The organism is Ruegeria sp. SCP10, from assembly GCF_040329495.1.
In the GTDB taxonomy this organism is placed as follows: domain Bacteria; phylum Pseudomonadota; class Alphaproteobacteria; order Rhodobacterales; family Rhodobacteraceae; genus Ruegeria.
In genome coordinates this window covers 1-55359 of the sequence record NZ_JBDZYF010000007.1, presented here as the reverse complement: position 1 = coordinate 55359, position 55359 = coordinate 1, and the positions used below count along the sequence as shown (strand labels likewise).

Annotated in this window: 56 protein-coding genes, 1 tRNA gene and 1 pseudogene; 36 read left to right on the top strand and 22 right to left on the bottom strand. The window is 57.5% G+C overall.

Features of this window, described 5'->3' with window-relative positions:
- Nucleotides 1-93 precede the first annotated feature (93 nt).
- From ABLN87_RS14910 to ABLN87_RS14900, 3 genes are all read left to right on the top strand, one after another.
- The gene (locus ABLN87_RS14910) at nt 94-465 is read left to right on the top strand and encodes a helix-turn-helix domain-containing protein (RefSeq protein ID WP_353011481.1); all 372 of its coding nucleotides are present in this window, start codon (nt 94-96) and stop codon (nt 463-465) included.
- 50 nt (nt 466-515) lie between these two features.
- Complete coding sequence (gene hisN, locus ABLN87_RS14905) at nt 516-1307, top strand: histidinol-phosphatase (RefSeq protein WP_353011479.1); 792 nt, start codon at nt 516-518, stop codon at nt 1305-1307.
- 112 nt (nt 1308-1419) lie between these two features.
- Nucleotides 1420-2757 (top strand): 8-oxoguanine deaminase, encoded by a 1338-nt coding sequence (locus tag ABLN87_RS14900; RefSeq protein ID WP_353011477.1) that lies wholly within the window; start codon nt 1420-1422, stop codon nt 2755-2757.
- 61 nt (nt 2758-2818) lie between these two features.
- Here ABLN87_RS14900 and guaD read toward each other — a convergent pair whose 3' ends face one another.
- Complete coding sequence (gene guaD / locus ABLN87_RS14895) at nt 2819-4108, bottom strand: guanine deaminase (RefSeq protein ID WP_353011476.1); 1290 nt, start codon at nt 4106-4108, stop codon at nt 2819-2821.
- 139 nt (nt 4109-4247) lie between these two features.
- Here guaD and mgtE point away from each other — a divergent pair, with 139 nt between their 5' ends.
- Nucleotides 4248-5642 carry a magnesium transporter gene (gene mgtE, locus ABLN87_RS14890; RefSeq protein ID WP_353011474.1) on the top strand — a complete coding sequence of 465 codons (1395 nt, stop codon included), beginning with the start codon at nt 4248-4250 and terminating at the stop codon, nt 5640-5642.
- Nucleotides 5639-6202: a 5-formyltetrahydrofolate cyclo-ligase gene (locus ABLN87_RS14885; RefSeq protein WP_353011473.1), complete on the top strand. Its 564-nt coding sequence runs from the start codon at nt 5639-5641 to the stop codon at nt 6200-6202. The genes mgtE and ABLN87_RS14885 overlap by 4 nt, the downstream gene beginning before the upstream one ends.
- On the opposite strand, the gene ABLN87_RS14880 is transcribed toward ABLN87_RS14885, so the two are convergent.
- Nucleotides 6199-6426 carry a putative hemolysin gene (locus tag ABLN87_RS14880; protein ID WP_353011472.1) on the bottom strand — a complete coding sequence of 76 codons (228 nt, stop codon included), beginning with the start codon at nt 6424-6426 and terminating at the stop codon, nt 6199-6201. The two genes, ABLN87_RS14885 and ABLN87_RS14880, sit on opposite strands and share 4 nt — an antisense overlap.
- Before the next feature lie 88 nt (nt 6427-6514).
- Between ABLN87_RS14880 and ABLN87_RS14875 the strand changes: the two genes are divergently transcribed.
- From ABLN87_RS14875 to ABLN87_RS14865, 3 genes are all read left to right on the top strand, one after another.
- Nucleotides 6515-7327: a TIGR00282 family metallophosphoesterase gene (locus tag ABLN87_RS14875; RefSeq protein WP_353011470.1), complete on the top strand. Its 813-nt coding sequence runs from the start codon at nt 6515-6517 to the stop codon at nt 7325-7327.
- A 76-nt stretch (nt 7328-7403) separates the two neighbouring features.
- Nucleotides 7404-9182 carry an SLC13 family permease gene (locus tag ABLN87_RS14870; RefSeq protein ID WP_353011469.1) on the top strand — a complete coding sequence of 593 codons (1779 nt, stop codon included), beginning with the start codon at nt 7404-7406 and terminating at the stop codon, nt 9180-9182.
- Nucleotides 9183-9279: 97 nt separating this feature from the next.
- Nucleotides 9280-10014, top strand: a complete 735-nt coding sequence (locus tag ABLN87_RS14865) for a YbaY family lipoprotein (RefSeq protein WP_353011467.1) — start codon at nt 9280-9282, stop codon at nt 10012-10014.
- A gap of 6 nt (nt 10015-10020) precedes the next feature.
- Here ABLN87_RS14865 and ABLN87_RS14860 read toward each other — a convergent pair whose 3' ends face one another.
- The 3 genes from ABLN87_RS14860 to ABLN87_RS14850 form a co-directional block, all read right to left on the bottom strand.
- The gene (locus tag ABLN87_RS14860; protein WP_353011465.1) at nt 10021-11682 is read right to left on the bottom strand and encodes an FAD-binding dehydrogenase; all 1662 of its coding nucleotides are present in this window, start codon (nt 11680-11682) and stop codon (nt 10021-10023) included.
- A gap of 11 nt (nt 11683-11693) precedes the next feature.
- On the bottom strand, nt 11694-12551 hold the full coding sequence (locus ABLN87_RS14855) for a bile acid:sodium symporter family protein (RefSeq protein WP_353011463.1): 858 nt from the start codon (nt 12549-12551) through the stop codon (nt 11694-11696).
- A gap of 73 nt (nt 12552-12624) precedes the next feature.
- Nucleotides 12625-13359 (bottom strand): glutamine amidotransferase, encoded by a 735-nt coding sequence (locus tag ABLN87_RS14850; RefSeq protein WP_353011461.1) that lies wholly within the window; start codon nt 13357-13359, stop codon nt 12625-12627.
- A gap of 97 nt (nt 13360-13456) precedes the next feature.
- Between ABLN87_RS14850 and ABLN87_RS14845 the strand changes: the two genes are divergently transcribed.
- A complete protein-coding gene (locus tag ABLN87_RS14845; protein WP_353011460.1) occupies nt 13457-14083 on the top strand; it encodes an HAD family hydrolase in 627 nt (208 codons plus the stop codon).
- 6 nt (nt 14084-14089) lie between these two features.
- On the opposite strand, the gene ABLN87_RS14840 is transcribed toward ABLN87_RS14845, so the two are convergent.
- Complete coding sequence (locus tag ABLN87_RS14840) at nt 14090-15862, bottom strand: SLC13 family permease (protein ID WP_353011458.1); 1773 nt, start codon at nt 15860-15862, stop codon at nt 14090-14092.
- A gap of 111 nt (nt 15863-15973) precedes the next feature.
- Between ABLN87_RS14840 and ABLN87_RS14835 the strand changes: the two genes are divergently transcribed.
- Together ABLN87_RS14835 and ABLN87_RS14830 are read left to right on the top strand one after the other, a co-directional pair.
- Nucleotides 15974-16714: a YebC/PmpR family DNA-binding transcriptional regulator gene (locus tag ABLN87_RS14835; RefSeq protein ID WP_353011456.1), complete on the top strand. Its 741-nt coding sequence runs from the start codon at nt 15974-15976 to the stop codon at nt 16712-16714.
- Nucleotides 16715-16864: 150 nt separating this feature from the next.
- Nucleotides 16865-18166: an MFS transporter gene (locus ABLN87_RS14830; RefSeq protein ID WP_353011454.1), complete on the top strand. Its 1302-nt coding sequence runs from the start codon at nt 16865-16867 to the stop codon at nt 18164-18166.
- Here the strand turns inward: ABLN87_RS14830 and ABLN87_RS14825 are convergent.
- Together ABLN87_RS14825 and ABLN87_RS14820 are read right to left on the bottom strand one after the other, a co-directional pair.
- Nucleotides 18152-18841 carry a nitroreductase family protein gene (locus ABLN87_RS14825; RefSeq protein WP_353011453.1) on the bottom strand — a complete coding sequence of 230 codons (690 nt, stop codon included), beginning with the start codon at nt 18839-18841 and terminating at the stop codon, nt 18152-18154. The genes ABLN87_RS14830 and ABLN87_RS14825 overlap by 15 nt on opposite strands.
- A gap of 4 nt (nt 18842-18845) precedes the next feature.
- Nucleotides 18846-19763, bottom strand: coding sequence for a LysR family transcriptional regulator ArgP (locus ABLN87_RS14820; RefSeq protein WP_353011451.1), 918 nt, complete (start codon nt 19761-19763; stop codon nt 18846-18848).
- Nucleotides 19764-19849: 86 nt separating this feature from the next.
- Between ABLN87_RS14820 and ABLN87_RS14815 the strand changes: the two genes are divergently transcribed.
- The 4 genes from ABLN87_RS14815 (at nt 19850) to ABLN87_RS14800 (ending at nt 23430) form a co-directional block, all read left to right on the top strand.
- Nucleotides 19850-20449 (top strand): LysE/ArgO family amino acid transporter, encoded by a 600-nt coding sequence (locus ABLN87_RS14815; RefSeq protein ID WP_353011449.1) that lies wholly within the window; start codon nt 19850-19852, stop codon nt 20447-20449.
- Between the two features lie 40 nt (nt 20450-20489).
- Nucleotides 20490-21398, top strand: coding sequence for a DMT family transporter (locus ABLN87_RS14810; protein WP_353011448.1), 909 nt, complete (start codon nt 20490-20492; stop codon nt 21396-21398).
- Nucleotides 21399-21568: 170 nt separating this feature from the next.
- On the top strand, nt 21569-23077 hold the full coding sequence (gene betC, locus ABLN87_RS14805; RefSeq protein ID WP_353011446.1) for a choline-sulfatase: 1509 nt from the start codon (nt 21569-21571) through the stop codon (nt 23075-23077).
- 113 nt (nt 23078-23190) lie between these two features.
- On the top strand, nt 23191-23430 hold the full coding sequence (locus tag ABLN87_RS14800; RefSeq protein WP_170531892.1) for a YdcH family protein: 240 nt from the start codon (nt 23191-23193) through the stop codon (nt 23428-23430).
- A gap of 74 nt (nt 23431-23504) precedes the next feature.
- Here ABLN87_RS14800 and ABLN87_RS14795 read toward each other — a convergent pair whose 3' ends face one another.
- Both ABLN87_RS14795 and ABLN87_RS14790 read right to left on the bottom strand, forming a co-directional pair.
- The gene (locus ABLN87_RS14795) at nt 23505-24905 is read right to left on the bottom strand and encodes a helix-turn-helix domain-containing protein (RefSeq protein WP_353011444.1); all 1401 of its coding nucleotides are present in this window, start codon (nt 24903-24905) and stop codon (nt 23505-23507) included.
- A gap of 65 nt (nt 24906-24970) precedes the next feature.
- Nucleotides 24971-26176: a multidrug effflux MFS transporter gene (locus ABLN87_RS14790; protein WP_353011443.1), complete on the bottom strand. Its 1206-nt coding sequence runs from the start codon at nt 26174-26176 to the stop codon at nt 24971-24973.
- A 182-nt stretch (nt 26177-26358) separates the two neighbouring features.
- Here ABLN87_RS14790 and ABLN87_RS14785 point away from each other — a divergent pair, with 182 nt between their 5' ends.
- From ABLN87_RS14785 to ABLN87_RS14775, 3 genes are all read left to right on the top strand, one after another.
- Entirely contained in the window at nt 26359-27891 is a 1533-nt protein-coding gene (locus ABLN87_RS14785; RefSeq protein ID WP_353011442.1) for an acyl-CoA carboxylase subunit beta, read from the top strand.
- A gap of 111 nt (nt 27892-28002) precedes the next feature.
- Complete coding sequence (locus ABLN87_RS14780) at nt 28003-28488, top strand: DUF6497 family protein (RefSeq protein WP_353011441.1); 486 nt, start codon at nt 28003-28005, stop codon at nt 28486-28488.
- Nucleotides 28489-28624: 136 nt separating this feature from the next.
- Nucleotides 28625-28975, top strand: a complete 351-nt coding sequence (locus ABLN87_RS14775; protein ID WP_353011440.1) for a hypothetical protein — start codon at nt 28625-28627, stop codon at nt 28973-28975.
- Nucleotides 28976-29046: 71 nt separating this feature from the next.
- Here ABLN87_RS14775 and ABLN87_RS14770 read toward each other — a convergent pair whose 3' ends face one another.
- Nucleotides 29047-30204: a DcaP family trimeric outer membrane transporter gene (locus ABLN87_RS14770; RefSeq protein ID WP_353011439.1), complete on the bottom strand. Its 1158-nt coding sequence runs from the start codon at nt 30202-30204 to the stop codon at nt 29047-29049.
- A 650-nt stretch (nt 30205-30854) separates the two neighbouring features.
- On the opposite strand from ABLN87_RS14770, the gene ABLN87_RS14765 reads away from it, so the two are divergent.
- The 3 genes from ABLN87_RS14765 (at nt 30855) to ABLN87_RS14755 (ending at nt 34080) form a co-directional block, all read left to right on the top strand.
- Nucleotides 30855-31058, top strand: a complete 204-nt coding sequence (locus ABLN87_RS14765; protein WP_353011437.1) for a hypothetical protein — start codon at nt 30855-30857, stop codon at nt 31056-31058.
- A gap of 116 nt (nt 31059-31174) precedes the next feature.
- Complete coding sequence (locus ABLN87_RS14760; RefSeq protein WP_353011436.1) at nt 31175-33220, top strand: acetyl/propionyl/methylcrotonyl-CoA carboxylase subunit alpha; 2046 nt, start codon at nt 31175-31177, stop codon at nt 33218-33220.
- Nucleotides 33221-33252: 32 nt separating this feature from the next.
- Nucleotides 33253-34080 carry a hypothetical protein gene (locus tag ABLN87_RS14755; protein ID WP_353011435.1) on the top strand — a complete coding sequence of 276 codons (828 nt, stop codon included), beginning with the start codon at nt 33253-33255 and terminating at the stop codon, nt 34078-34080.
- A 151-nt stretch (nt 34081-34231) separates the two neighbouring features.
- Here ABLN87_RS14755 and ABLN87_RS14750 read toward each other — a convergent pair whose 3' ends face one another.
- Nucleotides 34232-34684: a DUF4174 domain-containing protein gene (locus tag ABLN87_RS14750; protein ID WP_353011433.1), complete on the bottom strand. Its 453-nt coding sequence runs from the start codon at nt 34682-34684 to the stop codon at nt 34232-34234.
- Between the two features lie 168 nt (nt 34685-34852).
- Here ABLN87_RS14750 and scpA point away from each other — a divergent pair, with 168 nt between their 5' ends.
- From scpA to ABLN87_RS14720, 6 genes are all read left to right on the top strand, one after another.
- A complete protein-coding gene (gene scpA / locus ABLN87_RS14745) occupies nt 34853-36979 on the top strand; it encodes a methylmalonyl-CoA mutase (RefSeq protein ID WP_353011432.1) in 2127 nt (708 codons plus the stop codon).
- 147 nt (nt 36980-37126) lie between these two features.
- On the top strand, nt 37127-37729 hold the full coding sequence (locus ABLN87_RS14740) for a VOC family protein (RefSeq protein WP_353011701.1): 603 nt from the start codon (nt 37127-37129) through the stop codon (nt 37727-37729).
- Complete coding sequence (locus tag ABLN87_RS14735) at nt 37726-38214, top strand: GNAT family N-acetyltransferase (protein ID WP_353011430.1); 489 nt, start codon at nt 37726-37728, stop codon at nt 38212-38214. The genes ABLN87_RS14740 and ABLN87_RS14735 overlap by 4 nt, the downstream gene beginning before the upstream one ends.
- Before the next feature lie 45 nt (nt 38215-38259).
- Nucleotides 38260-38940, top strand: a complete 681-nt coding sequence (locus ABLN87_RS14730) for a molecular chaperone DjiA (RefSeq protein ID WP_353011428.1) — start codon at nt 38260-38262, stop codon at nt 38938-38940.
- 4 nt (nt 38941-38944) lie between these two features.
- A complete protein-coding gene (locus tag ABLN87_RS14725) occupies nt 38945-39937 on the top strand; it encodes an endonuclease/exonuclease/phosphatase family protein (RefSeq protein ID WP_353011699.1) in 993 nt (330 codons plus the stop codon).
- A 37-nt stretch (nt 39938-39974) separates the two neighbouring features.
- Nucleotides 39975-40349 (top strand): hypothetical protein, encoded by a 375-nt coding sequence (locus tag ABLN87_RS14720; protein WP_353011426.1) that lies wholly within the window; start codon nt 39975-39977, stop codon nt 40347-40349.
- Between the two features lie 8 nt (nt 40350-40357).
- Here ABLN87_RS14720 and ABLN87_RS14715 read toward each other — a convergent pair whose 3' ends face one another.
- The 4 genes from ABLN87_RS14715 to ABLN87_RS14700 all read right to left on the bottom strand — a co-directional run bounded on the left by ABLN87_RS14715 (nt 40358) and on the right by ABLN87_RS14700 (nt 45177).
- A complete protein-coding gene (locus ABLN87_RS14715; protein WP_353011424.1) occupies nt 40358-41902 on the bottom strand; it encodes a Ppx/GppA family phosphatase in 1545 nt (514 codons plus the stop codon).
- 49 nt (nt 41903-41951) lie between these two features.
- Nucleotides 41952-42641 (bottom strand): HdaA/DnaA family protein, encoded by a 690-nt coding sequence (locus ABLN87_RS14710; RefSeq protein WP_353011422.1) that lies wholly within the window; start codon nt 42639-42641, stop codon nt 41952-41954.
- A complete protein-coding gene (locus tag ABLN87_RS14705; RefSeq protein WP_353011420.1) occupies nt 42642-43718 on the bottom strand; it encodes an AI-2E family transporter in 1077 nt (358 codons plus the stop codon).
- Between the two features lie 94 nt (nt 43719-43812).
- Nucleotides 43813-45177, bottom strand: a complete 1365-nt coding sequence (locus ABLN87_RS14700) for an FAD-dependent oxidoreductase (protein ID WP_353011418.1) — start codon at nt 45175-45177, stop codon at nt 43813-43815.
- A 169-nt stretch (nt 45178-45346) separates the two neighbouring features.
- Here ABLN87_RS14700 and proS point away from each other — a divergent pair, with 169 nt between their 5' ends.
- Nucleotides 45347-46687: a proline--tRNA ligase gene (gene proS, locus ABLN87_RS14695; RefSeq protein ID WP_353011416.1), complete on the top strand. Its 1341-nt coding sequence runs from the start codon at nt 45347-45349 to the stop codon at nt 46685-46687.
- Between the two features lie 39 nt (nt 46688-46726).
- Here the strand turns inward: proS and ABLN87_RS14690 are convergent, their stop codons facing one another.
- On the bottom strand, nt 46727-47083 hold the full coding sequence (locus ABLN87_RS14690; RefSeq protein ID WP_170531935.1) for a hypothetical protein: 357 nt from the start codon (nt 47081-47083) through the stop codon (nt 46727-46729).
- 363 nt (nt 47084-47446) lie between these two features.
- On the opposite strand from ABLN87_RS14690, the gene ABLN87_RS14685 reads away from it, so the two are divergent.
- Together ABLN87_RS14685 and ABLN87_RS14680 are read left to right on the top strand one after the other, a co-directional pair.
- Nucleotides 47447-48742: a lipoprotein-releasing ABC transporter permease subunit gene (locus ABLN87_RS14685; protein WP_353011413.1), complete on the top strand. Its 1296-nt coding sequence runs from the start codon at nt 47447-47449 to the stop codon at nt 48740-48742.
- Nucleotides 48735-49421, top strand: coding sequence for an ABC transporter ATP-binding protein (locus ABLN87_RS14680; RefSeq protein ID WP_353011411.1), 687 nt, complete (start codon nt 48735-48737; stop codon nt 49419-49421). The genes ABLN87_RS14685 and ABLN87_RS14680 overlap by 8 nt, the downstream gene beginning before the upstream one ends.
- Here ABLN87_RS14680 and ABLN87_RS14675 read toward each other — a convergent pair.
- Nucleotides 49405-49842: a DMT family transporter gene (locus ABLN87_RS14675; RefSeq protein ID WP_353011409.1), complete on the bottom strand. Its 438-nt coding sequence runs from the start codon at nt 49840-49842 to the stop codon at nt 49405-49407. The two genes, ABLN87_RS14680 and ABLN87_RS14675, sit on opposite strands and share 17 nt — an antisense overlap.
- Before the next feature lie 92 nt (nt 49843-49934).
- Between ABLN87_RS14675 and ABLN87_RS14670 the strand changes: the two genes are divergently transcribed.
- Nucleotides 49935-50336: a c-type cytochrome gene (locus tag ABLN87_RS14670; protein WP_353011407.1), complete on the top strand. Its 402-nt coding sequence runs from the start codon at nt 49935-49937 to the stop codon at nt 50334-50336.
- A 3-nt stretch (nt 50337-50339) separates the two neighbouring features.
- Here ABLN87_RS14670 and ABLN87_RS14665 read toward each other — a convergent pair whose 3' ends face one another.
- Together ABLN87_RS14665 and ABLN87_RS14660 are read right to left on the bottom strand one after the other, a co-directional pair.
- Nucleotides 50340-51026 (bottom strand): hypothetical protein, encoded by a 687-nt coding sequence (locus tag ABLN87_RS14665; RefSeq protein ID WP_353011405.1) that lies wholly within the window; start codon nt 51024-51026, stop codon nt 50340-50342.
- A gap of 41 nt (nt 51027-51067) precedes the next feature.
- Entirely contained in the window at nt 51068-51730 is a 663-nt protein-coding gene (locus tag ABLN87_RS14660; RefSeq protein ID WP_353011403.1) for a DNA-3-methyladenine glycosylase I, read from the bottom strand.
- A gap of 157 nt (nt 51731-51887) precedes the next feature.
- Here ABLN87_RS14660 and ABLN87_RS14655 point away from each other — a divergent pair, with 157 nt between their 5' ends.
- The 4 genes from ABLN87_RS14655 to ABLN87_RS14640 all read left to right on the top strand — a co-directional run bounded on the left by ABLN87_RS14655 (nt 51888) and on the right by ABLN87_RS14640 (nt 53343).
- Nucleotides 51888-52409: a DUF2478 domain-containing protein gene (locus ABLN87_RS14655; RefSeq protein ID WP_170531949.1), complete on the top strand. Its 522-nt coding sequence runs from the start codon at nt 51888-51890 to the stop codon at nt 52407-52409.
- A gap of 105 nt (nt 52410-52514) precedes the next feature.
- A tRNA-Leu gene (locus ABLN87_RS14650) sits at nt 52515-52600 on the top strand.
- A 98-nt stretch (nt 52601-52698) separates the two neighbouring features.
- Nucleotides 52699-53076 (top strand): rhodanese-like domain-containing protein, encoded by a 378-nt coding sequence (locus ABLN87_RS14645; RefSeq protein ID WP_353011401.1) that lies wholly within the window; start codon nt 52699-52701, stop codon nt 53074-53076.
- A 78-nt stretch (nt 53077-53154) separates the two neighbouring features.
- Nucleotides 53155-53343 (top strand): hypothetical protein, encoded by a 189-nt coding sequence (locus ABLN87_RS14640; protein ID WP_353011399.1) that lies wholly within the window; start codon nt 53155-53157, stop codon nt 53341-53343.
- Here ABLN87_RS14640 and ABLN87_RS14635 read toward each other — a convergent pair whose 3' ends face one another.
- Nucleotides 53344-54144 (bottom strand): alpha/beta fold hydrolase, encoded by an 801-nt coding sequence (locus tag ABLN87_RS14635; RefSeq protein ID WP_353011397.1) that lies wholly within the window; start codon nt 54142-54144, stop codon nt 53344-53346.
- 47 nt (nt 54145-54191) lie between these two features.
- Here ABLN87_RS14635 and ABLN87_RS14630 point away from each other — a divergent pair, with 47 nt between their 5' ends.
- A complete protein-coding gene (locus ABLN87_RS14630) occupies nt 54192-54566 on the top strand; it encodes a hypothetical protein (protein ID WP_353011395.1) in 375 nt (124 codons plus the stop codon).
- A 246-nt stretch (nt 54567-54812) separates the two neighbouring features.
- On the opposite strand, the pseudogene glyA reads toward ABLN87_RS14630, so the two are convergent.
- Nucleotides 54813-55359, bottom strand: a pseudogene (gene glyA / locus ABLN87_RS14625) (serine hydroxymethyltransferase); the annotation flags it as partial.

Genomic DNA, 55359 nt, shown 5'->3' with positions numbered 1-55359 from the left:
TATTAGGGAATGGTTAAATCCCATTCTCTAATGTTGCGATACCGGACGTCGCGCAATCCCGATCAGATGTTTGTGTACTAAAGGAGAATACCAATGACTCATCACGTCGATGTCCATGTGGGCAAGCGCGTTCGGCATCGCCGCTGGCTGATTGGGATGACCCAACAGCAATTGGCGCAGCAGGTTGGTATCAAGTTTCAACAGATTCAAAAATACGAAACCGGTGCCAACCGAATCAGTGCTTCTCGCCTTTGGGACATTGCTGAGGCATTGGAAGTTCCCGTCAGCTTTTTCTTTGAAGGGCTGGAAGAGATTCAGAAAAGCGCGGATGAAAAGAAATCTGTGCCTGCAGACCTGATGGGGGACAAGGAAGCGTTGGATCTGGTGCGCTCTTACTATGCAATCCCGGAAAATCAGCGCCGCCGGCTGTTCGAATTGGCACGGGTTCTGAGTGACGTTGCGTGATCTGATCGCGCCCGCTTGACTTTGATAGGCGTTGGCCGCACCAGTGGTCCATGCACCAGACCCATCTGACCGATATGGATGTTGCTGAAGAAATGGCCGACGCGGCGCGCGCGGCCATTCTTCCGCATTTTCGCCAACACGGTCTTGAAACCGCGAACAAGCTGGAAGGCGGGTTTGATCCTGTCACTATCGCAGATCGCGCGGCGGAAAAAGCAATGCGCGAGGTGTTGCAACGTCTTCGCCCCGATGACGGCATCCTGGGTGAAGAGTATGGCCAGTCCGAAGGCCAAAGCGGTCGCGTTTGGGTACTGGACCCAATCGATGGAACGCGCGGATTTGTCAGCGGCACACCGACGTGGGGCGTTTTGATCGCGCTCAGCACCTCAGACGGCCCAGAGCTGGGGGTGATCGATCAACCCTATATCGGCGAACGGTTCAGAGGATCGTCCGAGATTGCGCAGCTGACCGGGCCCTTGGGCACATCACAGTTGGCGACGCGTGCAGTAAAGACGCTCGACCAGGCCACCCTGTTCACAACCTTCCCCGAAGTTGGCACCTCTGAAGATCGCGCAGGGTTCGAAGCTGTGTCAAAACAGGTGCAATTGACGCGCTTTGGCATGGATTGCTATGCCTACGCGCTGCTGGCCGCGGGACAGGCGGATCTGGTGATCGAGGCGGGGTTGAACGCCTATGACATTCAGGCTCCGATTGCAGTGATTGAGGCTGCTGGTGGCATCGTAACCGATTGGCAAGGCGGACCGGCGCATAACGGTGGACGTGCCCTTGCAGCTGCCAACGCCGAGATTCATGCGGCCGCGCTGGACATCCTGCGCTCCTATTAAACCATTGCCCCTGTAACGCCCTGACGCTAAACCGGTGTCAGCCGGTTCTTACGCCTGTTTTCCACCGGCCCCGCATTCCTTGCATGAGACAGGCAATTGCAGGAGTGCCGCTATGACTGAATTTCTTATCAAAAACGCAGATACCATCCTGACCATGGATGATGACCGTCGCGAGCTAAACGATGCAGATATCCTGATCCGCAACGGCCAGATCGCGCAACTTGGTCACGGGCTGACGACAACGGGCGAGGTGCATGATGCCAGGGGCTGCGTGGTCACGCCGGGTCTGGTGAACACGCATCATCACCTTTACCAAACCCTGACCCGCGCGGTTCCGGGCGGGCAGGACGCGTTGCTGTTTGGCTGGCTGCAAACGCTCTATCCCATCTGGTCGCGGTTCGGGCCGGAGCAGATGTTTACCTCAGCCCAGATCGGGCTGGCCGAGCTGGCACTGTCCGGTTGCACCCTAAGTTCCGATCACCTGTACCTCTACCCCAATGGCGCGCGGCTGGAGGATACGATTGCCGCTGCCTCAGACCTGGGCTTGCGCTTTCATCCTACCCGCGGCGCGATGAGCATCGGCGAAAGCGATGGAGGCCTGCCGCCGGACAGTCTCGTCGAAGCTGAAAATGATATCCTGAACGACATGATCCGCGTTGTGGATGCGTTCCATGATCCCAGCGAAGGGTCGATGTGCCGGGTTGGCGTCGCGCCCTGTTCGCCCTTTTCAGTCAGCCGGGACCTGATGCGCGATGCCGCTCTGCTGGCGCGCGACAAGGGTGTCATGCTGCACACCCATTTGGCCGAGAACGACGAGGATATCGCCTATTCCCAGGCGCAATTCGGTTGCCGTCCGGGACAATATGCCGAGGATCTGGGCTGGACCGGTCCCGATGTCTGGCACGCCCATTGCGTCAAGCTGGATGGGGCCGAGATCGACCTGTTTTCGAAAAGCAGAACCGGTGTCGCCCATTGCCCTTGTTCAAACTGCCGTCTCGGATCGGGTATCGCACCGGTGCGCAGCATGCGCGATCAGGGCGTGAAAGTTGGGCTCGGCGCGGATGGCTCGGCCAGCAATGACAACGGCAACCTGATGCTTGAGGCGCGGCAGGCCATGTTGTTGCAACGAGTCGCCAATGGGGCCGACGCCATGTCCGCCCGCGAAGCGCTGGAGATCGCGACCCGTGGCGGCGCGGATGTGCTGGGACGTCCAGATTGCGGGCGGCTGATACCGGGCAAACGGGCCGACATCGCCGTTTGGGATACCCGCACAAGCCTCGAAAGCGCGGGCAGCTGGGATCCGGCAGCCCTATTGCTGGCTGGGCCGATGCAGGTCAAACACCTGTTTGTCGAAGGCCGCCAGATCGTGTGCGACGGTCAAATCACGACAATCGATCTGCCAAGAACAATAGAAACCCAGAACCGTCTGGCGCGCGCGCTTGCACAATAGCGGGATCCGCCCTTCATCTGGCTAAAAATATCCCCGCCGGAGGCATGCGCCGCAGGCGCATTCATTGGGCGACTTGCCTACCTCCGATCCAAACTTCGGCAATGGCGCGGTCGTCGCCCATCATGATGGTCGGGAAGACAGCTTCCCACAGATCATCCGCATGGGCCTCGCGCTGGGCGATGGCCGGGGTCGAGGCGAGGTCGATGACAACCAGATCCGCCTCCATCCCCGGGGCGACATTGCCGATGCAATCATCCATCCTCAGCGTTCGCGCCGACCCGACTGTACCCAACCATAGCAATTGTGCCGGGTGCAGAGGGCGACCACGCAGTTGACCGACCTCATAGGCGGCGGCCATGGTGCGCAGCATTGAAAAGCTGGACCCGCCGCCGGTATCGGTCGCCAACCCGACCCGGTGGCCGTCATGGATCGACCCATTCATGTCAAACAGGCCCGAGCCGATAAACGTGTTCGAGGTCGGACAATGCACCAGCGCTGCATCAATTTCACGCAACCTGTCGCGTTCACGGTCTTCCAGATGGATAACGTGACCGTAAAGGCCATTTCGACCCAGCAGTCCGAATTTCTCATACGTATCCAAATAGTCCCGCGCTTCGGGAAACAGGGATCGGACCCATTCGATCTCATCCGTCTGCTCACTCAGATGAGTTTGCATCAGGCAATGCGGATTCTCGGCCCAAAGCGCACCCAAAGCCTCAAGCTGTTCAGGCGTGGAGGTGGGCGAAAACCGAGGTGTGATCGCGTAGGACAAGCGATCCACATGGTGCCATTTCTCAAGCAGCGCTTCGGATTGGTCATATGCTGTTTGCGCAGTGTCCTGCAAACCCTCGGGCGCGTTGCGATCCATGCAGGTTTTGCCAGCTACAACCCGTTGCCCACGTTGCTGCGCGACCGAAAAAAATGCATCAACGCTTTCGGGATGGATGGTGCAGAAGCTGCACATGGTGGTGGTGCCATGTGCCGTTGTTAGGTCGAGATAGCGGTTCGCGATCTCTGTCGCATAGTTGGTATCGCCGAACTTCATCTCTTCGGGGAAGGTATAGGTGTTTAGCCAGTCGATCAGCCGTTTGCCCCAGCTCGCGATCATGGCGGTTTGCGGGTAATGGACGTGAGGGTCCACAAAACCGGCCATGATCAGGTGGTTTCCGTAGTCCCGTGCTTCGGCATCCGGATGGGCAGCGGCCAGCGTGTCCAGTGAACCGACCGCTTGCACGCGCCCATCTTCGATCACCAGCGCCTCGTCCAGACGGGTCGCGTCGGTAGGTTCCCCGTCAAAGGGCGATCCGTCGAAACTCAGTATGCGCCCTTTCAAAAGCGTCTTTTGCGCCATTCGCCCTGTTCCTTAGCTGTTTGAGGCCACGGATCAGCATATGCGGGTGAAAGATGCGGGTAAATCGGCGTATTGTCATTGTTTTCCGGTAGCTGCTTCTTCTAATTAGGGGCCAATGACCGAATAAACGGGGACGGACATGACGACAGGCTTTGATGAACCCGTGACCGACTCGACCTCTGACGAAGATGTCTATGCGCTGGATCGTCGAACCGTGGCGGCGATCCTTTATGCCGTGGACATCGATGACCGCACCAAGCTGATCGAGCTGATGGAGCCGCTGCACGCGGCCGACATTGCCGACCTTCTGGAACAGATCAACCCCTATGACCGCGCGCGCCTGATCCGTCTGTATGACAAGGAATTTGATGGCGACATCCTGTCGGAACTGGATGAAGGAGTTCGGGAAGAGGTCATCAATGTCCTGAAGCCAGATGTCCTGGCCGAAGCGGTTCGGGACATGGAAAGCGACGATGTCGTTGACCTGCTGGAAGACCTGGAAGAACCGCAACAGGAAACCATTCTGGACGCGCTGGAGGATTCCGAACGGGTCGCGGCAGAGCAGGCGCTTGCCTATCCGGAAAACTCGGCCGGTCGACTTATGCAGCGCGAAGTGGTCATGGCGCCCGAACATTGGACCGTGGGCCAGGCCATCGATTTCATGCGCGCCAATGACGACTTGCCTGAACAATTCTATCACGTCGTTCTGGTTGATCCGCGCCTGAAACCCGTGGCGCAGGTCACGCTGGGCAAGCTGATGGCAACCCGGCGCGAGGTTCCCCTGCATGATCTGACGGAAGAAGAATTCCACATCATTCCCGTCGATCAGGACGAAGAGGATGTGGCCTATGCGTTCAACCAGTACCACCTGATCTCGGCCCCGGTCGTGGATGCTGATGGCCGCCTAGTCGGCGTAATCACCATTGACGACGCGATGGTGGTTCTGGACGAGGAGCACGAGGAGGACATTCTGCGCCTCGCCGGTGTCAGCGACGAAAGCTCGCTGTCGGACAGCGTTGCCGCGACCAGCCGTCGGCGTTTGCCCTGGCTCGCGGTGAACCTGTGTACGGCCATTTGCGCCTCGCTGGTGATCTCCCAGTTCGAGGCGGCGATTGATCAGTTGGTGGCGCTGGCGATCCTCATGCCGATTGTGGCCTCGATGGGGGGTAATGCAGGGACGCAATCGCTGACTGTTGCGGTGCGGGCACTGGCGACGCGCGACCTGACCGCTGCCAACGTGATGCGTGTGATCCGCCGTGAACTGCTCGTCGGCATGCTCAATGGGTTATGTTTTGCCGTGGTTCTGGGGACAGTAGGAATGCTGTGGTTTGACTCTCCGCTGCTGGGCGTCGTTATTGGATCAGCCTTGGTCGTGAACATGATCATCGCGGGCTTCGCGGGTACGGTAGTACCTGTCGTGCTAGACCGGCTGGGTGTTGACCCCGCTCTGGCTTCGGGCACTTTTGTGACGACCACAACGGATGTCATGGGATTCTTTATCTTCTTGGGATTGGCCAGCGTGGTGCTTTTGTGAGCGATCTGACGGAAATCAAGGCTGCGGCACGTAAAGCAGCGTTCGCCCGTCGCAAAGCCGCGTTTGACGTATGCTTGCCGGGGGCGGCAGGACGCCTGTCCGAAGTGCTGGCTGGCTACCGCGGTGTGCCGCTGTCCGGCTACATGCCGATCCGAACCGAGATCGACCCGCTGCCTGCCATGGCTGAGGCTTCGGCCTATGGTCCGGTCGGCGTTCCGGTTATTCAGGCTGCAGGGCAGGCGCTTAGGTTCTCGCGCTGGACGCCCGAAGGCGCGTTGAAAGACGGTCCTTTTGGTGCAAAGGTGCCTGAGGTTGACGACTACTTTGACCCCGAAATCCTGATCGTTCCACTGGTGGCCTTTGATGCGCAAGGCGGTCGTCTGGGTTATGGTGGCGGGTTCTATGACCGCACGCTTGAAGGGTTGCGCGCCAAGCGTCCGACTTTGGCCATCGGCTTTGCCTTTGATGCGCAAGAAGCCGAGGGGCTGCCTCTGGAACCCACAGATCAGCCCTTGGATATGGTGGTCACCGAAAGCCGAGTTCTGAGTTTCAAAACTTAACCCATATTCTCGGCTCGGAAATACTCCCATGCATCCCGCGTTGAGCCATCGGGCAGGGTGCAGGTCCCGGTTTGGCCATCCTCGCCGTCGACTATCTGGTACTGCCCGCCTTTCTCAACGCAGAAGGTCGCCGCTGGGTTGGCTAGCCCGGTCGTCGGCTTTGAAGGCTGATCGCAGGCGGCGAGGGGGGCAAGAAGGGCGGCGAAAATCAGGTAACGGGTCATGAATGTCTCCGATTTAATGCGGTTTTGCGCTCTATCGCCCTAGTTTAACCGCTTGTGCTTGGCATTGACCACACTTAGGACGGTTGGCATGAGGATACTGTTTCTGGGTGACGTCATGGGCCGGGCGGGACGCACGGCCATCCAACAACATCTGCCGCGTCTGCGCGAAGAGTGGCGGCTGGATTTCGTTGTGGTCAATGGCGAGAACGCCTCGAACGGGATGGGCCTGACCGGCGATCACGCCAAGCTGTTGCTGGATGCGGGCGCGGATTGCGTGACGCTGGGCGATCATGCCTTCGACCAAAAGGATATGCTGCAATTCATCGAGAAAGAGCCACGCATTGTGCGCCCGGTGAACTTTGCCAAAGGCGCGCCGGGGCGCGGGCATCGCCTGTTCAACGCGCCGGGAGGGCGCAAGGTGCTGGTGGTTCAGGTGCTGGGGCAGGTCTTTATGAAACGTCCCTTTGATGATCCGTTCTCGGCTATCGAACCGATCCTGAAGTCGCACCCGCGTGGCGGGCAGGCGAACGCGATCATCGTCGATATGCATTGCGAGGCGACATCCGAGAAAATGGCGATGGGCCATTATTGCGACAAACGCGCCAGCCTCGTGGTGGGGACACATACGCATGTGCCGACGTCGGATTCGCAGATACTGCCCGGTGGCACGGCCTATCTGACGGATGCGGGGATGTGCGGTGACTATGACTCGGTAATTGGCATGGACAAGGTTGAGCCACTGCGCCGGTTCATCACCGGTATGCCAAAAGCTCGATTCACCCCCGCGAATGGCGAGGCGACGCTCAGCGGTGTGTTTGTCGAAACCAATGATCAGGACGGCAGCGCAAAAACCGTGCGCATGGTGCGTGTCGGCGGGCGGCTAGAGCAGGCGGGTCCGTAAAGGCTTGCTCTGCCTCGCGCAATGCGGGAAACTACCCAGCAGGCGCTTGGGCCAGGGTTCGGACAGAATACCACGAATGCACTTTCTTTCATTGACAGACACCGGCAGCGCAATTCTGGCGCTTTTGATTGTTGCGGGCATGTTCGTCATGTTCCTGCGAGAGGTTTACCCGACCGAGGTGGTCGCCATCGGTGGTGTTGCTTTGATGCTTGTGACGGGAATACTGCCCTATCAAAGCGCGCTGGCCGTCCTGTCAAATCCCGCCCCATGGACCATTGCAGCAATGTTCATCATCATGGGGGCCTTGGTGCGCACCGGGGCACTGGATGCCTTTACCTCGACCGCGCAGAAACAGGCGCAAGTGAACCCGAAGATCGCCATCGCCCTGCTTATGGCATTTGTGGTTCTGGCCTCGGCGGTGGTTTCCAACACGCCCGTTGTTGTTGTGATGATCCCGGTCTTTGTTCAGATCGCGCGCACGCTGAATGTTCCAGCCTCAAAACTACTGATCCCGCTCAGCTATGCGGCCATTCTGGGCGGAACGCTGACTCTGATCGGAACCTCGACCAACCTGCTGGTGGATGGTGTTGCCCGCGCGCAGGGGATGCAGCCCTTCACGATTTTCGAGGTCACCCCTCTGGGCATCGCGCTCGTGATCTATGGCATGATCTACCTGCGCTTCATCGCGCCGCGCCTGCTGCCGGAGCGCGACAGTATGGCATCGCTGCTCAGCGATCGCTCCAAGATGAAGTTCTTTACCGAGGCCGTCATCCCGCCCGACAGCAACCTGATCGGGCGCGAAGTAACCGGCGTGCAGTTGTTCAAACGCCCCGGAGTAAGACTGATCGACGTTGTGCGCGGCGATGACTCGCTGCGACGCAATCTGAAAGGCGTGACGCTCAACGTGGGTGATAGGGTGGTTCTGCGCACCGAGATGACCGAACTTTTGAGCCTGCAACGCAACAAAGAGCTGAAGCGGGTCGATCAGGTGTCGGCGATTGAGACCAAAACGGTCGAGGTGCTGATCACTCCGGGCTGTCGTATGGTTGGACGCACGCTTGGGGCGCTCAGGCTGCGACGGCGCTATGGTGTATATGTTCTGGCGGTTCATCGTCGGAACCAAAACATCGGCCGACAGTTGGACGATCTGGTCGTTCGCGTGGGCGATACTTTGTTGTTGGAAGGCTCACCCGCCGACATTCAGAAACTGGCCGCAGATATGGACATGGTCGATGTGACCCAACCGTCGGCGCGTGCATTCCGACGCAGCCACGCACCGATTGCAATTGGCGCACTGGTTGGCATCGTCGCGCTGGCTGCGCTGGGTGTCGCGCCAATTCTGTTGCTGTCGATTTTGGCGGTCGCAGTCGTCCTGGTCACGCGTTGCATCGATGCGGATGAGGCGTTTTCCTTTGTTGAGGGCCGCCTGCTGGCCCTCATTTTTGCAATGCTTGCCATCGGAGCCGCTCTCGATGCTTCGGGTGCAGTGTCGCTTATTGTCGAAGCGATCGCGCCTTCGCTTGGGCTATTGCCACCCTTCCTGATCATATGGGCGGTATATCTACTTACCTCGGTCTTAACTGAACTGGTGTCGAACAATGCGGTTGCAGTTGTGGTTACACCTATCGCCATCGGGTTGGCGCAAGCTGTGGGGATGGATCCACGCCCCTTGGTTGTCGCTGTCATGGTTGCAGCCTCAGCATCTTTTGCGACGCCCATTGGATATCAGACTAACATGATGGTCTATGGTCCTGGGGGGTATAGGTTTACTGATTTTATGAAGGTAGGCATACCGCTCAACCTGACGGTTGGGCTGCTGGCATCGCTGCTGATCCCATTGATCTGGCCGCTCTGAGATCGGCGCAAGCTTGCCGCTGCGCTGCGATGACCCTTGTAAAATCACACGAACATACAAAGCTTTGTGCATGTGATTGTGCAGAAGGAATTGAATCATGTCTGCGAGAGCAACCGCAATTTGCGCAGCAACGGCTTTACTAACGGGAATGGGCCAGGTGGGCATCGCCGGAACCATCGAAGGATCCGCCACCTATCGTGAACGGATCGCTGTACCGCCAGATGCCACCTTGTATGTTGAACTTCAGGATGTCTCTCTGGCGGACGCACCTGCTGTGACCTTGGCCGCGCAGCGCTATGCCCTGAGCGGTGTTCCTGCACAATTTGAGCTGACCTATGACGACGCACTGATCCGGGACGGACACCGCTATAGCGTTCGTGCGTCGATTTCGCAGGGTCAAAGGCTGTTGTTCACTACAGATACCAGTAATCCGGTTCTGACAAACGGTGCCGATGATGCGGTCGATATGATCTTGGTTCAGGTGCAGAGTGAACTATCACTGGACAACACAGGCTGGATTGTTGGAACGCTGAATGGTGCTCCGGTGGAGACTGAAAGACGGCCAGAGCTGATCTTTGCGCAAAACGGTGATTTTTCTGGCAGTGGCGGATGTAACCGGTTCACTGGTCAGGCCGAGATTTCAGGCAATCAGATCGACTTTCCAGACAATATGGCTGCAACCCTAATGGCGTGCCCACCTCCGTTGGATGAGGTCGAACGTGAGTTTCTCAAAGCGCTGCAAACCATCACGAGTTTTGCGCGGCAAGGGGATGCATTGGCGCTGTTGGATGGGGCGGGTGAGCCGGTCATCAAACTGGTACGCAAACAGTAAGCTTAGTTAAGCCACCGCACGTGACCGGCCTGCATTGCGGCCCGAGAAGATACAGCCGCCGAGGAATGTGCCCTCAAGCGCATTGTAGCCGTGATAGCCACCACCACCAAAGCCTGCAACCTCTCCGGCAGCGAACAGGCCGGGCACCACTTGCCCGTCAGCACCGATCATCTGGCTATCCAGATTGGTCTGCAGCCCGCCCAGGGTCTTGCGAGTTAGCACATGCAGTTTGACCGCAATCAGCGGGCCATTGGATGGATCAAGGAACTTGTGCGGCTTGGCGGTGCGGATCAGTTTGTCCCCGCGATAGTTGCGCGCAGCAAGGATCGCCATCATCTGCGCATCTTTCGAAAACGGATTGTCGACCTGAGAATCCCGCGCCTCAATCTGTGCCCGCAGATGCGCCTCGTCAATCAATCCGCCGCCCAACTGGTTCATGCCGCTGACCAGTTCGGTCAGGGTATTGGCGACGACAAAATCCTCACCCTTTTCCTTGAAGGCCTCAACCGGTGCGGTGGCTTTCGCGCCCGACAAAATGCGCTGCCGAATGACCTCTTTCCAACTGCCCGAGGTAAAATCGGGGTTTTGTTCTGATCCGGACAAGGCGAATTCTTTTTTGATCACCTTCTGCGTTAGTACAAACCAGCTGTAATCGTATCCGGTTTTCAGGATCTCGCGCAGGGTCCCCAACGTGTCAAATCCCGGCAGGCAGGGGGGCTGCATCCGGTTGCCGGTGGCGTCGAACCACATTGAACTTGGTCCGGGCAGGATACGAATGCCGTGGGCGGGCCAGATCGGATCCCAGTTTTTAACGCCTTCGGTATAATGCCACATACGATCGCCGTTGATCACATGGCCGCCTGCCTTTTCGCTGATCGCGATCATGCGGCCATCGACGTGAAACGGAACGCCGGCCACCATGTCTTTGGGCGGCTCACCCAGACGTTCACGCGGCCAGTTTTTGCGGACCATCTCGAAATTGCCGCCGATCCCGCCGGATGTGACGATAACCGAAGGTGCATAGAATTCGAATTCCCCAACCTCTTCACGGTTGGTCTTGCCGCCGCGATGGGCTGTGTCGTCGGCCAGAACCTCGCCCGACACGCCTTTTGCGGTGCCGTTCTGCATGATGATATGGCTGACCTGATGACGGAACTTCAGCTCGATCAGGCCTGCTTTGACATGCTCTTTGACGCGGCGAATGAAATGTTCCAGAACGCCGGGACCTGTGCCCCATGTGATATGAAACCGGGGGACCGAGTTGCCATGCCCATTGGCGAAAGACCCGCCCCTTTCAGCCCAGCCGACCACTGGGAACCAGCGCAGACCCATCTCATACAGCCAAGGACGCATTTCCCCGGCTGCAAACTCCACATAGGCCTCGGCCCATTTGCGCGGCCAGGTATCTTCATCGCGGTCGAATTGCGCACTGCCCATCCAGTCGCGAAGTGCCAATTCATGGCTGTCCTTGATCCCCATCCGGCGCTGTTCCGGCGTGTTGACCATGAACAGGCCACCTAGGCTCCAGAACGCCTGACCACCCAGAAAGCTCTCGGGTTCCTGATCAACCATGATCACCTTTTTGCCGCGGTCGCCTAGCTCGGCAGCTGCAGCCAACCCGGCCAAACCGCTACCAACGACAATTGCATCTGCGGTGGTGTTGGTCATAAGCGGTCCTTTCAGCGTTTGCGGAACCAGATGAGAAATGGCAGCACGACCGCATACATCGTGATCCCGTAGACGGCAGATGGCAGGGCCAATGGGCTGAACCCGCTGTCTGTGCTGGTGATCAAGGCCGCCAGCGTGATCCCCAGCGTCGAGTTCTGGATGCCCGTATCGATCGAGATACTTTTGCTCTCAGCCCATGACAGGTTTGCGGCACGCGCGATCCCCAGCCCGATCAGCAAAAGCGCGATATTCAAGGAAATCAAGCCCGTGCCCATAATGCCAAGGTTATCGACGAAAAGCTGCCAGTTTCCGGCTAATGCCGCTACGACGATCAGAACGAACAACACAGTAGCCAGTTTGGACAAACCACCTTCGATCCGGTTTGCAAACCCGGTTGCGAACCTGCGAATACTGACGCCGATGGCAACTGGGAGGGTTGTGATCAGGAACATGGCAATGGCCAAACCGGTGATCGAAACTTCGGGTGCGTTTTCTGCCATGAAGTGCGTGATGGACCACGCCGCCAGAACAGGCACTGTCAGGATCGACAGAATGCTGATTACCGCGGTCAGGCTGACCGATAGGGCCACATCGCCCTTGGCCAATTTGGTCAGGATGTTACTTGTTACGCCGCCGGGGCAGAAGCTGAGCAACATGAAACCAACGGCAATCTCAGGGGGAAAGCCAAACAAGGTAACAGTTGCAAACGCGGCGATGGGTAGCAGCACCACCTGACACACCGCACCGATGGCAAAGGGGATTTTGCGGCTTAGCACACGTCGGAAATCCGCGATCTCAAGCCCGATACCCAGCGACAGCATGATGATGGCCAGCGAGATCGGCAGGCCGACATTGATAAGAAAATCCAAGAACAACTCCTCCCCAGGGTGTTTTGGATCAGCCTACGCGAGCTTGAAAGCCGCAGGCAATACCGCCGTTAGGTCACTTGTAGCGCTGGGCAAACCGGCGCAGGATTTCACCGGGCTGAGTGACATCTGCGCTGTTGCAGATATCGATCAGGGTTTGCGCGTCTTCGGGCGGGAAATAGCCGTGATGCTTATAGATGTTGATACGTTGCTCAAAGTCTTTTGCATCCGCCTCGGGGTGGAACTGCGTGGCATAGACGTTCTGGCCCCAGCGGATCATTTGAAACGGGCAGGGATCTGAGGCAACGAGGTGCACGCATCCTTCTGGCAGGGCTTGCACGGCTTCCTTGTGGCCGACAAAGGCGTCGAATTCTGGGCTTAACCCCGCCGTCAGAGGGTCAGTCGCGCCATCGTCTGTCAGACGGCAGGCCGATGGGCCGACCGGTTCACCAAACTGGGCCTTGCTGACATCCCCGCCCAGATGAGCCGCCAGAACACCCAAGCCATAGCAGCAGCCCATGAACGGATGATCATGGGCGGTGATCTGAGGCATAAGCTCCATCACCGCACCTTCGATCTTTGCGTCAAGCGCGGATTTCGTGTTGGGATCGTCACTGACACAGCCCGGGCCTCCGCCGACGATGACACCCGCGTAATCTGTGACATTCAGCCCCTCGGGCAGGTCCTCGCAATCCAGCCGAATGCGGTGCGTCTGCTCTGGCGTGAGGCCGGTTTTGTCCAGAATCGAGGCATATTCGGCATCCGAAGCATCTGCCTCGGGGCGGAGTTGCAGGATCAGAAAGCGTTTCACTAGTTGCCTCTATTGCGCTTGCGAACCTTGGCAGCCGCGGTTGTCCCAGGATTATGCTTTGTTAATCTGACATCGGAACTTTGGAAAGGGACTGTCCGTGACGCCAAACACTGTAATCGCCTGGGATTTCGATGGGGTACTCAATCAAAACATCCGTGACGGCGTTTTCTTGTGGGCGCAACACTTTGAGCAGGATCTCGGCCAATCTCTGGAAGTGTTTACCCATCATGTATTCAGGAACGATTTCGACCGGATTATAACCGGGCAGGAAGATCTGCGCGATCGTGTGGCTGAATGGGCTGGCATGGTTGGTTTTGCGCCGGGCGCCGACGCGGTGTTGGACTATTGGTTCCAGAAAGATGCATTACCTGACCCCAAGGTCATGGACGTATTGGACGCGATTTCGCGTCAGGGTGTCAGACAAGTTATTGCGACCAATAATGAAACACGGCGGGTCACCTTTATTGAACGTGAAATGGGGTTCTTGGATCGAGTCGAATGCGTGTTCTCATCCGGTCGGATGGGGGTGAGAAAACCGCATCTTGGATTCTATGAGTATGTCACCGACACACTGCACGTCACTTCGGACCAGATGCTGCTTGTCGACGACTATCGTGCCAGCGTTGAAGCCGCCCGTCAGGCGGGTTGGCGCGCCTATCTGTTCTCCGAAGAAACAAAGGACGAGATATTGGGCCTGCTTCGGGATGAGTTCTTGTTTTCCTAAGCGCGTTCAAAGCGGCCAGAAGACAAGGATCGAAGGGATCGAGACCGCGATGATCAGGATCTCCAGTGGCAATCCCATGCGCCAGTAGTCGCCGAACCTGTAGCCACCCGGGCCCAGAACCAGTGTGTTGTTCTTGTGTCCGATGGGGGTGAGGAATGCAGCCGAGGCTGCCACCGCAACCGTCATCAGGAATGGATCGGGTGAAACTTCCAAACTACGTGCCATCTGGATGCCAACAGGGGCGGCGACAATGGCCGTGGCAGTGTTGTTCAGCACATCCGACAGGGTCATGGTCACGACCATCAGGACTGTCAGAATAGCCCAGGCGGGCAAGCCATTGGTCAGTTGGATCAAGGCGTTCGCGATGAGTTCAGTCCCGCCAGAGGTCTCTAATGCACTGCCTAAAGGGATCATCGACCCTAACAGCACGACGACGGGCCATTCGATGTGATTGTAGATGTCGCTGATCGGCATGATCTTGGTCAACACATAGGCGATAACGACCAACCCCAAGGCAATGGGTAGATAGATCAACCCGATGCTTGCGGCCAGAACGGCAGTCGCGAACAGACCGATGGCCAGCCATGCTTTTTCATTTGCGGTAACGTTCAACCCGCGCTGCGCCAGTGGCAAACAGCCCAGCCATTCGGTCACATCCGCGCCTCTGTCGCGGGGGCAGAGCAGCAGGAGGATATCGCCTGCTTCCACCTCGGTCTTGCGGACCTGTTCAGTGATCTGGCGACCCTGACGGGAAATGCCCATCAAAACGGTGCTTTGCCGCCATGCCAGCCCCAACCCCTGAGCGGTGCGACCTGTAATGCGCGCGCTTTCTGTGGCGACGACCTCGATCACTTCAAGCCCTTCGCCCTCGGCGGTCAGCACCTCTTGCCGCCGCGTGTCCGAGAAATCCAGCTTCAGGGCAGCGCGAAACTCGTCCAGCGCTTCGGGGCGCGCTTCCAGCACCAGCGCGTCGCCTTCTTTCAGTGTCGCGTGGGACGAACGGCCATAGCGTCGTTTGCCATCTCGGATCAGCCCGATGATCGCCACATCTGATTTCTCAGCGTCTTCATAAAGCTCGCTGACACGCTTGCCGATATGAGGTGAGTCCGGTGGTAGCGTCAGTTCCGCGATATATTCCGCTATGGAGTCCGAGGCTTCCTGTTGCGGGCCCCGATTTGGGATCAGGCGCCAGCCGATCAGCGACACAAACGCGAGGCCGGCAATGGCGGCTATGCCGCCGACCGGGGCAAAATCGAACATCTTGAAGGGCTCGCCCAGCGTTTCGGCGCGGATTGAGGCGATGATGATGTTCGGCGGCGTGCCGATCAAGGTGGCCATGCCACCCAGGATTGTCGCGAAGCTGAGCGGCATCAGCGACAGTCCCACCGATCGCCCGGCCTTGCGTGCTGTCTGTATGTCCACCGGCATCAACAGGGCCAACGCGGCAACGTTGTTCATAAAAGCCGACAGAACTGCGCCGATGCCGCCCATTAGCGCGATATGTGCGCCCAAGCCGCGTGAGGCATCGACCAAAGTACGTGTGATCAGGAACACAGCCCCTGATCGGACCAATCCTGCAGAGACGACCAGAACCAACGCAACGATGATCGTCGCGGGATGGCCAAACCCTGCGAAGGCATTGTCCACCGGAACAACACCCAGCACGACACCGATCATCAGGGCAGCAAAGGCCACGAGGTCATAGCGAAAGCGGCCCCATAGCAGCATTCCAAAAACAGCAGCAAAAAGCGTGAAAAGAATGATTTGTTCTGTCGTCATGCCGCCACCATACCTGCACGGGGGCGTCTCGCAAGCCGATCCCTTGATCCTGCCCCCCGCAACCGTCTATATGAGCGCCGAATACGCAATTACGAATGACGAGGACGCACCATGGCAGGCCATTCCAAATGGGCCAACATCCAGCACCGCAAGGGACGTCAGGACGCCGCGCGGTCCAAACTGTTTTCCAAACTGTCGAAAGAGATCACCGTGGCCGCCAAGATGGGCGACCCTGATCCCGACAAGAACCCGCGCCTGCGTCTGGCGGTGAAAGAGGCCAAGTCGAACTCGGTCCCCAAGGACGTGATCGACCGCGCGATCAAGAAATCGGTTGCGGGTGAAGGCGACGAATACGAAGAAATCCGGTACGAGGGCTACGGCCCCAACGGTGTGGCCGTGATCGTCGAGACGATGACCGACAACCGCAACCGGACGGCTTCGACGGTTCGTTCCACGTTCTCGAAGAACGGTGGCAATCTGGGCGAGACCGGCTCGGTCGGGTTCATGTTCGACCGCAAAGGTGAGGTCGTTTATCCAGCAGATGCGGGCGATGCGGACACAATTTTCGAAGCCGCGATTGAAGCAGGGGCCGAAGATGTCGAAAGCTCGGAAGATGGTCACATCATCTGGTGCGCGGATACCGATCTGAACGATGTCTCAAACGCTCTGGAAGGAGCGCTGGGCGAATCTGAATCGACCAAGCTGATCTGGAAGCCGACCACCACGACCGAGCTGGGCCTAGAGGACATGCAAAAGCTGATGAAACTGGTTGATGCGCTCGAGGACGATGACGACGTTCAGCGCGTCACAACCAATTTCGAAGCCACTGATGAGGTCATGGCACAGCTTTAAAGTAGAGCGCGTGTTGTTTTCAAAGCCCGGTCATATTGGCCGGGCTTTTTTGATGCTTCAGAGGTGCTTGGCCGTAACCCTGTAACAGAATAGGCTAAACTGAGTTAGCCAGCACAGGTGCTGGTTTAATCGTAATTGATGGCAGAATGAATGACACAAGACGCAAGTGAGTTGGCCAAGCGCAACGTCCCGGTTTTGACTGGGCAGAGCATTTTGTCCCAGATCGCGTGGACCTTGGGCAGCCCATCCGTTGTGTTGCCTTTTCTAGCTGTGTCTTTTGAATTGCCCATGTTTGTAGCGGGCGCGCTGGTCTCGATCCGCATGGTCGGCTCGATGATCGCAGATTTCTTTCTGGCTCAACCCATTGCGGCCCAACGCAGAAAGAAGCGCGCCATCGCAATGACCGAGTTTGTGATCGGAATCTGCCTGCTTATCGCGATGGCCGTTGCCGCGTCAGGCGTCGTGCCCCTGATCGCTGTAGCGTTTATAATGGTCTTTTTTGTGATTGGTCTGGTCGATGAAATGCAGAACCTCATGTATACCGACCTGCTTGGGGATCATGTCCAATCCAAATCACGTATTTCAATGCGGTATTTGCAGTTTGGGGCCGGAGGTCTGGCGGCGATAGGCTTGGCCTTGCTGATCCATGAGATCACAAAAGACAACCCTCCTTTTTCGCGACACTCTGCTGTGATTGCAGTATCATTCACGTTCTTCGTGCTGTCGGGGATCTGCATCATGGCGCTGGCTGAGATCGGTAAAACCACAGGCGCATCGACCGACGGGAAACCTGCGGTCAAATTGTCATTCAAAGCAAATTTAGAAGCCATTGTTGAGATGTTCGATCACGCATGGTTCAGGCGCTACATGACAATGCGCATGCCTTTGGTTGTTGTATCCTTGTCGGTTCCCTTCTTCGCCCTGATCGCGGCCGAGGCGCATCATGCGTCGGCCAAAGGGCTGACCGCGATGATCATATCGTCAGCTTCGGGGTATCTGGTGGCGGCGCCGCTTTGGCAAGTTGTCAATATGAAGTCGCATCGCGCCGTGATGGTTACGGGCACTCTGATGGTCGCGGTGACTGGAGCGGTGTTGTTGACGTTTCACTATCTTAAGCTGGATCATGATGTGCATCTGCACGCGATTGCCCTGTTCATCGTGACGGTTGCCACCACGGGTGTCAGCAGCGCGCGCAAACTGTATTTTCTGGATGTCGCCCCAAAAGATCAGCGCGTTCAGGCCTCGGCTGCGGTCAAGAGTATTGCCCGGATTGCAGCGGTTGTCTTGTCCGCCGGACTGGCCGCGATTGCACATATGCACGAGGTCGCCTTGGCCGTTGTCTTCATCGTGGGGTGCAGTTTGATTTCGGCCTTAACATGCTACAAGATCGCGTTGCCGAAGGCTCAGGCGAAGGTCAACGAAACCAGCGGAAAAGCCTCAGAAGAAGGATGAGATTTCGTCCAATGGTTTCTTAAGCTTGGCCACGGATGGAACCGTTGCAGTCTCTGAAGGGTGTCCAACCGCGATGATCATTGTGGGTTTTTCCGAGGCTGGCCGTTTCAGGGCCGCGTTTAGAAACTTCATCGGATTGGGTGTGTGCGTCAGCGTTGACAAACCGGCGTGATGCAGCGCGGCCAGCAGGAACCCGGTTGCGATATTCACGCTTTCGGGGACGTAGTAGTTCTTGTAGCGCGTGCCGTTCTCGAACTCGCCCCAGCGTTGGGCGAAAACCACGATCAGCCAGGGGGCGATGGTCAGGTGCTCTTTCACTGCGTCGGTGCCAATCGGTTCCAATGCCTTGATCCATTCATCCCCGGCGCCACCGGCATAGAACCTGCGTTCCTCTTCCTCGGCTTCTTCGCGGATCTGCTGTTTCAGTGCGGAATCTGAGATAGCCGCAAAGTGCCATGGCTGATGATTGGCGCCCGACGGGGCCGTGCCAGCCGTGCGCAGGCATGTTTCGATCACCGCTTTCTCGACCGGGCGGGCCGAGAAATCGCGTACCGTATGGCGCTGTCGCATCTTGTCGTGAAAGGCCAGTGCAGCCTGCTGCATCTGATCGTCGCTGATCTCGCACCGGTCGGGCAGGGGGATCGGATCATAGCTGAGGGCGTCGCGTGAAAACATAAGGTTACTCCGTAGGTTTGCCTCTTATCCGTTTGCGCGCGCCGGGGATCAAGGCTTTGGCTGCAGCCGCTTTGACCGCCTTGGTTAGCGGGGCCAGAGCTGGGGACAGGACGCGACCGACTTGCCAGGTCAACGCAACATCCAGATGTGCGTCTGGAATGAGGGGCTGCAACTTCCCTTCGGTTATGGGCATGCGCACCAACGGTTCGGGGTTCATTCCCCATCCGACCCCCGCAATCGCGGCATCAACGAAGCCGTGAGAGGATGGCAAAAAATGGGTCGGCGGCGTAATACGACCACCCGCCTGAGCCTCAAACCACGCTTTTTGCAGGCCATCTTTGCGGTTGAACACAAGGCAGGGGGCGGTGCTGAGGGTGGATTTGTTTACACCTTCGGAAAACCAACGCTGCATGAAATCCGGGCTGGCCGTTGGCAAATACCTTAGGGTTCCAAGCTCGGTGGCATCACAACCCGTCACCGGCTGGCCATCCACGGTGATCGCTGCGCTGACTTCACCCCGGCGTAGCCATTGGGCCGAATGGTCCTGATCATCGATGACCAAATCAAACAGCAGACCCGGCATATTGGCCATGACGTCAATAAACAGGGTCGCCAGTATATCCGCTGGTATGGCCACGCGAACGCGGGCGGTTTCAGTGGTTTGGTCAAGCGATAGCTCACGCGAGAGCTGTGCTTCGAGCAAACCGATATCTTCTGCATATTGCGCGATCCGCAAACCGGCTGGCGTTCCGGTACAGGGGCTTCCGCGATTGATCAGGGTCGCGCCGACGCGATCCTCCAGCGCTTTGATCCGCTGAGAGATTGCGGAAGGAGTAACAGCCAAAGCACTCGCGGCCGCATCAAAGCTGCCATGGCGCAAAATCGCGGACAACGCTGACAGGTGATGAGGGTCGAGGAGCATTAGTCAAACTTAACTCAGATTACCATCATTAATTTGATAGATCACGTGGATGACGGTAGTCAACGCCTCGAACAGTAGGAGGCATCATGTTCACAACTTTCATCGCTGGTTTTGCGCTTAGTTTCAGCCTGATCCTTGCGATCGGGGCCCAAAACGCCTTTATCCTGCGACAGGGGTTGCGCCGCGAACATGTCTTTGTGCTGTGTCTGACCTGTGGGCTGTCTGACGCGATCCTGATTGCCGCCGGGGTTGCGGGATTTGGAACGTTGGCGCAGGCCTTGCCGTGGTTTGAAACTGTGATGCGGTATGGTGGTGCCGCTTTCCTGATCTGGTATGCTGTTCGCAGCTTCTTGTCCGCTTGGAAGGGTGGTGCGGCTCTCAAGGCCGGGAATGGCCAGGCAACCAGCCTACGGACAGCCATGCTGACCGTTATGGCCTTCACCTGGTTGAACCCGCATGTTTATTTGGACACGGTTGTTCTGATCGGCTCAATCTCGGCGCAGTATGACGACCGGCTGAGCTTTGCAATTGGTGCGATGCTGGCTAGTTTCGTATTCTTCTTCACCCTTGGCTACGGCGCCAGGATCTTGTCGCCGTTCTTTGCGCGGCCAAGAGCCTGGCAGGTGCTGGATGTGATCATTGGCATCGTCATGCTGGGTATTGCTTTGAAACTTGTTATCATGTGAAGGGTTGCCCGTGCCGACGTTTCGGTGTTCAACCTAACGCATGAGTTCCCAAGCTGTTTCCTCGCGCCCGATCGCAGGCATGTTCTGGATGTTTGCCGCCGGGTTGAGCTTTGTTGTCATGACGGCGCTGGTCAAATCTCTGGGCCCGACGATGGACCCGATACAGGCAGCATTTCTGCGCTACGTTTTGGGTCTTGTATTCCTGTTACCTGCGTTGCGATCAATTCTAGCGACCCATCTCAGTAAACGTGATCTTGCATTGTTTGGGCTACGTGGCGTGATCCATGGCGGCGCGGTCATGCTGTGGTTCTACGCGATGACGCAGATCCCGTTGGCCGAGGTGACGGCGATGAACTACATGACGCCGGTGTATGTCACGCTGGGTGCGGCGCTGTTTCTGGGTGAGAGGCTGGCCTTTCGCCGGATCGCCGCCATTTTGGTTGCGCTTATCGGGGTTGTGATCATCTTGCGACCGGGATTCCGAGAGGTCTCGCCCGGCCATGTTGCCATGCTCGGCACCGCGCTGACCCTCGGCGGATCTTATCTGCTCGCCAAGTTGCTGGTGCGCGATATCCCACCTTCGGTTGTTGTGGCACATCTGTCGATCTGGGTCACAATTGTATTGATCCCATTCGCCATCGCGGTCTGGAGCCCACCCAGCCTGCGCGATATTGGTGTCCTTTTTCTGGTGGCCAGCTTCGCCACGGCCGGGCACTATTTCATGACGCTGGCTTTGCAGGCCGCACCGGTAGCGGTTACGCAGCCGGTCACATTCCTGCAATTGATCTGGGCCACCGTGTTGGGCGCGCTGGTTTTCAGTGAGCCCATTGATATCTGGGTGGTCACCGGGGGTACGCTGATCCTGGCGGCGGTCAGCTTTATTTCCTGGCGTGAGGCTGTGCTGAACCGACGGGAACTGACACCACCCACCATTGCAACAAAGCTGTGATTTTATATCACGGAATGTTTGTTGATTGACGAGTCAACGTCTGCGCCCTAGCGTTTGCAGGCTGCGCCAAAGCAGGGTGGGGATCTTTCCCGTGCGATGAGATCATCGGCTATCGTGCCAGGTCCTGAAACCCAGTTCTTTGGCCGTCACTTTCTGATTGGGGCCCGACAATGACCAAGCCGAATATTCTGATCCTGATGGTGGATCAGCTGAATGGAACCCTATTTCCCGATGGTCCGGCTGAGTGGCTGCATGCGCCCAATCTGAAGAAGCTGGCAGCGCGCTCGACCCGCTTCGCCAATGCCTATACCGCCTCGCCCCTATGCGCGCCGGGCCGGGCAAGTTTCATGTCTGGCCAATTGCCCTCTCGCACTGGGGTTTACGACAACGCGGCCGAGTTCCGCAGCGACATCCCGACTTATGCGCATCATCTGCGCCGTGCCGGATATTACACCTGTCTGTCAGGCAAAATGCACTTTGTCGGGCCGGATCAGTTGCATGGGTTCGAAGACCGGCTGACAACCGATATTTACCCCGCCGATTTCGGCTGGACCCCGGACTATCGCAAGCCCGGAGAGCGGATTGACTGGTGGTATCACAATATGGGTTCGGTCACCGGCGCCGGGGTGGCCGAGATTTCCAACCAGATGGAATATGATGACGAAGTCGCATACCACGCGAAAGCCAAGATCTACGATCTGGCTCGGGGGCAGGATGATCGTCCGTGGTGCCTGACCGTCAGCTTTACACATCCTCACGACCCTTACGTTGCGCGCCGCAAGTACTGGGACCTGTATGAGGATTGCGAGCATCTGCTGCCTGATGTCGCGGACCTTGGCTATGACAATCAGGACCCGCATTCCAAGCGGATTTTCGATGCGAATGACTGGCGCAGCTTTGATATCTCCGAAGACGACATACGCAAATCCCGCCGGGCCTATTTCGCGAATATCTCGTATCTGGACGACAAGATTGGTGAGATCCTCGAAGTGCTTGAAACCACCCGGCAAGAGGCGATCATCCTGTTTGTCTCGGATCACGGCGACATGCTGGGTGAGCGGGGATTGTGGTTCAAGATGACCTTCTTTGAAGGCTCTGCCCGCGTTCCGCTAATGATCTCGGCCCCTGATCTGCCACCGGGGCGGATCGACACGCCGGTTTCTACGATTGATGTAACGCCCACGCTGGGTGCGCTATCCGGCGTCGATATGGCTGAGATTGCCCCGTGGACGGATGGTGAGGATCTATGCCCATTGGCAAAAGGGGTTGGACGGACGGCGCCCGTGGCGATGGAATACGCAGCCGAAGCGTCCTATGCGCCGTTGGTGTCGCTGCGATATGGCAAATGGAAGTACAACCGCTGTGCTCTTGATCCAGATCAGCTGTTTGACCTTGAGAAGGACCCGCATGAACTGACCAATCTGGCCGACAATCCAGGCCATGCGGGCACGCTGCAAAGCCTGCGCGCGAAATCGCAGGCGCGATGGGATCTTGATCAGTTCGACGCGGATGTACGAGCCAGTCAGGCGCGCCGCTGGGTGGTTTATGAGGCGTTGCGGCAGGGCGGCTACTACCCTTGGGATTATCAGCCACTGCAAAAAGCGTCGGAACGCTATATGCGCAATCACATGGATTTGAATGATGTCGAAGAAAAACAACGTTTCCCACGCGGCGAATAGTCGTGCGCTTGGGTTTGGTGAGATGGATCCCTTCGGTTTGATCCGCGTCAATGTGGCGGGTGTTCTGGGTTGCTAGTTAGGTCCCAGAAGATCATGACTTAGGAGCGAACTGCATGTCTCACACCCCGCACGAACTGGCCGAAGAGTTTCCGGACAAGGTCGAACTAATGAGCCAGCTCAAGCAATCGGACGCACATTTTGCGCGTCTGGCCGATGAGTATCACGAGATCAACAGGCAGGTGCACCGGGCCGAGACAAATATCGAACCCGTGGAAGAACTGGCCGAAGGTGAGATGCGCAAGAAACGCGCGGCGCTGAAAGATGAAATCTGGGCAATGTTGACAAAAGCCTGAGGGCTTGGGCCGGGGGCTCTGCCCCCGTCGCGGCGGGCCGCGACTCCCCTAAGGTATTTTCAGCCAGGTGAAGATCAGGTCACCTTGTAGGGCAGGGTGCCGCGCGTATGGGTATCGATGCTCAGGCGGCGCTCTAAAGGTGGAACTGAACGCTGATGGCAGGTTTGTCGTTCGCAAATCCGGCAAGAGATGCCGATAGGCTCGTAGGCACTGGCATTGTTGATGTCGAGATTGTCGGCATAGACAAGGGCCTGAGCGTGGCGCACCTCGCATCCCAGAGCGATGGCATAGCGGCGGACGGGCGCGCCGTAGGAACCGCCTGACTTCGAGATATCGCGCGCCAGCGAGATGTATTTGACCCCGTCCGGTGTTTCCGCAAGCTGCAACAGAAAGTGCCCGGGCGTTTCGAAGGCGCGGTGCACATTCCATAGCGGGCAGGCGCCTCCGAAGCGGGCGAATTGCAACCGCGTTGCGGAATGGCGTTTGGTGATGGTTCCGGCCTGATCAACGCGGACAAAGAAGAACGGGATGCCCTTGGCCCCAGGCCGTTGCAGCGTTGAGAGGCGGTGCGCGATTTGTTCGATTGATGCGCCGAAACGGGTGCTGAGCAATTCCAGATCATGGCGGGTTTCCTGTGCAGCAGCCAAAAAACTGGCATAGGGCATCAGCGACGCACCGGCAAAATAGTTGGCCAATCCGATCTTGGCGATGGATCGTGCTTCATCGCTTTGGAACTTGGCAAAGTCCAGCGTGGCTTCGAGCAGTTTATCCTGACTGATCAGAGCGACCTGCAGCAGCAACTGGAAGACCTGTGTTTGTGGCGCTGCGCGGGATGACAGGCGCAAGGTTTTGCTTTCAGAATCATAGGCGCGCAAGGTCTCGATGTCTGAGAACACGACCTGAATACCGCGCTCGGCCAGGCTGTTCAGTGCGGCCTCTCGGATTCCCCCTGGCGTCTCGGCCCGATTGGCGAACAGTTCGGCGGCACGGTCGACGGCATCGATGTAGTTATCGCAATAGTGAAAGAAGTCTCGCACCTCTTCCCATGGGCTGGCCTGCGTGCGCGAATCTTCGCGCCCCAATGCCTCGTCCAATGAGGCGAGGCGTTCATGGGTTTGCCGATAGGTGCGATGAAGTTCGATAAAGGCGCGTGCCAGAGCGGGCGCGTTCGAAGCGGTCAATCGCAGATCGGCCAAAGGTGGAATGGCATCGGCAAAAACCGGATCGGCAAGCGCTTCGCGCATATCAGAGACCAGACGCTCGCTGTCACCTGTGCTGAGCTCGGTGACATCCATTCCGAACTCTTGCGCCAATGCCAGCACGACTGTGGTCGAGATCGGGCGGTTGTTGTTCTCCATCTGATTGAGATACGGGAGCGACACGCCAAGCTTTGCAGCAAATTCTTTTTGCGTGAGGGACAGCCGAGTGCGCATCTCGCGAAGTTTGGCGCCTGCATAGAGTTTTTGGGTGGCCATGGCGTGCCTTTGCAAGTTTACCTATCTGGGAGGCTAACTTTGCAAACTTTGGAAGGCAAGCGGGCTTACAGGCCCAATTGTCGTTCGCGCCGGATTACCGAATAGATGGAGCAGATTGCCAGAACCGCCGTTGTCAGCATTAACCATAACAACGGCATGGCGCCTGTCTCGACTGTCAATAAAGCTCCGGCAAGCGCGCTGAGCCCTGCGCCGCCACCCAGCATGATAGCTCCGCTTAGGCCAGCTGCGGTTGCTGCCAGATGCGGGCGAACAGAGAGGGCGCCGGATGTCGCGTTGGGTATGGTCATACCGTTGCCGAGTCCTACAAACGTCATGAAACTGAAAAAGCTAAGCGCGCTGCCAGCGCCGATCAGGAACAGCACGGCTGAAATTGCCACTCCAGCGGCGTTTAGGATGCTGCCCCAAAGAACCATTCGGTTGACGCCAAAGCGCACAGAGTAGCGCCCGCTCAGGAAGTTCCCGAGAAAGTATCCAACTGCAGGCGCACCAAAATAAAACCCAACTTCGGCCGCGCTGAGCCCGAATAGTTCGGTTCCAATGAATGGTGCGCCGCCTAAATAGGCGAAGAACGCGCCAGACGAGAAGGCAGACGAAAGTGAATAGCCCCAAAAGCGTGGGGATTTCAGAAGTTCGGGATATTCCCTGAATTGTTGGATCAGGGTTTTGCCGCTTTTGGCAGAGGTTTCGCCAAAGTCCCAGTAGGTTAGAGCCAGGATCAGTGCGCCCAACGCGAATGGTAGCCAGAAATTGGCTTTCCAGCCAAAGCTTTCCTCAAGGATACCTCCGATCGCGGGGCCAATCATCGGAACCACTGCCATACCCATGGTGACATAGCCAATCATGGATGCCGCTTGATCCTGATCATACATGTCCCGCACCGCCGCGCGGCTGAGAACCATCCCGACAACGATCACCGCCTGGCACATTCGAAAGAACAGAAAAACCTCGGCAGTGGGGGCGTAGATGCATCCGAGCGTCGCCAGCAAAAACAACGAAAGTCCCCACAGCAGCACCGGCCTGCGCCCGGCTTTGTCCGCGATGGGGCCGATCAGGATTTGCAGCACCGCATTGACCAGCAGATACAGCGCAATCGACAACTGCATGACCTTGTAGTCAGTCGCAAAATACAGCGCCATGTTCGGTAGGCTGGGCAAGAACAAATTCATGCTCAGCGCCGCTAGGCCTGACAGTAATACAAGTGTGCCGATTGTGGGTGGCGTGCGGCGAACCGCAGTCGATCTGAACTGCATTGTTCACATGTATAGTGGCGGTTTTTGGGAATGCCAGATCAGTATCGAGCGAACTGGATATATTAGCAGTTTTACAATTTATCAGGATGTGGTTTTCAAATATTTGCAAATTTGCTGGAAAGAACTTTAGCCAAGGCTGCTCAGCGGGTAGTGTTCGCCAAATTTAACAGGGGATATGCGCCATGAAAGACATCCTTTCCGAGCTTGAAAACCGTCGTGACGCGGCGCGTTTGGGCGGTGGGCAAAAGCGAATTGATGCCCAGCACGGTCGCGGCAAGTTGACTGCGCGCGAGCGGATCGAACTGCTGCTGGACGAAGGCAGTTTCGAAGAGTTTGACATGTTTGTCAGCCACCGCTGCACCGATTTCGGCATGGAAAAACAGCAGCCTGCAGGGGATGGTGTGGTAACCGGATGGGGCACGATCAATGGACGCATGGTCTATGTGTTCAGCCAGGATTTCACTGTCTTTGGCGGCTCGCTTTCGGAAACGCATGCCCAAAAGATCTGCAAAGTCATGGATATGGCGGTTCAGAACGGAGCGCCCATCATCGGCATCAACGACTCGGGTGGTGCGCGTATCCAGGAAGGTGTGGCGTCACTTGCGGGCTATGCCGAGGTGTTCCAGCGCAACATCACCGCCTCGGGCGTGGTTCCGCAGATCAGCGTGATCATGGGCCCCTGTGCCGGTGGTGCGGTGTACAGCCCGGCGATGACGGACTTTATCTTCATGGTCAAGGACTCGTCCTACATGTTCGTGACCGGCCCTGATGTGGTCAAGACCGTAACAAACGAAGTGGTCACGGCTGAAGAGCTTGGTGGAGCATCAACCCACACTAAAAAGTCATCCGTCGCAGATGGCGCATTTGAAAACGATGTTGAAGCACTGGCCGAGGTGCGCCGCCTTGTCGATTTCCTGCCGCTGAACAACCGCGAGAAACCTCCGGTCCGTCCGTTCTTTGATGATCCAGATCGCGTGGAGAAATCCCTAGATACTCTGGTGCCGGATAATCCGAACACACCCTATGACATGAAGGAACTGATCACGAAGATCGCGGATGAGGGCGATTTCTACGAGATCCAGGAAGATTTCGCCAAGAACATCATCACCGGTTTTGTTCGGCTTGAAGGGCAGACTGTCGGCGTTGTTGCGAACCAGCCGATGGTTCTGGCAGGGTGTCTGGACATCGATAGCTCGCGCAAAGCCGCGCGGTTCGTCCGCTTCTGTGACTGTTTCGAGATCCCGATCCTAACACTGGTTGACGTGCCGGGATTCCTTCCAGGAACGCAGCAGGAATACAGCGGGGTGATCAAGCACGGTGCCAAACTGCTTTACGCCTATGGCGAAGCGACAGTGCCGAAGGTCACAGTTATTACCCGCAAGGCCTATGGCGGCGCCTATGTGGTTATGGCGTCCAAGCATCTGCGCGGCGATTTCAACTATGCCTGGCCCACGGCCGAGATCGCGGTGATGGGTGCAAAAGGTGCGACCGAGATCATCCACCGGGCCGATCTGAAAGATGCTGAGAAAACCGCGCAACACGTGGCCGACTACGAGGATCGCTTTGCGAATCCGTTTGTGGCGGCTGAACGTGGCTTTGTGGACGAGGTGATCATGCCCCATTCAACTCGCCGCCGTGTTTCGCGTGCTTTCGCCAGCTTGCGGGGCAAGCAGCTGAAGAACCCTTGGAAAAAGCACGACAATATCCCGTTGTAAGGCCCTCAGGGCGGAAAAACCGCCCTGTGCCTTGCGTCACGCTGAAAATGAGGATGGTTTAGAAACTGCCGCCAAATATGGCAGGTTTGACAAAAACTGCTAAATAGTTGAATGATCCGCTCCAGCAATCATAGAACTGCGCAGGCCGCAAGCACTGCGCGCGCGACCCCGGAAGGAGGAGCTTGCCATTGGCGGGTCCGGGGCCGCGCCATAGTTTTGTTGACCAGCCTGTTTGCCACCCCTGCTTTCCCACAATCGGAAACCCCGCTGCCCGTGCCATCTGGTCAGCCCGTGCACCTGAACAATGTTCTATTGGACAACAATCCGGGTGAGCTTTGGGTTCGGTTTCGGTTCATTGCCCCAAAGATCGGGGCAACCGTGGGTCGGATCGGCTATGACGTCGCTACGAAGGATATGGCGCATCTGTGCCAGACTTTGGCGATTGCCTATGTCGCTCAGCACGAATTGGACCCGGCACTTGTGATTATATCGCTGGCGGACCGGCCTATCGAATTCGGCGACAGCGCGCCGGATGCCACACAGTTCTTTGAAGCCTACCGGTTGGAACCGTCCGGGTGTATCTGGGAGGGGCTTTGACCATGATCATCGAATTTCATGTGCCCAAAGCGTCTCAGATCAATGATGCGGCTTTGGAGGTGCGCACTATGACCTCATCCCGAAACGGATGTGAATTTCCCTCTATCAAACACGACGTCATGCCAGAGGTGTCGACATGCTGAAACATCGCGGATTTCCTGGGCGTCTGGCTGGCACCGATTTTCAATTCACCATTCGCCGCGCCAACCCTAAGGGCGTAACCCCGATCACCCGTCGCGAACGGTTTCGGGATCGCAAACCCGCTGACCGCAGGGCTGATGCGGGGTTTATGGAAGCACTATGGCAAGCGTTCGGTGATAAGCCGTTTGAGCGCGGCAATTTGGATGCGGGCCGGCTGAGCTGGCTGTTCGGGCGCGAAGTCATTCCGGCAGAAGATCCGTTCGATCCGGAAAGCTATGATGCGTTGCTGGTCATTGATCTGGACGCCGCGCGTGCGTCGTTCCCTGATTTGTTCGGCACAGGTTGATCATGTTGAACCTGACACAGCCCATAGCAAGAGAGACCCCGCCCAGTATCGGGCAGGGTCGAATGGGCGCGTCAGAAGTTCAACTGGGCGGCGACCTGTATCCGATTGCCATCGAAGTCTTGCCCCGAGTTCACATCATTCCGCTCGCCATAGATGTATTCGGCACTAAGGGTCAGGTTGTCGGTCGCCTTGTAGAAGGCGTTGACATGGATGGTCTCCAACTCGGTGAACGCCAGTGTTCCGGTCGATGTGGCCAGATCATAGTCCTCGCGTCCGTAAGCGATGCCAACGTTCCATTTGTCACTCAGGTCCTGGCGGAACTCGACCGTGTAGCCATCGACATCGTTGGCTTCACCCCCGACAATCGCATCGCCCAGGCCAATCAGGTATGGGCCAAGGGCTTGACCGTGGATATAGTTGACCTGAAACAGGCCACCCGCCCAGGGGCGGATCGAGCCAGACAGAGTAACGCCCCACTGATCGACCTCGGTCGCACCGTCGATTGTTTGAGCGTTGCCATAGAGCGCCGAAGCACGCGCAATATATGTGCCATTGTTATACTCGGCCGCAGCGGTAAGAACCGGATCGTCCGAGTTCGACCCACTGACATTTTCTTCGATCGAGGTGCTGAAAACGGTATTCGAACCCAGATTGGCCGTGTAGCGGACCTGCGGTACCCGGGCGAATGCGATACCGACCGGACCATTGAATTCAACCGAGGTCGGATAAGTGTCCAACGGCTGAAAGTTGGTCCAGTACTGTCCGATCAGCCATCTGTCACCAATGGTGATATTGGCATGACGCAACCGCAGCTCTGCCGTGCCGTTCGAGGCGAACAGATCCAGCTCCAACTGTCCGCCGATCTCACCGATGCCGCTTGGGGTGCTTGTGCGCAATCCGATCCGCGATTGGCGGATCGTCGCGCCAAAGGTTCCATCAGTTGCTGCCGATGGCTCACCGATCACGTTTACAAAAGCGGTATCCCCCTGATCAAATTCGAAATCGTAGAAGAAATCGGCTTTGACGTAGCCATAAACGTCGAGAGTGGTGTTCCCGATTCTGAAATCACCATTAGCAGGGCCCGCGCGGTTGGTCTCAAGCGCTTCGACTCTGGCGCGCAACGCATCCAGTTCGGCCTGTGTCTGGGCGTCCTCAGCCACAGCATTCGTGCCGGTCAAACAGAGTGCAGAGGCCGCAAGCAGGGTCGCCTTTTTTCCTATCTTAGTCATGTGGGTGTTTCCTTGTGTGCGAGTAAGCACTTGCACCGTTCCACGCGCTTTGTGGCTTCGGAAATCACGAGATTGGGACGGAAAAGCCTATATTTCTCAAGGGAATGTGCGTTTTTGGGCGCGCTAGGTCACGATGGGGTGAAACGTTCTGCCAAGCGTATGAATGTGAACATGTTTCCACCCAGACCGATTTCTTCAATATGTGATGCTGCGCCTGCGAAAAGGCTGGCTCGGAAGCTGAAATATAACAAAACTGTGACGCCGGGCCTCGGGCGCAGGCCTGAATCGCCGCAAAAGGCGATCGGCGCAATTTTGCGCGGAAACTTGCCGCATGGGCAAATTCCAGCCGGAATCTTCTCAGGAAACAATACTTTGTTTGCTGCTTGGATTGTGGCGTGCAACCTGAGCGGGCCGTGCGGCTCTACTTTGCCTGCGCCGCACATGCACCTACTATTCCGTACCCCTTCCTTCCGCGGGCAGGCTTGTGTTCCCCACAATGTCCTGTCCGCGTTTTTCTTTGAGCATCCTGCAGGTATCAAGCGGCATAAATCTGCGCAAAATGTGAATTTGCTGTGTTTGATATTGAATAACAGAGCCCAAACCCCGCATCTGACCTTAAAGATATCAAATCGAGCAAGAGGGCAGACTAAATGCAAATCTCACGTATTATTCTGGTTGCAGCAACTTGCGCGGGCCTGTCGGCCTGCGGTGACACGACCGGCGAACAGGCTTTGCTGGGTGGCGGAGCCGGCGCAGTCGGGGCTGCGGTCCTCAGCGCGGACCCGCTGTTTGGGGCAGCCATTGGCGCCGCGGGTAACGTCCTTTACTGCAAAACGCAGAACAACTGTAACTAACACAAATTCCTTGGGGCGTTTTTCGCCCCATCCGTCATCGCGTATCACGCCGTTGCGGGGATCCCTCCCTGCGGCGGCGTTTTGCGTTTCCAGAGCACCAAACCAAAGGACATCGCATGTTCAATAAGATCCTGATCGCCAACCGGGGCGAGATTGCCTGCCGGGTCATCAAGACCGCCCGCAAGATGGGTATCGGCACCGTTGCCATTTATTCGGACGCGGACAGGAACGCGTTGCATGTCTCGATGGCGGATGAGGCGGTGCATATCGGTCCGCCGCCTGCGAACCAGTCTTATATCGTGATTGACAAGGTCATGGACGCCATCCGTCAAAGCGGCGCACAAGCGGTTCACCCCGGTTATGGTTTCCTGTCTGAAAACGCGAAGTTCGCCGAGGCGCTTGAGGCCGAAGGCGTCGCCTTTGTCGGTCCGCCGAAAGGCGCGATTGAGGCGATGGGGGACAAGATCACCTCGAAAAAGATCGCGCAGAAGGCGGGCGTTTCGACTGTGCCCGGCTACATGGGCCTGATCGAAGACGCGGAAGAGGCGGTCAAGATTTCGAACGAGATCGGCTATCCGGTGATGATCAAAGCCAGTGCCGGTGGCGGCGGCAAGGGTATGCGGATTGCCTGGAGTGACGAGGAGGCGCGTGAAGGTTTCCAGTCGTCCAAGAACGAGGCTGCGAACTCATTCGGCGATGACCGGATTTTCATCGAGAAATTCGTCACCCAGCCGCGTCACATCGAAATTCAGGTTCTGTGCGACAGCCACGGCAACGGCATCTATCTGGGCGAGCGCGAGTGCTCGATCCAGCGTCGGAACCAGAAAGTGGTGGAGGAAGCGCCGTCGCCCTTCCTCGATGAAGCAACCCGCAAGGCAATGGGAGAACAGGCCGTCGCTTTGGCAAAGGCCGTGGGCTATTCCAGCGCGGGTACGGTGGAGTTCATCGTCGACGGTCAGAAGAACTTCTACTTCCTCGAAATGAACACCCGCCTGCAGGTGGAGCACCCGGTGACTGAGTTGATCACCGGCGTCGATCTGGTTGAACAGATGATCCGCGTGGCCAATGGTGAGCCCTTGTCGATCACGCAGGACGACGTGACGCTGACCGGATGGGCCATTGAAAACCGTCTTTATGCGGAAGATCCGTATCGCAACTTCCTGCCCTCAATCGGGCGTCTGACCCGCTATCGCCCGCCGCAGGAAATCGCGGCTGGCCCGATGCTGGTCAACGGTAAATGGCAGGGCGACGCGCCGGAAGGTGAAGCCGCTGTGCGCAACGACACCGGCGTCTATGAAGGCGGCGAGATCAGCATGTATTACGATCCGATGATCGCCAAGCTGTGCACCTGGGCGCCGACCCGCGAGGCGGCGATTGAAGCCATGCGCGTTGCGCTGGACAGTTTCGAGGTCGAAGGCATCGGCCACAATCTGCCGTTCCTGTCGGCAGTGATGGATCATCCCAAATTCGTCAGCGGTGATATGACGACCGCCTTCATCGCCGAAGAATATCCGGACGGGTTCGAAGGTGTCACCTTGCCCGAAGGTGATCTGCGTCGCATCGCAGCCTCTTGCGCGGCGATGCACCGTGTGGCCGAGATCAGACGCACGCGCGTGTCGGGCCGGATGGACAATCACGAACGCAAGGTTGGCAAGCGCTGGGTTGTGGCTGTGGAGGGGCATGAGCTTCCGGTTCAGGTCAATGCCGACAAAGAAGGCGCGACGGTGAAATTCGAGGATGGATCGAGCCTCCGCGTTTCCTCGGACTGGACGCCGGGTGATCAACTGGCCGTACTGGATGTTGATGGCAGTCCGCTGGTTCTAAAAGTGGGCAAGGTTTCAGGCGGGTTCCGGGTGCGCAACCGTGGCGCGGACCTGAAAGTTCTGGTGCGCCGTCCGCGTCAGGCCGAACTGGCCAAGCTGATGCCCGAGAAACTGCCACCCGACACCTCGAAAATGCTGCTTTGCCCGATGCCGGGGCTGGTCGTGAAGATCGACGTCGAAGTGGGGCAGGAGGTGCAGGAAGGTCAGGCATTGTGCACGATTGAGGCGATGAAGATGGAAAACATCCTGCGCGCAGAAAAGAAAGGTACCGTTGCCAAGATCAACGCGGGTGCAGGAGACAGTTTGGCTGTGGATGATGTGATCATGGAATTCGAGTGATGTTCAGCGGGCATCGCGAAATAGACTTTTGCGTGCTCGCTTTTCTGACCTCTGCAATGCTTGGCGGTGCGGTTTTGGCCTATCTGAGACATGAAATCGGAGATTTGACCCTGATCCTGATCGGGTCTGCTCTGTTGCTCGGGTTTTATAGCTGGGCCATTCCGCCGCTTCTGCGCCGCAGTTTCCTTCGGATTCTTGTGGTTTTGCCCCCGTTTCTACTGCTGGGTGTGATTGGGGGAATAGTCGTCTGGGAATACGTACCGGACGCCGCAAGAGACAAGGTTTACCCGGCTTTAGTGACGGGTTCGGTTATCGTTCTGGGGTGGTTCGTGACGTTTCTGTTCTCATCCTACGCCGAAGCGCAGAAATTTCATCTTCAGCGCAGGGATACGCTGATTGCTTTGCGAAATGAGATTTTTGCGTTGGTGGATAAACTGGACAACCAGCCCATCGCGGCACATGCAGAAAAGGTCCAGAAACGCATTCTGAGTGGTGACGGCACGGATGCGAAAGGTAATCCGATCGAGTATTTTCCGTTTTCAACCATGGAAAGCGAACCCATCGTGTTCGAGGCGATTTCGTCGTCTATCCCAGCGCTTGGCGAAGATACTGTTGCAAGTGTTGTCCGCTTTTATGCCGAATACACCGATTTGCGTCGCATGGTCGAGGATTCCCGGAATGAACAGACGCAGAAACTGTCTCGTGAGCGCCGGGTAGCGTTTCATCAACAACTGACGAACCGCAGAACAAGCACACTACGCTGGGGGCTGAGCGCGTTGGTTGCAATCAATATTGAGATGGGTCACGAAAATCCCGAAGGAATTAATCGTTCTGGTGAGAATGAGGACGTAAACCCTTGACCCTATTGTGTAAAATAGAGTCCAGCAGCCGATCAGATGTCGCCGCTGATCGGCTTTTCCGGAGATTTTTCTGGTTGGTCACTGCTATAAAGCATGATCTTTTCCTCACCTTCTACGTCGTAAACATAATATCTATTGGTGAATATTTCAATTACGGTTTCGCCGCATCACGTCGCTCGCGGATTTCGCGTTCGCGTAGCGGGGTTTTGTCGATGGATCGGCCAATCTCGCGAACGCTCCACGGGCTGGGTTTGCGCAGCTTTACCACGCCGTCCTTATCAACGAATACCATCTGGAACCCGCGTGGTCGCAGCTTTGACCGGATCGGAGATCGCGCCAACGGGTCAGTATCTGTCAGCACAATCACATCCCGATCCCGCATCGCGTCCTCGCCATCCAGCAACATGTCGATCTGTTGCTGGAACCGGGGGTCGGCGGGTGTATCCGCAAAGACGATGATGGGTCGGTTGACCCACAGAAACTCGTTGAGATCGCTATCGCCTGCCGGGCGAACGAACTCCTCATCGGCGGGTGCCGATCCGTCGGCCGCCAAAGCCGCCAGCGGGAATAGCGCCGAAAAAACAAAGGCAAGCGTTCGTGTCATGGGGCCTCCTGCTAGAATGAATATAGCCCCTGTCCGCGTGAATGCGACCGGTGATTTGAACAAGCGGTTCAAATTCTTGCGTTTTGCAGCTCGCAAATCGACCCCTTCAGAGACAACAGCGCGCAGGCCAAGGCCGTGCGCGTCCCGAATCGAGAAAAGGATATTGCCATGACCGATAAGAAAGACTGGCAGGCGCTGGCCGAAAAAGAACTGCGTGGTCGCCCGTTGGATGACCTGACCAAGGAGACGCTGGAAGGCATCGACGTCAAACCGCTCTATACGCAAGAAGACACCGCCAACCTGCCGCATATGGGGTCTCTGCCCGGTTTCGGCCCATTCACGCGCGGGGTGAAGGCGACCATGTATGCGGGGCGCCCCTGGACGATCCGGCAATATGCGGGTTTTTCCACCGCCGAAGAATCGAACGCCTTCTACCGCCGCAATCTCGCTGCCGGTCAGCAGGGTGTTTCGGTGGCTTTCGATCTGGCAACACACCGGGGTTACGACAGCGATCACCCGCGCGTTGTTGGCGATGTCGGCAAGGCTGGCGTGGCTATCGACAGTGTCGAGGACATGAAAATCCTGTTCGACGGCATTCCGCTCGATAAGGTCTCTGTCTCGATGACGATGAACGGCGCGGTGATCCCGATCCTGGCCAGCTTCATCGTTGCGGGTGAAGAGCAGGGCCATGACAAATCCGTCCTGTCCGGCACCATTCAGAACGACATTCTGAAGGAATTCATGGTGCGCAACACCTATATCTACCCGCCTGAGCCGTCGATGAAGATCATCTCGGACATCATCGACTACACCTCGAACGAGATGCCCAAGTTCAACTCGATCTCGATCTCAGGCTATCATATGCAAGAGGCGGGGGCGAACCTGGTGCAGGAACTGGCCTATACGCTGGCCGATGGGCGCGAATATGTCCGCGCCGCGACCGAGGCCGGGATGGACGTGGATAAGTTCGCGGGCCGACTGTCGTTCTTCTTTGCCATCGGTATGAACTTCTTCATGGAGATCGCGAAACTACGCGCCGCGCGTACGCTCTGGCATCGGGTGATGACGGATTTTGGTGCGAAATCCGAGCGGTCCAAGATGTTGCGGACGCATTGCCAGACCTCCGGCGTGTCGCTGCAGGAACAGGACCCCTATAACAACGTGATCCGCACCGCCTATGAGGCGATGAGCGCTGTTCTGGGCGGCACCCAGTCCCTGCACACCAATGCCTTGGATGAGGCGATTGCGCTACCCACCGATTTCTCGGCCCGCATTGCCCGGAACACGCAGTTGGTGCTGCAGGAAGAAACCGGTGTGACCGATGTAGTCGATCCGCTGGCCGGCTCCTACTATGTCGAAAGCCTGACCAATGAGTTGGTCGAAAAAGCCTGGGCTCTGATGGAAGAGGTCGAGGAGATGGGTGGCATGACCAAGGCGGTGGCGTCCGGCATGCCCAAGCTGCGGATCGAAGAAAGCGCCGCCCGCCGTCAGGCTATGATCGACCGGGGCGATGAGGTGATCGTTGGCGTCAACAAGTACCGCAAGGAACAGGAAGACCCGATCGACATTCTGGATGTCGATAACGTCGCCGTACGCGAAGCTCAGGTCGCGCGGCTGGAACGTATCCGGGCCACCCGCGATGAAGCCGCGTGCCAACAGGCATTGGGAGCGTTGACAAACACCGCCCGTGAGGGTGGCAACTTACTGGCTGCTGCGGTCGAGGCCGCCCGCGCCCGTGCATCTGTAGGAGAGATCAGCATGGCAATGGAGAAAGAGTTCGGCCGCCACCGCGCCGAGGTTAAGACATTGGCCGGGGTCTATGGCGCTGCCTATGAGGGCGACGAAGGCTTTGCTGCGATCCAGAAATCCATCGAGGAATTCGCCCAGACCGAAGGCCGCCGCCCTCGGTTGCTGGTGGTCAAGATGGGGCAGGATGGACATGATCGCGGTGCCAAAGTGATTGCGACTGCGTTCGCCGACATCGGGTTTGACGTGGACGTTGGCCCATTGTTCCAGACACCGGCCGAAGCTGCGCAGGATGCGGTGGACAATGACGTCCACGTGGTCGGAATTTCCTCGCAGGCAGCGGGTCACAAGACGCTTGCACCGCAACTGGTTGAAGAACTTAAGAAAGCCGGGGCCGAGGACATCATCGTGATTTGCGGCGGGGTGATCCCTCAGCAGGATTACCAGTTCCTCTATGATCACGGTGTGAAGGCGATCTTTGGGCCGGGCACCAACATCCCCGAAGCGGCGCAGGACATTCTGCGCTTGATCGGCGATGCGCGAGGCTGAGATGGTGAGGGGGGCTGTCTGCCCCCCCCTTCGCGCTGCGCGCGATTCCCCCCGAGGATATTTCTGGCCAGATGAAGAAGCGGATTTCATGTTGCCCCTGTGCTGAAGCTGGCGGTAAGGTCGGCTCTGGTTGGTGGAGGATGGATGATGCTACTCGATCACTTGGCCGTTGCGGGCGAAACGCTGGAGGAGGCATCGGCCCATATCGAACAGGCGTTGGGCATCTCGCTTCAACCCGGCGGAAAGCACGAAAAATTTGGCACTTATAATCGTCTTCTGGGCCTAAGGGATGGTCTGTATCTGGAAGCGATTGCTATTGATCCTGACGCAGCTGTACCTCAGCGGACCCGTTGGTTTGACCTGGATCGGTTTTCGGGAAACCCGCGTCTGACCAATTGGATCTGCAGCGTTCCTGATATCGAAGCCGCACTTGCAACGTTTCCTGATGGCACTGGCACCCCAATTGATCTGACCCGGGGGGCTTTGACTTGGCGGATGGCGGTGCCGCCCAACGGACGCTTGCCCTTCGACAATCTGTTTCCTGCGTTGATCCAGTGGCAGGGCGATTTGCACCCTGCGCAGATGTTGCAGGACAGCGGGTGTAGTTTGCGACGTTTGATCGTGTATCACCCGGAGGCATTGGAATTGGCCCAGCATTTGGGAGAACTGGATCTGGTTGTGTTTGATACCGGCCCCGTTTCGATGCGGGCAGAGTTCGAAACGCCACATGGGGTGCGCGTGTTGGAATGACGGTTCGGCAGGCCCGCCCGGATGATGCTGCTCAGATCGCAGTGATCACGAACGCCATCATCCGCGATACGCTGGTGACGTTCACCACGGAAGAACGCAGCGCAGAAGCGATTGCCAATGATATTCGCGCTCGTGGCCTGTCTTTTCTGGTCGCAGAAGATCAGGGGCAGGTGCTGGGTTTTGCAACATGTGGGATGTTTCGCAACGGACCGGGATACGCCAACACCCGGGAACACTCGATCCAGTTGGCGGAAGGGGCGCGGGGTAAGGGTATTGGTCGGGCCTTAATGACAGAACTTGAAGCCGCGGCGCGCGCGGACGGGGTTCATGTTCTTGTGGCTGGCATATCCTCTGCCAACCCTTCGGCCATTGCGTTTCATGAGGCGGTCGGGTTCCAAAGGGTCGGCCTTATGCCGGAAGTTGGGTTCAAATGGGGCCAATGGCTCGATCTTGTGCTGATGCAGAAAATTCTTCGTGCAGAGTGACCTGTTCCACCTGACAGTCCCGAATTGGGACGCTAGGGTACGCCCATGTCGATCTGGATCCGCATATCCGACGCGCTAAGCGCCCTTGCCCAAGGCGAAAGCCTGACGGCAGTTTTTGAGAAGCTGCGTTCGCCACCCGAACGTTCGGTGGCCTTCACCATTGCGGTAATCGCGTTGGGGGCCAAAATGGCCAAGGCTGACGGACAGGTGACGCGCGATGAGGTCACGGCCTTTCGGGATGTGTTCCAGATCGCACGTGCGGATGAAGAGGGCGCGGCGCGGGTCTTCAACATGGCGCGGACGGATGTTGCAGGCTATCAGGACTATGCCCGCAAGATTGCGCGCATGTTTTCCGAAGACAGCACCACGCTTTGCGACCTGATGGAGGGTTTGTTCCACATCGCCATGGCCGATGGGTTCTATCACCCTAACGAGAATGAATTCCTTGAGGACGTCAGCCGCATCTTCGGCCAGACAGATGCGCAATTCCTGGCCTTGCGCGCGCGCTTCGTGCCGGATGCACCCAATGATCCTTATGTGGTTCTGGGCGTTTCGCGCGACATGCCGGTGTCTGAGATTCGCAAAGTGTGGCGTCAACTGGTGCGCGACACCCATCCTGATGCGATGATGGCGCGCGGTGTCCCGGAAGAGGCGATCCGCCTTGCCGAAAAGAAGATGATCGACATCAACCAAGCCTGGGATGACATCAACGGCGCGCGGGCCTGAGCGGATGCGTTTGGCGACCTACAACATCGAATGGTTCGCCAACCTGTTCGACAAAAACGATGCGTTGATCATGGATGACAGCTGGTCGGGCCGTCATGACGTGACAAGGGCCCAACAGGTTGAGGCGATTGCCAAGGTTCTGACCGCGCTGGAAGCGGACGCCATCCTGATCGTCGAGGCCCCCAATACCGGCAAACGTCAAAACACAGTGCGGGCATTGCAAGGCTTTGCCGAGGCGTTTGATCTACGAACGCAGCGCGCGGTTATGGGTTTTGCCAACGACACGCATCAGGAACTCGCCCTGCTCTATGATCCCGAAGTGTTAACGGCCCAACACGCGCCGCGCGACGATGCGAATGCGCCGCGGTTCGATCGCTCCTTTCAGATCGATTTGGATGTGGATGCGACTGAAGATGTGGTGCGCTTTTCGAAACCCCCGCTGGAGTTGCGGGTTCAGTCAAACTCCGGTTTTGAGTTCCGCATGATCGGCGCTCATCTCAAATCCAAAGCCCCGCATGGTGCAGAATCCCGCGATGAGGCGATCCGGATTTCAATCGCCAACCGGCGCAAGCAACTTGCGCAGGCAATCTGGCTGTCACGGCGGGTGGCCGACCATGTCGCGGCACAAGAGCCTGTTGTGCTTCTGGGCGATCTCAATGATGGTCCGGGTTTGGATGAGTTCGAGCATCTGTTCGGGCATTCATCGGTTGAAATCTTGCTGCAGGCCGGATTGTTTGACCCCCATGCCGTTACGGCGCATGGACCCCGACCGGGGTCTGTCCCTTCCACGGCCCGGTTCGCCCGCCCAAAAGAGGGCAGGTTTCTTGAGGCTTTGCTGGACTATGTCATGATCAGCGAAGACCTGCGTAATCGCCAACCCGCTTGGCGTATCTGGCACCCGTTTCGAGATGCGACCTGCTGGACATCTGTTGAACTACGCGAAGCGTTACTGACAGCTTCAGATCACTTCCCGGTCACGCTGGATATCGAGTTGTGATCTTCCCTGAGACCCTTTGAGGGCCTATATTCCCAATATGAAACGCCTTCTGATCATCGCGGTCTTGTCTGCCAAACTCAGCACTCCTGCCTTTGCGCAGGAAGATGACAGCAAATCCCTGATGGAGCAGGGGGCCGAGCTGTTCTTTGAAGGACTGCGTCGAGAGATGGAGCCCGCGCTGGATGAGCTTTTGGGTATGGCAGACGCGCTTGGCCCGGCAATGCAATCTTTCCTTCAGGAAATGGGCCCTGCATTGGCCGAACTTGCAGCCGAGATTAAGGATTGGAGTGCTTATGAAGCACCCGAAATCCTTCCAAATGGCGATATCATCATTCGCAAAAAACCTATGCCTGATGATGAGGTCGCCCCCCAGCTTGAAGATCAGACACCAGATGAAGGCACCGATATCTGATCGGGGGCCTAACCTTTGATGATCACGCGCACTTCGGATTTCAGGGCGTTTGACAGCGAGTTTAGGCGCGCCTCGGCTACCTCGTTGAACAAGGGTTCCGCCGCTTTGGGCAGGAACAATTCAAGCTGGCGCTTCTTGGGGTAAAATCTAAGTCTGCCGATGTTGGCTTCGTTGTGCATCCAAAGCATCGCACCAAATCGCATTGCCTTGCCCAGAATCTCGGCCTGTTTCTGCCCGGTCTCATCCAGTAACTCGTACAATGGTGCAAATCGATTGCCTTCACGTTTGTTGCGATAGCGGTGTTGCAGTGCCAGCCCGATAAAGACCCGTTCGGAGTGCTTCAGGCCACCCAGATTAGCGCGAGTGACATAGTCGAAACAGGCCTCGGCCCGGTAATCGGGATGCGCGCGCCAACTGACATCATGCAGCAGGCAGGCGGCTTTGACCAACCTAACCCGCGCGGGCGGCGCTGATTTGAACAATGGCATCACAAAACTGTAAAGGTTCCGCCCAAAACCAGGCAGGCGGGCATCTTTGGATTCGGAAAACCGGCTGGCTTCGATCAAAGGGTCACGATCCCGGATCTCTTGCGACATTTGCTCGTACAACAGACCTTCGCGGATGCCGTAGCTTGAGATCGCGATGTCCTTGGGTTTGAAGGTGCGAATCAATCGCCCCAGCACGTCCATCGCATAGGGGATCAACGCCATTCGAGAGTTGGACACACCTGCTTGGCTGCGCAGTTTGTCGTGATCATTGGCTTCGATGAATTTGATCGTGTCACGCACCTGCGTGGTGGTCATACGGTACTCATGCAGAACATTCAGCGGGTAGCCACGGCGCAACATATCGATCCGAGCGAATGCGCGCCAGCTGCCGCCGACAAGAAACAAGCGGTCCCGCTGCTGACCAAGCTGAGCGCGCAACTCCTCCATCGTGCCCTTGATATGCGCTTTTCGCGCGCGCCGCCCACCTTTGATGTCACGCAGTTTCAGCGGCCCAAGGGCTGAGGTCACCCGTCGCCCAACCTGACCATCCCCGATTTCTGCCAGTTCCATCGATGATCCACCGATATCACAGATCAGACCGTAAGCACCGGGCCAACCCAGCAACACGCCCTGGGCAGACAGGCGCGCCTCTTCCTGACCGTCGATCACAGCGACATGCAGCCCGGTTTGGGCCTGAACCTCGGCACAGAAATCTGGCCCGTCTTTGGCTTCGCGCACGGCGGCGGTTGCAACCACATGCAGGCCCGGCAAGTCCAAGTCTTGCGCCAGTTGCTGGAACCGGCGCAACGCGGCCAGAGCCCTTTCGCGCCCGCGCGGGTTCAGCTTTCCGGTTTCAGATAGCCCGGCGCCAAGCTCGCACATGACTTTTTCATTGTAGAAATAGGCCGGCGATCGTGCCGCGCCGTCAAAAATCACCATCCGGACCGAGTTCGAGCCCACATCGACAACGCCCACCCGCGACAGCGCACGCGCGCCGGGGTCATCGAACAGAGGTTTGCCGAATGGGCCCCAGTCCGGGATGTCGGTTTCGACGGTCTGATCCATGTGTCTTCCAGATATTCCGGGGTTAGAATGCGAAATCACCGATAATCGGTCAATCACTTGCATTCATCTGATCCGTTTTTTCGTTCAAAACTCGCACGGCCAAGGCCCGCGTGATCTCGCGTTTTTCAGCAAGGGCCAGTTGATCCAATTGTTGGACAACTTCGGCGGCTGTCTCAAAGCGGCGATCCATATGTTTCACCAGATAGGCAATAACCTCGGGGCCAGGGTTAAGCTGACGGTCAAGGAACAGTTTGGCCAGAACGGCCGCAAGCAGCGCGTCATCAGGTGGCTCCAAGGCCACGTGATGCGCGCCCTCGACCCGGCTTTGCAGGTCGGCGAGTGGGAGCTGCCAAAGTTTGGGCACCAACCGCCCGGTCACCAGCAGGGCATGCCCTTCGGCCAGAACCAGATTGTGCAGATGAAACAGCACCTTTTGCTGTTCGATATCATCTGCGATGGCTGGAACATCCTCGACCGCGATGGGCGTGCGGGCCAGTTCCGGTACTGCATCATAGTCCAGATCATTAGCCTGCACGATGCGCCCGCCAGTTTCGGCTGCCCAGACATGCGCAAGATGGGTTTTGCCAGACCCAGCTGGGCCGCTGAGCACCAGTTTGTTTCCAGGCCATGAGGTCGCAGATATCATTGCTACGGCCAGTGCATTGGCCGGAGAGACAAAGAAATCATCACGCTCCAGCGCGGTTTTGGCTGGCAGATCAAAGCTTAGCTGTCGGGCCATTTAGTCGTCTTCCTGGCCCTGTTGCCCTTCGAGGCCGGTATACAGCCTGCTGTCGAGGTAGAGCGATGTGCCAAACCGGGCCACTACACCAAGGGCGGCGGCGACCGGAACGGCAATCAACATCCCGACAAAGCCAAAGAGCGCACCAAAGACAGACAGCGCCAACAGCAGCCAGACCGGGTGCAACCCTACCGAACTGCCAACCAGTTTCGGGGTGAGAAAGTTGCCTTCGGTTACCTGACCTAGGGCAAAGATGCCCGCGATCAGGCCGATATGCGCCCAGTCGCCCCAGAACTGGAACAGGGCCAGCCCGATGGCCAGTGTGCCACCGATCAGTGCACCTAGATAAGGAATAAAGGTCACCAGCCCGGCGATGAAGCCCACGACCAAACCAAATTGCAAACCCGCTATCATCAAGGCGACCGCGTAATAGGTGCCAAGGATCAGGCAGACTGTGCCCATCCCCCGCACGAACGAGGCCAGCACATCGTCAATCTCACCCGCCAGACGCTTGATCGTCGGGGCGTGGTCGCGGGGCAGCAGTTCTCCGATCCGGGCGATCATGCGGTCCCAGTCCAGCAGCAGGTAAACGGCAACCACCGGGACAATGACCAACAGGACCACGATATTGATGGCTGATCCAAGAGAGGACAGCACCGTTTCCAGCACATCACCGGTCTTGGACTTCAGGGTTTCCCCGAATGAGACCAGCATCTGATGAGTACTGGACTCCTGGTCGAGCAAGGACGGGAACTGTTTCTCAACAAAGCCGCGCAACTCTTTGAAGAGGCTTGGCAGAATATCGATCAAATCCAGCAGCTGCGTAATAAGAGCGGGAACAACCATCAAGATCGCCAGGATGAACCCAAGTACACCAACGACTGTGATAATGCCTGTGGCTGCCACCCGCGACAGGCCCAGCTTCTCTAGCCGGTCGGCGATGGGATCAAGGAAGTATGCGATCGCCCCGCCTATCACAAAAGGCAGAAGAACATCGCCCAATGCCCAAAGGACCAATACGAAAGTCGCTGCGGCGACGCCCCAGTATCTGAGTTGATCCTTAACCGGCAAAGCCATGATTGTCCTCGTGTTCTGGCCGACGAGGACGTTCTTGGCCTAAGGGGCTGATCGATGCAAGGACTTCATGGGTCAGAGCTCGCTGAGGAGTCGGTCAGAAGACCCGAACTCCTTGTCTATCAAGCTCTTTATGAACCGGTGACAGGTCCAGCACATCCAGCTCTCGATTGCTTTTGAGCGCATGTGCGGCGGCTATTCCGGCCCCTTGGCCCATAACGGCGCAGCAGGCCATATTGCGGGTGGCCGCGTGAGCGACCCTTTCAGCCCCATGAGATCGACCGGCGACCAGCAGGCCCTTGATCCCTTTGGGCAGCATCGTGCGATAGGGGATTTGCATGTACCGCCCCGTCGTGGGCAGGATCAGAATACCGTAGCCGTCGATGAACTCGGGATAAATCCCGATGGAATCTTCGAACCTGCCTTGTTGGCGCGCATCATCTTCGGTCATGTTGTAGACCGCGTCGATCTTGCGGGTGTCCCGAATGCCAATGGTCATCCCAAAGTTTCGCAACCGTGCATTTTCACACCCCGGCATGAAGCGACGTAGCGCTTCGATGGCCAGCATCGACTGGCGGCGGCCTTCGATCTCACCGCGTGTCAGGCTGTCTGGGTCGGTGCCGTCGACCTCGGCCAGATGGACCAGGTTCATATAGGTTAGCTCACCCGTGTCATGCATCGCACCCCAGGTGCCAGCAATGGTATTCAGGTGCGGTGGGATCAGTCCCTCATCAATCGCCTGCTGAAAGGGTTTGTGCACGAAAGGTGAGAACATGTCGTCCTCTTTCCCCGAGGTTTCGATGTTCCACTCGCCACCGCCACCCCAATCCTTGTAGGTCTGCGGATCAGCCTTCACGCCCTCCATAAAGGCGCGTTTATCGACGCCTGCGAGATGGAACATGACCGAGGCGGCCATCATATCCTCACGTGGGGTCTTGTAGGTCGGCGCACCCGCGCGATGGGCCACATCGGCGTCGCCAGTTGCATCAATCACCACCTTCGCCAGGATCGCTTCGCGCCCGGCTTTCGATTCAGTGATAATCCCGGTGATCCGGTCGCCATCCATGATCGGAGCGACGAACTGACGGTGCAGCATTGGATGCACGCCCGCCTCTTCGACCAGCTTGTCGGCCACCAGTTTGAAGCCTTCACTGTCCAGCTCATAGCTAAGGGATTGGCTTTCAGGCACCGCCGCGCCCATTTCTTTGGCGCGGGTTTCGAATTCCATGCCGATTCCGCCAGCCTCGACCGTTTGTTCGTGGCGAAACCAGGCGAACCCCTCGACCCCTACGGCGGTGATATTGCCGCCCATGCAGCCAAACCGGTCAACCAGCGACACTTCGGCCCCTGCGCGTGCTGCCGCTAGGGCCGCAGCCAGCCCGGCGGGGCCGGAGCCCACAACCAACACATCGGTTTGGTGAACCACCGGAATCTGACGGGCGGGTTCCTGAATCGTCTGCATCGGCGCCTCTTGGTGTTTACGATTCCGTTACACTTGGAAAAACTTGATTGGCCGGTCAATCAGAAAACAAACTGAGGCTAAGTTCTAATTTCACCAATGTACGATTGCCCCCGGCGGGGCTTTGGCATAATCACCTTTTTGTTGGAATATCACCCTAAAAGGTTAAGTCATGCGCCTCAGCCGTTACTTTCTGCCCGTTCTCAAGGAAAACCCTGCTGAGGCTCAGATCGTCAGCCACCGGCTGATGCTGCGCGCCGGAATGATCAAGCAAGCCGCCGCCGGGATTTATTCGTGGTTGCCACTGGGTTTCAAAGTGTTGCGCAAGCTGGAAAACATTGTGCATGAGGAGCAGGCGCGGGCAGGGCATATCGCCATTCAGATGCCCATCCTGCAATCGGCAGACTTGTGGCGCGAATCCGGGCGGTATGACGACTACGGTCAGGAAATGCTGCGCATGCAGGACCGCCATGGCCGCGATATGCTCTATACCCCCACGGCTGAAGAACTGGTCACTGACATCTTCCGCAGTCATGTCAGCAGTTACAAGGACCTGCCGCTGACGCTCTATCAGATCCAGTGGAAATTCCGCGACGAAATCCGCCCGCGTTTCGGCGTAATGCGAGGGCGCGAGTTCTACATGAAGGATGGTTATAATTTCGACCTGACTAAAGAAGACGCGCTGCACGCTTACAACCGGCATCTGGTTAGCTATCTGCGCACCTATGAGCGGATGGGCTTGCAGGCCATCCCAATGCGCGCCGACTCCGGCCCCATTGGTGGCGACGATACACATGAGTTTCTGGTTCTGGCTGACACAGGCGAATCCGAGGTCTTCTATGACAGCGCCGTCACCGACCTGACCTTCGGCGACCGAGACATTGATTATGATGACCGTGCGCAATGTCAGGCGATTTTGGAGGAGTTCACCTCGAAATACGCGCGCACGGACGAAACCCATGATGAGTCGCTGTTCAATCAGATTCCTGAAGAGCGCCGCCGCGTGGCGCGCGGGATCGAAGTAGGGCAGATCTTCTATTTCGGCACCAAGTATTCGGAAGCCATGGGCGCGACCGTTCAAGGTCCGGATGGCAAGCCGCATCCGGTTCATATGGGCAGCCACGGGATCGGTGTCAGCCGTTTGATCGGCGCCATCATCGAAGCCAGCCATGACGACAAAGGCATTATCTGGCCCGAGGGCGTGACACCGTTCCATTGTGGTATCGTTAACCTGAAGCAGGGTGATGAAGAGGCGGATGCGGCGTGTGACAATATCTACGGTGCTTTGACCGCTCTGGGGCTTGAGCCGCTCTATGATGACCGCAATGAACGGGCTGGCGGCAAGTTTGCCACAATGGACCTGATCGGCCTGCCGTGGCGCATCACGGTCGGACCGCGTGGTCTGAAAAACGGCGTGGTTGAATTGACCTGCCGCCGCACAGGCGAAAGCGAAGAGTTAAGCCCCGAAGCAGCCGTGACCAAGGTCGCGGAAATCTATCAAGGTATCGCCTGACGAGGGCGATACACGCAGGCCAAGGTCAGCGCGGCGTTCTTACTGCGCTGAGACCGGGCGGGCGACCAACAGCTCTCCGTCGGCCTGATTGCCACGGGCGACGACGATTGGGCGACCCAGCCGGTTGACCAGTTCCTTCAGCTCAAAGCCCAGGAACCGTATCCCGCAAACGCGCTGACCGGTTGCGCGGTCAGTGATGCAAAGGCGACCCTTGAGGAAGGCGAGGCGATAGCCCTTATCCCTCAACCGGTCTGCCAAACTGTTCCAACTGACGGCTTTTGCAAAAATGGGACGGATCGCAGCCCGCAGTAATGCGGCTGTTTCACAATCCAGTTCTGTTGCTGTTGCACGAACCAAAATACGGTCCGCCCCTTCTGGTGTATTTTGAATATTCATTGAGCGACCCCCGCTCTGAAATGTGTTCCCCCAAATCAGGGTGACAAAGTTTCTAAAAATAAGCAAAAAGCGAAATAATATTGCTTAATATATGTGGCATTTTGAGTTCAGTCACTCACGCAATGCCCGTATTGACTTCATAGCTGAAACAATATGGCGATGTCTGTGAAGGGCGTCACAACCGACAGGGTAGTTGTTGAATCCAACAACACTTTTTATCTGAGCGCCCAAGGCAGATGCCGGTGTTGATTCGCTTATTCGAGGCCATGACGTGGCATACAGTTGGTGCTGCGTTCACAAGGCGCTTGACCATTGTGGCAAATGCCGAGAGGGTCGCCGCCAAACAACAAGACCGGAGCAGGCATGGCCAAGACACCCCCGCCTTTTGCCCCTTTTGAATGGAAGATCGCCTGGCGATACCTGCGGGCCCGCCGGGCCGAGGGGGGTGTTAGCGTTATGACCTGGATCTCGCTGATCGGGATCACGCTGGCCGTGTTCGCCTTGATCGCGACGCTCGCGGTGCGCTCTGGGTTTAGGGCCGAATTCGTCGGCACGATCCTTGGGGCGAATGCACACGTCACTGTCTATTCCTCGGGCGAGATTAATGCGCAGGGGCGCGCGATACGCACGATAGAGGATTACGAAGAACGCGCGGCGCGGATCGCTGAGGTGCCGGGCGTCGAACGGGCTGCGCCTTTGGTCAAAGGGCAGGTGCTGATCACCAACCGCGACCGCAGCAGCGGGGTTGAGGTGTTTGGCATCAGACCCGACGATCTGATGGACCTGCCGGGCATCGCACAGGCCGAACAATCGGCAGGAGATTTGTCTCTGTTTCAGACGGGTGCGGATGTGATCGCCATCGGCTCGGGCGTGGCGCGTACCATTGGGGCCACTGTGGGGGATACGGTTAAGCTGACCTCGCCCAACGGTGTCAGAACCGCCTTTGGAACCTCGCCGCGCGTGAATGCCTATCGCGTGGTCTATGTGTTTTCCGCGGGACGATATGACATCGACCGCACGCGCGTTTACATGCCGTTTTCACAAGCCCAGAGCTTTTTCAACCGCGAGGGCGTGGCGGATGAGATCGAGGTGATGGTCACGCAACCCGAAGCGATGAACCCGATCCTGATCCCAATCCTCGAAGCCTCAGGTGAGCGTAGCCAGATCTGGACATGGCAGGATGCCTCGGGTGGGTTTCTGCGGGCGCTCGAGGTTGAGGACAACGTGATGTTCATCATCTTGTCGATCCTCGTGCTGATTGCTGCGATGAACATTGTTTCGGGCCTTATCATGTTGGTGAAGAACAAAGGGCGTGACATTGGTATTCTGCGCACAATTGGCCTGAGCGAAGGATCGATCCTGCGGGTGTTTTTCATCTGCGGTGCGTTCACAGGCATCATCGGAACCGCGATGGGCGTAGTCTTGGGCTGTCTGTTTGCCGTGTACATTGATCCCATCTTTTCCTTCGTGAACTATGTGATGGGTGGTGGTGTCTGGGACCCGTCCATTCGTGGAATCTATGCCCTACCGGCCGAGTTGCATCTGAGCGACGTACTCAAGGCCGTGGCCCTTTCACTGGGTTTGTCTTTTGTTGTCACATATTTCCCTGCCCGCCGCGCGGCGCGGCTGAACCCGGTTGAGGCGCTGCGTTATGAGTGATGTGACATTGCGATTGAAGAGTCTGACCAAGACCTATCTGAAAGGTACTCCGGGCGAAGTGCAGGTGCTGCGCGGTGTTGATCTGGAATTGAACGCAGGCGAGGCGGTGGCGATGGTCGCACCCTCGGGGGCAGGCAAATCTACCTTGCTGCATATCGCGGGTCTTTTGGACATGCCGGATGATGGTCAGGTCGAAATTGGCGGGCAGGATGTCAGTGGCAAGGGTGATCGCACGCGCACCGCTCTGCGTCGGCAGGACATCGGCTTTGTCTACCAATTCCACCATTTGCTGCCGGAATTTACCGCCTTGGAAAACATCACGCTGCCGCAACTGGCCAATGGGACCGCCGAGAAAACAGCGCAAGACCGGGCGATGTCATTACTGGATCGTGTCGGCGTGGCCGCCCGAGCCAGCCATCGCCCGGCGGCTTTGTCGGGTGGTGAACAACAGCGTGTGGCGTTTTGCCGGGCGCTCGCGAACACACCCAAAGTGTTGCTGGCTGATGAGCCAACCGGGAACCTTGATCCGGAAACATCTGATCAGGTGTTTGATGCGTTGATGACGCTTGTCCGGGATGAGGGCCTTTCGGCTCTGATTGCAACCCACAACATGGACCTTGCGGCGCGGATGGATCGGATGGTGCGGCTGGAAGGCGGTGTTCTCAAGCCAGTTGAGTGATCGCAACGCCCAGAGCCATCACCGCAATCCCACCCGCGCGTATCCACGTCAGCGGCGTGACTTGGGCCCCAAACAGCCCGAAATGATCAATCGCGGCGGTGCTGACCAATTGGCCCAGAAGTACGAAGAACACTGCATTTCCAACACCGAAATGCGGGGCGACATGTGTGATCGTCAAGACGTAGAACGCGATCAGAACGCCTGCGAGGAGCAGGTGTTTGGGGGCCTGTGCAACCTTGGTTAGCGCCTCGAACCCCGGAAACACAACCATCACAAGGGCAGATGATCCAAAGGCGATGGCGAACAAGATCACTGCGGCTGTCGTGGGCGAATCGATCAGTTTACCCAAGGCTGCATTTAGCGCTGCGAGGATAGGAACTCCGATTCCGGCGGCCAGCATGATGGCTGCGTATTGTGTCATGAACCTTACCCTCTTGCTTCGTTGATCTGGATCATTGCGCCAAGCGGCCCACCGGACAAGCCTGTAAATGCCATTGCGGATAGGAGGATGCGATGAAGTGGTCAAAGCTGGGGACGGTGTCTGCCATGCTTGTCATGTCGGTACAATGCGCGGCGGCACAAGATGTGCAAACGGGTGCTGAGCTGTATCAGCACTATTGTGCGACCTGCCACGGAATTGACGCCATGGGGCAAGGCCCAATGGCGGGCGTTCTTATTATTCAGCCGACCGATTTGACGGAACTGACGAAAGACGGACGTTTCCCAACAGCGCGGGTTGTTGCCCGGATCGACGGGCGTGATCCTTTGGTGAGCCATGGAAGCCCGATGCCGGTGTACGGCCCATATTTTGAAGGGCAAGACACATCCATGAAAACGGAAGAGGGGCAGCCTATTCTGACCAGTCAGCCTATTGTTGATCTGGTGGCCTATCTCAAAACCCTGCAAGGCAACTGAGACCTAACTGCAAATTCCTTCGATCTTGGCATCGCTCCACGGGATCGCGATGTCACGCTCACGGCCTTCCTGGGGCAGGGGGGACAGGTCGAAATGCGTACCCAGCATCTTGTGCAGGCGCTTGGTGCGCTGTGCCTGTGGGTCCAGCGACCGGCAACAGACATATTCTTCGACAATCGCGCCCTGCTGTTCATAGCCGTAAGATAGAAAGTCGGGCGAGGTATCCAGATCAAACAAATACGGGTCCTCGCGCCCGCCATGCTCTGCCGCCGCACGCAGCGGGTGATAGCCGGTTGTCTTGCGGTTTTGCCACTGCCAGACATGGGTCAGTTCATGCGCCAGCAGCATGGCCGCGATCAGATTCATCTGCTCGGGATAGTCTGACATGTAGTCTTCGAGATACCAGTCACGCGCGAAATAAACCTTGTCGAACAAAGCAATTGCCGCAGGTTTCCCCGTTACCGGTCCGGGCTCGATCGGTGGAAGGATACGTTCACGACAAGCCAAACGCGGGCGTGCTTCTCGGACATATGTGATTGGCAAAACGGGCGCACCTTCAACCAAGCGCACGCGATCCAGATTGAGTGTGTCGCCTTGTATCTCGTCAGCAAAGTCACGCTCTTGCTGTGTCAGCGGGCGTCCGCAGGTCGCAAGAGCCAGAAACACTAAAATCAATACACGCACACTCATGGGCAAAGCCTAGCCTGCCGCTTCGGTTGCGCAAGCCGTTTTCAAAGGCTCATCGCAAGAACGCGGCTGATTTCTGTTAGGGACCGGCCAGATTGATCCATCCAGGTGTTAAAGGCCTTTTGCACGGCGGCCATGGCTTTCTTGGAGGTGGGGGCTTTGTCCACCACGCCTTCGGCGATCAGCCGTGCGGTCACGTCCTGTGACAGGATAAAGCTGTCGCGGCCTGCAAACCGCATTGCATATTGGGCGGACGCGCCGCCCAACCGGGATCCGCGTTGGCCCAACATGGCCAGAAGGCCGACATAGTCGTGCGACGGCCATCCGCCCAGAACCTCACCCGCGCCGCCCTGGTCGCGCAGTTCGAGCAAGAATGCCGCGTTGTCCCGGACAGTGGCGATCTTGGTTCCGTTGCGCACGATCCGAGTGTCCTGCAGCAGCGCGTCGAACTTCTCATCGTCCATAAAGGCGCAGCGACCCACATCGAACCCGTCAAAAGCGGTTTCGAATCCGTCCCATTTCGCCTCGATAACTTTCCAGTTGAACCCGGCCTGAAAGATGCATTTGGTCAGGATCGAGAGCCAGCGATCCTCGGGCATTGCCGCAAGTTCTTGTGGCGTTTTGGGCTTGTTGAGTTTGGCATTCAACGCCGCAGCCCCGCCATGGCGACCTGCCGATATCTCAAATATCTCATCAAATGAACGCATTGCTTTACCCTCCGCAGCGCTTGCTTGTGCCTTGATGCCAGATCGCTCGGTCAGTTGCCAAGCGCGACAGATGCGTGGCTTCTACTTTGGAAGGAGTGGTCGGAGCCCACAGAGCGTGCTATTTGAAGCGTTCTACCAGATTTGCGAGGGTCCCACTATGTTTCTGGCCTATGTCACCACCACAGATCGCGGCGCAACCGACCGGTTGCTCAGCGCGGTCGCGGAACACTTGTTGGCCTCGGGTGCGAAACTGGCAGGCGTTGTACAGACTAACACCGAATGTACAGACAGCAGCCGGTGCGATATGGATGTTCGCGTTCTTCCCGCAGGCGACACGATCCGCATCTCGCAGTCGTTGGGTACGCAATCGCGCGGCTGTCGGCTGGACCCGGCGGCGCTTGAGCAGGCGGTCGGCTACGTTACTGCATCGTTGGCAGACGCACCGCAGCTGTTGATTATCAACAAGTTCGGCAAACATGAGGCCGATGGCCGTGGCTTCCGCCCGGTGATTGCCGAGGCTCTGGCACAGGACATTCCTGTTCTGGTCGGCGTAAACGGATTGAATCGCGAGAAGTTTCTGGAATTCACAGGCGGTGAAGCCAAGCAACTCGCGCCCGATTTGACGGCCATTTCGGCCTGGTTTGACCGCGTTGTGGCCGCGAGGGCGAATGCGGCCTAGCGGCAGCACATGCTAATCCTGTTGGTTTGGCAGCAAAACACATTGTCTTCATGGTCTTGTCGCCGTAATGGTGGCTCCGGGCCTCAACCGGGCCCGACGCATCTTGCCCGCGTGGTGGAATGGTAGACACAAGAGACTTAAAATCTCTGGGCCGGAAGGCCGTGCCGGTTCGAGTCCGGCCGCGGGTACCAAGATACGTTTTGCAATCCGGAAAGCCGGTTGCAGATGGCTACACCTACCAAAGTTCGCATGTTAGCGTTGCCCCGAAAACTCAGGCAAAGGGGTGAATATGTCAGTCACTGTGAAAGAGATGATGGAGGCTGCAAATGCCGTCGTGCCGCGTGTGGATGCGGCGCAGGCCCAATCGCTGATCGAGCAGGGAGCGCTGCTGCTGGATATTCGCGGCGCGGAAGAGGTGCAGAAAACAGGCCGCGCAGCCGGGGCACATCATATTCCACGCGGCATGCTGGAATTCCGCGCCGATGAAGCGCTGCAATCCCATGATCCGCAGATGCGCAAGGACCGCGCAATTGTGATCTATTGTGCTTCCGGTGGTCGTGCCGCGCTGGCAGGAAAATTGCTGCTGGATATGGGGTATGAACAGGTGTTCAATCTGGGCGGGCTGAGCGATTGGGTGAATGGCGGCGGAGAGGTCGTGGACGGCTGACAACCTGATCCAGATCAACGCCAAAGTTTGCGCGTTGATCTAACGTGACATGACGTTCAACCAAATGGATCACATGTCATGTTTCGTCTTGCTGCGCTGCTTTATTCCGTGATTGCCACCGCCCTCGCAGGGTCTGCGGTGATTGCTGTTTTGTCGTTGGGCATGGTCTCGGTCATGGCGATTCTGTCAGCCGCCGCTGCAGGTGCGCTTGTCGCGCTTCCGGCGGCTTGGCTGGTCGCCCGACGCTTGTACCAGAAGGCAGGTTAGTCAGGCGTTCAGGAATGTTCTGACCGCAGCCTCGAATTCTCGTGGTTTTTCAGCATGCAGCCAGTGGCCTGCACCTGGGATTTTGGCAAAGCGTGCACCGGGAAACAGGCCGCGAATGTGGTCGCGATGTTCAGGCAGAACATAGTCCGATGCAGCGCCAGACAGAAATAGGGCGGACCCGTCCCAGGCGCCGTCCAATTCGGGAAATCCCATGATGTTTGGCATCTGATCGGCCAACACGTCCAAGTTCAACAACCAGCGTTTTCCCGTAACATCCAGTGACTGCGTGAAAAAGCTCTGCAACGCGCGCTCAACCCCCAACTTCGCCAGTTGCTGCTCGGCATCCGACCTGCGGTGGACTTGCGACATGTCAACGGCGCGCATGGCTTCGATGAACTGAATCTGGCTGTGCCCGTATGCGACCGGTGCGATATCAGCCACCACGAGTTTGCGCACCAGATCCCCATGTTGCAGGGTCAGGGCCATCGCGGCCTTACCCCCCATAGAATGCCCCAGAACATCCACGGGTCCGCCGAGCTGCTCGATGACCTGCGCGATATCGCTGGCCAAAGCCGGATAGTCATGGAGTGGATCCCAAAAACTATGCGCATGGTTTCGCATGTCCACCGCGATCACTTGCCGTTCGTCTGACAACCGGTGTGCGATCACGCCCCAATTCCGGGCTGACCCATAAAGGCCATGAGCAATGACAAGGGGCGGCAGGGCGGTCGGATCGCCATGTACAATCGTGTTCAGCATATCCGCGTGATACAGGCGACCATTTGAAACAACCAGCCCCATTGTGGCGCGCCTTCTCAGGGGCTAGGGTCACGCGTCAGGAGAACGCGATGTCACAAGACACCAAGATTCAGGATCGAATTGCTGAAACCGTTGCATTGCTGCGGGCCAAACTGGGCGTACGTGACAAAACGCTTCAGGCGTCGATTCGTCGGGCCAAACGTCGCCTCCCACGGCGGGTGTTCAAACAGGCAATGGTTCTGGCCCGGGCCGAACAAATGGCGGCCCATCCAAAGCTGAGATTGGTTCTGGATACGCCCGCTCTGACCAAAGCGGCTGATGAGGTTCAGACTCATCTTAGCGCTATCAATCTGACCGACCGGCGATGGGGCTGGTTTCTGGGTATGCTGGGCGGACTAGCCTTCAATATACTGGCTTTTGGGGCACTGGTTCTGGCGTTCCTAATATGGCGTGGCTTGATCTGATCCACTCTTCTGTCTTATGCGCTGTGAACGAGGTTCAATCCCCGAGAGCGGCATGACTACCCAGTCTGGTGTCACACAAGATTGGTTGCGCAAGAAACCGATCGATTTGGAGGAACTGCGCACTATGGCAGTGAACCACTATCTCAACTTGTCATTAGGCTGGGCACAAGAGGGCGGAAGCACCTTCTATAAACAAAAAACGGCGCCCGGATCATCGGGCGCCGTTTTTCTTAGATCAGAACCTGATTACAGGTTTGGATAGATCGGGAATTTGGCGCAGAGGTCTGCGACTTCTGCTTTGACTTTGGCCTCGACCGCGGCGTTGCCGTCTTCCCCATTAGCGGCCAAACCATCGACAACCTCGATGATCCAGTCTGCGATCTGGCGGAATTCGACCTCACCAAAACCACGGGTGGTGCCGGCGGGGGACCCCAGACGGATACCGCTGGTGATGGTCGGTTTTTCGGGATCAAATGGCACGCCGTTCTTGTTGCAGGTGATATGTGCCCGGCCCAGGGCCTTTTCGGTCGCGTTGCCTTTGACGCCTTTGGGGCGCAGGTCGACCAGCACCACATGGGTGTCGGTGCCGTGTGTCACCGTGTCGAGGCCACCCTTGATCAGCTGGTCCGACAGCGCCTGTGCGTTGGTGATGACCTGCTGGATGTAGCTTTTGAACTCGGGACGCAGAGCTTCTCCGAATGCAACAGCCTTGCCCGCGATCACATGCATCAGCGGGCCGCCCTGTATGCCGGGGAAGATCGCCGAATTCACTTTCTTAGCGATATCTTCATCA

Excerpts from the sequence above, each read along its gene's own strand:
- ABLN87_RS14910 (WP_353011481.1), top strand. The coding sequence starts at position 94 with ATGACTCATCACGTCGATGTCCATGTGGGCAAGCGCGTTCGGCATCGC.
- hisN (WP_353011479.1), top strand. The coding sequence starts at position 516 with ATGCACCAGACCCATCTGACCGATATGGATGTTGCTGAAGAAATGGCC.
- ABLN87_RS14900 (WP_353011477.1), top strand. The coding sequence starts at position 1,420 with ATGACTGAATTTCTTATCAAAAACGCAGATACCATCCTGACCATGGAT.
- guaD (WP_353011476.1), bottom strand. The coding sequence starts at position 4,108 with ATGGCGCAAAAGACGCTTTTGAAAGGGCGCATACTGAGTTTCGACGGA.
- mgtE (WP_353011474.1), top strand. The coding sequence starts at position 4,248 with ATGACGACAGGCTTTGATGAACCCGTGACCGACTCGACCTCTGACGAA.
- ABLN87_RS14880 (WP_353011472.1), bottom strand. The coding sequence starts at position 6,426 with ATGACCCGTTACCTGATTTTCGCCGCCCTTCTTGCCCCCCTCGCCGCC.
- ABLN87_RS14875 (WP_353011470.1), top strand. The coding sequence starts at position 6,515 with ATGAGGATACTGTTTCTGGGTGACGTCATGGGCCGGGCGGGACGCACG.
- ABLN87_RS14870 (WP_353011469.1), top strand. The coding sequence starts at position 7,404 with ATGCACTTTCTTTCATTGACAGACACCGGCAGCGCAATTCTGGCGCTT.
- ABLN87_RS14865 (WP_353011467.1), top strand. The coding sequence starts at position 9,280 with ATGTCTGCGAGAGCAACCGCAATTTGCGCAGCAACGGCTTTACTAACG.
- ABLN87_RS14860 (WP_353011465.1), bottom strand. The coding sequence starts at position 11,682 with ATGACCAACACCACCGCAGATGCAATTGTCGTTGGTAGCGGTTTGGCC.
- ABLN87_RS14840 (WP_353011458.1), bottom strand. The coding sequence starts at position 15,862 with ATGACGACAGAACAAATCATTCTTTTCACGCTTTTTGCTGCTGTTTTT.
- ABLN87_RS14835 (WP_353011456.1), top strand. The coding sequence starts at position 15,974 with ATGGCAGGCCATTCCAAATGGGCCAACATCCAGCACCGCAAGGGACGT.
- ABLN87_RS14830 (WP_353011454.1), top strand. The coding sequence starts at position 16,865 with ATGACACAAGACGCAAGTGAGTTGGCCAAGCGCAACGTCCCGGTTTTG.
- ABLN87_RS14825 (WP_353011453.1), bottom strand. The coding sequence starts at position 18,841 with ATGTTTTCACGCGACGCCCTCAGCTATGATCCGATCCCCCTGCCCGAC.
- ABLN87_RS14820 (WP_353011451.1), bottom strand. The coding sequence starts at position 19,763 with ATGCTCCTCGACCCTCATCACCTGTCAGCGTTGTCCGCGATTTTGCGC.
- ABLN87_RS14815 (WP_353011449.1), top strand. The coding sequence starts at position 19,850 with ATGTTCACAACTTTCATCGCTGGTTTTGCGCTTAGTTTCAGCCTGATC.
- ABLN87_RS14810 (WP_353011448.1), top strand. The coding sequence starts at position 20,490 with ATGAGTTCCCAAGCTGTTTCCTCGCGCCCGATCGCAGGCATGTTCTGG.
- betC (WP_353011446.1), top strand. The coding sequence starts at position 21,569 with ATGACCAAGCCGAATATTCTGATCCTGATGGTGGATCAGCTGAATGGA.
- ABLN87_RS14800 (WP_170531892.1), top strand. The coding sequence starts at position 23,191 with ATGTCTCACACCCCGCACGAACTGGCCGAAGAGTTTCCGGACAAGGTC.
- ABLN87_RS14795 (WP_353011444.1), bottom strand. The coding sequence starts at position 24,905 with ATGGCCACCCAAAAACTCTATGCAGGCGCCAAACTTCGCGAGATGCGC.
- ABLN87_RS14790 (WP_353011443.1), bottom strand. The coding sequence starts at position 26,176 with ATGCAGTTCAGATCGACTGCGGTTCGCCGCACGCCACCCACAATCGGC.
- ABLN87_RS14785 (WP_353011442.1), top strand. The coding sequence starts at position 26,359 with ATGAAAGACATCCTTTCCGAGCTTGAAAACCGTCGTGACGCGGCGCGT.
- ABLN87_RS14780 (WP_353011441.1), top strand. The coding sequence starts at position 28,003 with ATGATCCGCTCCAGCAATCATAGAACTGCGCAGGCCGCAAGCACTGCG.
- ABLN87_RS14775 (WP_353011440.1), top strand. The coding sequence starts at position 28,625 with ATGCTGAAACATCGCGGATTTCCTGGGCGTCTGGCTGGCACCGATTTT.
- ABLN87_RS14770 (WP_353011439.1), bottom strand. The coding sequence starts at position 30,204 with ATGACTAAGATAGGAAAAAAGGCGACCCTGCTTGCGGCCTCTGCACTC.
- ABLN87_RS14765 (WP_353011437.1), top strand. The coding sequence starts at position 30,855 with ATGCAAATCTCACGTATTATTCTGGTTGCAGCAACTTGCGCGGGCCTG.
- ABLN87_RS14760 (WP_353011436.1), top strand. The coding sequence starts at position 31,175 with ATGTTCAATAAGATCCTGATCGCCAACCGGGGCGAGATTGCCTGCCGG.
- ABLN87_RS14750 (WP_353011433.1), bottom strand. The coding sequence starts at position 34,684 with ATGACACGAACGCTTGCCTTTGTTTTTTCGGCGCTATTCCCGCTGGCG.
- scpA (WP_353011432.1), top strand. The coding sequence starts at position 34,853 with ATGACCGATAAGAAAGACTGGCAGGCGCTGGCCGAAAAAGAACTGCGT.
- ABLN87_RS14740 (WP_353011701.1), top strand. The coding sequence starts at position 37,127 with ATGCTACTCGATCACTTGGCCGTTGCGGGCGAAACGCTGGAGGAGGCA.
- ABLN87_RS14735 (WP_353011430.1), top strand. The coding sequence starts at position 37,726 with ATGACGGTTCGGCAGGCCCGCCCGGATGATGCTGCTCAGATCGCAGTG.
- ABLN87_RS14730 (WP_353011428.1), top strand. The coding sequence starts at position 38,260 with ATGTCGATCTGGATCCGCATATCCGACGCGCTAAGCGCCCTTGCCCAA.
- ABLN87_RS14725 (WP_353011699.1), top strand. The coding sequence starts at position 38,945 with ATGCGTTTGGCGACCTACAACATCGAATGGTTCGCCAACCTGTTCGAC.
- ABLN87_RS14720 (WP_353011426.1), top strand. The coding sequence starts at position 39,975 with ATGAAACGCCTTCTGATCATCGCGGTCTTGTCTGCCAAACTCAGCACT.
- ABLN87_RS14715 (WP_353011424.1), bottom strand. The coding sequence starts at position 41,902 with ATGGATCAGACCGTCGAAACCGACATCCCGGACTGGGGCCCATTCGGC.
- ABLN87_RS14710 (WP_353011422.1), bottom strand. The coding sequence starts at position 42,641 with ATGGCCCGACAGCTAAGCTTTGATCTGCCAGCCAAAACCGCGCTGGAG.
- ABLN87_RS14705 (WP_353011420.1), bottom strand. The coding sequence starts at position 43,718 with ATGGCTTTGCCGGTTAAGGATCAACTCAGATACTGGGGCGTCGCCGCA.
- ABLN87_RS14700 (WP_353011418.1), bottom strand. The coding sequence starts at position 45,177 with ATGCAGACGATTCAGGAACCCGCCCGTCAGATTCCGGTGGTTCACCAA.
- proS (WP_353011416.1), top strand. The coding sequence starts at position 45,347 with ATGCGCCTCAGCCGTTACTTTCTGCCCGTTCTCAAGGAAAACCCTGCT.
- ABLN87_RS14690 (WP_170531935.1), bottom strand. The coding sequence starts at position 47,083 with ATGAATATTCAAAATACACCAGAAGGGGCGGACCGTATTTTGGTTCGT.
- ABLN87_RS14685 (WP_353011413.1), top strand. The coding sequence starts at position 47,447 with ATGGCCAAGACACCCCCGCCTTTTGCCCCTTTTGAATGGAAGATCGCC.
- ABLN87_RS14680 (WP_353011411.1), top strand. The coding sequence starts at position 48,735 with ATGAGTGATGTGACATTGCGATTGAAGAGTCTGACCAAGACCTATCTG.
- ABLN87_RS14675 (WP_353011409.1), bottom strand. The coding sequence starts at position 49,842 with ATGACACAATACGCAGCCATCATGCTGGCCGCCGGAATCGGAGTTCCT.
- ABLN87_RS14670 (WP_353011407.1), top strand. The coding sequence starts at position 49,935 with ATGAAGTGGTCAAAGCTGGGGACGGTGTCTGCCATGCTTGTCATGTCG.
- ABLN87_RS14665 (WP_353011405.1), bottom strand. The coding sequence starts at position 51,026 with ATGAGTGTGCGTGTATTGATTTTAGTGTTTCTGGCTCTTGCGACCTGC.
- ABLN87_RS14660 (WP_353011403.1), bottom strand. The coding sequence starts at position 51,730 with ATGCGTTCATTTGATGAGATATTTGAGATATCGGCAGGTCGCCATGGC.
- ABLN87_RS14655 (WP_170531949.1), top strand. The coding sequence starts at position 51,888 with ATGTTTCTGGCCTATGTCACCACCACAGATCGCGGCGCAACCGACCGG.
- ABLN87_RS14645 (WP_353011401.1), top strand. The coding sequence starts at position 52,699 with ATGTCAGTCACTGTGAAAGAGATGATGGAGGCTGCAAATGCCGTCGTG.
- ABLN87_RS14640 (WP_353011399.1), top strand. The coding sequence starts at position 53,155 with ATGTTTCGTCTTGCTGCGCTGCTTTATTCCGTGATTGCCACCGCCCTC.
- ABLN87_RS14635 (WP_353011397.1), bottom strand. The coding sequence starts at position 54,144 with ATGGGGCTGGTTGTTTCAAATGGTCGCCTGTATCACGCGGATATGCTG.
- ABLN87_RS14630 (WP_353011395.1), top strand. The coding sequence starts at position 54,192 with ATGTCACAAGACACCAAGATTCAGGATCGAATTGCTGAAACCGTTGCA.